47 protein-coding genes and 1 tRNA gene (1 of these 48 only partly in view) are annotated in these 50,025 nt (G+C 72.9%); 18 read left to right on the forward strand and 30 right to left on the reverse strand.

What is annotated here, in order from left to right:
• Window positions 1–2,036, forward strand: partial view of a transglycosylase domain-containing protein gene (locus ACWD4U_RS23580; protein WP_363459773.1) — the 3' portion only. The gene continues 151 nt to the left of window position 1, outside the view; only the last 2,036 of its 2,187 coding nucleotides appear in the window; its start codon lies off the left edge, out of view; its stop codon occupies window positions 2,034–2,036.
• Window positions 2,037–2,076: 40 nt separating this feature from the next.
• Window positions 2,077–3,063: an EamA family transporter gene (locus ACWD4U_RS23585; protein ID WP_363459774.1), complete on the forward strand. Its 987-nt coding sequence runs from the start codon at window positions 2,077–2,079 to the stop codon at window positions 3,061–3,063.
• A 19-nt stretch (window positions 3,064–3,082) separates the two neighbouring features.
• On the opposite strand, the gene ACWD4U_RS23590 is transcribed toward ACWD4U_RS23585, so the two are convergent.
• From ACWD4U_RS23590 to ACWD4U_RS23600, 3 genes are all read right to left on the reverse strand, one after another.
• Window positions 3,083–3,382, reverse strand: a complete 300-nt coding sequence (locus ACWD4U_RS23590; RefSeq protein WP_363459775.1) for a YciI family protein — start codon at window positions 3,380–3,382, stop codon at window positions 3,083–3,085.
• Between the two features lie 41 nt (window positions 3,383–3,423).
• Entirely contained in the window at window positions 3,424–4,101 is a 678-nt protein-coding gene (gene lepB, locus ACWD4U_RS23595) for a signal peptidase I (protein ID WP_363459776.1), read from the reverse strand.
• Window positions 4,102–4,210: 109 nt separating this feature from the next.
• On the reverse strand, window positions 4,211–4,549 hold the full coding sequence (locus tag ACWD4U_RS23600) for a chorismate mutase (protein ID WP_363459777.1): 339 nt from the start codon (window positions 4,547–4,549) through the stop codon (window positions 4,211–4,213).
• 279 nt (window positions 4,550–4,828) lie between these two features.
• Here ACWD4U_RS23600 and ACWD4U_RS23605 point away from each other — a divergent pair, with 279 nt between their 5' ends.
• The 3 genes from ACWD4U_RS23605 to ACWD4U_RS23615 all read left to right on the forward strand — a co-directional run bounded on the left by ACWD4U_RS23605 (window position 4,829) and on the right by ACWD4U_RS23615 (window position 8,421).
• Complete coding sequence (locus tag ACWD4U_RS23605; RefSeq protein WP_363459778.1) at window positions 4,829–5,254, forward strand: OsmC family protein; 426 nt, start codon at window positions 4,829–4,831, stop codon at window positions 5,252–5,254.
• A gap of 499 nt (window positions 5,255–5,753) precedes the next feature.
• Window positions 5,754–7,430, forward strand: coding sequence for a putative bifunctional diguanylate cyclase/phosphodiesterase (locus tag ACWD4U_RS23610; protein WP_449787288.1), 1,677 nt, complete (start codon window positions 5,754–5,756; stop codon window positions 7,428–7,430).
• Window positions 7,431–7,461: 31 nt separating this feature from the next.
• Window positions 7,462–8,421, forward strand: coding sequence for a phosphotransferase family protein (locus ACWD4U_RS23615; protein ID WP_363459779.1), 960 nt, complete (start codon window positions 7,462–7,464; stop codon window positions 8,419–8,421).
• A 7-nt stretch (window positions 8,422–8,428) separates the two neighbouring features.
• Here ACWD4U_RS23615 and ACWD4U_RS23620 read toward each other — a convergent pair whose 3' ends face one another.
• Window positions 8,429–9,511: an LLM class flavin-dependent oxidoreductase gene (locus ACWD4U_RS23620; RefSeq protein ID WP_363459780.1), complete on the reverse strand. Its 1,083-nt coding sequence runs from the start codon at window positions 9,509–9,511 to the stop codon at window positions 8,429–8,431.
• A gap of 439 nt (window positions 9,512–9,950) precedes the next feature.
• Between ACWD4U_RS23620 and ACWD4U_RS23625 the strand changes: the two genes are divergently transcribed.
• Together ACWD4U_RS23625 and ACWD4U_RS23630 are read left to right on the forward strand one after the other, a co-directional pair.
• Window positions 9,951–10,562 (forward strand): VTT domain-containing protein, encoded by a 612-nt coding sequence (locus ACWD4U_RS23625; protein ID WP_363459781.1) that lies wholly within the window; start codon window positions 9,951–9,953, stop codon window positions 10,560–10,562.
• Window positions 10,563–10,790: 228 nt separating this feature from the next.
• Window positions 10,791–12,044 (forward strand): polysaccharide deacetylase family protein, encoded by a 1,254-nt coding sequence (locus tag ACWD4U_RS23630; RefSeq protein WP_363459782.1) that lies wholly within the window; start codon window positions 10,791–10,793, stop codon window positions 12,042–12,044.
• A 13-nt stretch (window positions 12,045–12,057) separates the two neighbouring features.
• On the opposite strand, the gene ACWD4U_RS23635 is transcribed toward ACWD4U_RS23630, so the two are convergent.
• Genes ACWD4U_RS23635 through ACWD4U_RS23660 form a run of 6 tightly spaced genes read right to left on the reverse strand, consistent with a single transcriptional unit; the run spans window position 12,058 to window position 17,546 of the window.
• Complete coding sequence (locus ACWD4U_RS23635; protein WP_363459783.1) at window positions 12,058–12,900, reverse strand: alpha/beta fold hydrolase; 843 nt, start codon at window positions 12,898–12,900, stop codon at window positions 12,058–12,060.
• Window positions 12,897–13,970: a branched-chain amino acid ABC transporter permease gene (locus tag ACWD4U_RS23640; protein WP_363459784.1), complete on the reverse strand. Its 1,074-nt coding sequence runs from the start codon at window positions 13,968–13,970 to the stop codon at window positions 12,897–12,899. The genes ACWD4U_RS23635 and ACWD4U_RS23640 overlap by 4 nt, the downstream gene beginning before the upstream one ends.
• Window positions 13,967–14,833: a branched-chain amino acid ABC transporter permease gene (locus ACWD4U_RS23645; protein ID WP_363459785.1), complete on the reverse strand. Its 867-nt coding sequence runs from the start codon at window positions 14,831–14,833 to the stop codon at window positions 13,967–13,969. The genes ACWD4U_RS23640 and ACWD4U_RS23645 overlap by 4 nt, the downstream gene beginning before the upstream one ends.
• A complete protein-coding gene (locus tag ACWD4U_RS23650) occupies window positions 14,833–15,552 on the reverse strand; it encodes an ABC transporter ATP-binding protein (protein ID WP_363459786.1) in 720 nt (239 codons plus the stop codon). Before ACWD4U_RS23650 ends, ACWD4U_RS23645 begins: the two co-directional genes overlap by 1 nt.
• On the reverse strand, window positions 15,549–16,307 hold the full coding sequence (locus ACWD4U_RS23655) for an ABC transporter ATP-binding protein (protein WP_363459787.1): 759 nt from the start codon (window positions 16,305–16,307) through the stop codon (window positions 15,549–15,551). Before ACWD4U_RS23655 ends, ACWD4U_RS23650 begins: the two co-directional genes overlap by 4 nt.
• A gap of 6 nt (window positions 16,308–16,313) precedes the next feature.
• Window positions 16,314–17,546 (reverse strand): substrate-binding domain-containing protein, encoded by a 1,233-nt coding sequence (locus tag ACWD4U_RS23660; RefSeq protein WP_363459788.1) that lies wholly within the window; start codon window positions 17,544–17,546, stop codon window positions 16,314–16,316.
• 271 nt (window positions 17,547–17,817) lie between these two features.
• Between ACWD4U_RS23660 and ACWD4U_RS23665 the strand changes: the two genes are divergently transcribed.
• Both ACWD4U_RS23665 and ACWD4U_RS23670 read left to right on the forward strand, forming a co-directional pair.
• The gene (locus ACWD4U_RS23665) at window positions 17,818–18,585 is read left to right on the forward strand and encodes a CoA transferase subunit A (RefSeq protein ID WP_363459801.1); all 768 of its coding nucleotides are present in this window, start codon (window positions 17,818–17,820) and stop codon (window positions 18,583–18,585) included.
• Window positions 18,585–19,226 (forward strand): 3-oxoacid CoA-transferase subunit B, encoded by a 642-nt coding sequence (locus ACWD4U_RS23670; RefSeq protein ID WP_363459789.1) that lies wholly within the window; start codon window positions 18,585–18,587, stop codon window positions 19,224–19,226. Before ACWD4U_RS23665 ends, ACWD4U_RS23670 begins: the two co-directional genes overlap by 1 nt.
• A 72-nt stretch (window positions 19,227–19,298) precedes the next feature.
• On the opposite strand, the gene ACWD4U_RS23675 is transcribed toward ACWD4U_RS23670, so the two are convergent.
• Window positions 19,299–20,006 (reverse strand): uracil-DNA glycosylase, encoded by a 708-nt coding sequence (locus tag ACWD4U_RS23675; protein WP_363459790.1) that lies wholly within the window; start codon window positions 20,004–20,006, stop codon window positions 19,299–19,301.
• 82 nt (window positions 20,007–20,088) lie between these two features.
• Complete coding sequence (locus ACWD4U_RS23680; RefSeq protein ID WP_363459791.1) at window positions 20,089–21,213, reverse strand: low temperature requirement protein A; 1,125 nt, start codon at window positions 21,211–21,213, stop codon at window positions 20,089–20,091.
• Window positions 21,214–21,409: 196 nt separating this feature from the next.
• On the opposite strand from ACWD4U_RS23680, the gene ACWD4U_RS23685 reads away from it, so the two are divergent.
• A complete protein-coding gene (locus tag ACWD4U_RS23685; protein WP_363459792.1) occupies window positions 21,410–22,189 on the forward strand; it encodes an HAD-IIA family hydrolase in 780 nt (259 codons plus the stop codon).
• Window positions 22,190–22,241: 52 nt separating this feature from the next.
• Here the strand turns inward: ACWD4U_RS23685 and ACWD4U_RS23690 are convergent, their stop codons facing one another.
• The gene (locus tag ACWD4U_RS23690; protein ID WP_363459793.1) at window positions 22,242–23,195 is read right to left on the reverse strand and encodes a LysR family transcriptional regulator; all 954 of its coding nucleotides are present in this window, start codon (window positions 23,193–23,195) and stop codon (window positions 22,242–22,244) included.
• Window positions 23,196–23,376: 181 nt separating this feature from the next.
• On the opposite strand from ACWD4U_RS23690, the gene ACWD4U_RS23695 reads away from it, so the two are divergent.
• The 3 genes from ACWD4U_RS23695 (at window position 23,377) to ACWD4U_RS23705 (ending at window position 26,070) form a co-directional block, all read left to right on the forward strand.
• Window positions 23,377–23,859 (forward strand): nuclear transport factor 2 family protein, encoded by a 483-nt coding sequence (locus tag ACWD4U_RS23695; protein ID WP_363459794.1) that lies wholly within the window; start codon window positions 23,377–23,379, stop codon window positions 23,857–23,859.
• 94 nt (window positions 23,860–23,953) lie between these two features.
• Complete coding sequence (locus ACWD4U_RS23700) at window positions 23,954–24,889, forward strand: lytic polysaccharide monooxygenase auxiliary activity family 9 protein (RefSeq protein WP_363459795.1); 936 nt, start codon at window positions 23,954–23,956, stop codon at window positions 24,887–24,889.
• A gap of 110 nt (window positions 24,890–24,999) precedes the next feature.
• Window positions 25,000–26,070: a Gfo/Idh/MocA family oxidoreductase gene (locus ACWD4U_RS23705; protein WP_363459796.1), complete on the forward strand. Its 1,071-nt coding sequence runs from the start codon at window positions 25,000–25,002 to the stop codon at window positions 26,068–26,070.
• A 66-nt stretch (window positions 26,071–26,136) separates the two neighbouring features.
• Here ACWD4U_RS23705 and ACWD4U_RS23710 read toward each other — a convergent pair whose 3' ends face one another.
• The 8 genes from ACWD4U_RS23710 to ACWD4U_RS23745 all read right to left on the reverse strand — a co-directional run bounded on the left by ACWD4U_RS23710 (window position 26,137) and on the right by ACWD4U_RS23745 (window position 35,135).
• Window positions 26,137–28,890, reverse strand: coding sequence for a right-handed parallel beta-helix repeat-containing protein (locus ACWD4U_RS23710; protein ID WP_363459797.1), 2,754 nt, complete (start codon window positions 28,888–28,890; stop codon window positions 26,137–26,139).
• Window positions 28,891–28,987: 97 nt separating this feature from the next.
• Window positions 28,988–30,025, reverse strand: a complete 1,038-nt coding sequence (locus ACWD4U_RS23715) for an adenosine deaminase (protein WP_363459798.1) — start codon at window positions 30,023–30,025, stop codon at window positions 28,988–28,990.
• A gap of 76 nt (window positions 30,026–30,101) precedes the next feature.
• Window positions 30,102–31,415, reverse strand: coding sequence for a DUF445 domain-containing protein (locus ACWD4U_RS23720; protein ID WP_449787289.1), 1,314 nt, complete (start codon window positions 31,413–31,415; stop codon window positions 30,102–30,104).
• Window positions 31,416–31,524: 109 nt separating this feature from the next.
• Window positions 31,525–32,493, reverse strand: a complete 969-nt coding sequence (locus ACWD4U_RS23725; protein ID WP_449787290.1) for an ABC transporter ATP-binding protein — start codon at window positions 32,491–32,493, stop codon at window positions 31,525–31,527.
• A gap of 30 nt (window positions 32,494–32,523) precedes the next feature.
• Window positions 32,524–33,351, reverse strand: coding sequence for an ABC transporter permease (locus ACWD4U_RS23730; protein WP_363456118.1), 828 nt, complete (start codon window positions 33,349–33,351; stop codon window positions 32,524–32,526).
• On the reverse strand, window positions 33,344–34,150 hold the full coding sequence (locus tag ACWD4U_RS23735; RefSeq protein ID WP_363456120.1) for an ABC transporter permease: 807 nt from the start codon (window positions 34,148–34,150) through the stop codon (window positions 33,344–33,346). Before ACWD4U_RS23735 ends, ACWD4U_RS23730 begins: the two co-directional genes overlap by 8 nt.
• 171 nt (window positions 34,151–34,321) lie before the next feature.
• A complete protein-coding gene (locus ACWD4U_RS23740) occupies window positions 34,322–34,624 on the reverse strand; it encodes a GroES family chaperonin (protein ID WP_363456325.1) in 303 nt (100 codons plus the stop codon).
• A 175-nt stretch (window positions 34,625–34,799) separates the two neighbouring features.
• Window positions 34,800–35,135 carry a DUF3618 domain-containing protein gene (locus ACWD4U_RS23745; protein WP_449787291.1) on the reverse strand — a complete coding sequence of 112 codons (336 nt, stop codon included), beginning with the start codon at window positions 35,133–35,135 and terminating at the stop codon, window positions 34,800–34,802.
• Between the two features lie 153 nt (window positions 35,136–35,288).
• On the opposite strand from ACWD4U_RS23745, the gene bcp reads away from it, so the two are divergent.
• Window positions 35,289–35,762, forward strand: a complete 474-nt coding sequence (gene bcp, locus ACWD4U_RS23750; RefSeq protein WP_363456126.1) for a thioredoxin-dependent thiol peroxidase — start codon at window positions 35,289–35,291, stop codon at window positions 35,760–35,762.
• Window positions 35,763–35,835: 73 nt separating this feature from the next.
• On the opposite strand, the gene ACWD4U_RS23755 is transcribed toward bcp, so the two are convergent.
• Both ACWD4U_RS23755 and ACWD4U_RS23760 read right to left on the reverse strand, forming a co-directional pair.
• Window positions 35,836–38,217, reverse strand: coding sequence for a chitinase C-terminal domain-containing protein (locus tag ACWD4U_RS23755; protein WP_449787292.1), 2,382 nt, complete (start codon window positions 38,215–38,217; stop codon window positions 35,836–35,838).
• 289 nt (window positions 38,218–38,506) lie between these two features.
• Entirely contained in the window at window positions 38,507–40,852 is a 2,346-nt protein-coding gene (locus tag ACWD4U_RS23760) for a glycosyl hydrolase family 18 protein (RefSeq protein ID WP_363456129.1), read from the reverse strand.
• A gap of 215 nt (window positions 40,853–41,067) precedes the next feature.
• Between ACWD4U_RS23760 and ACWD4U_RS23765 the strand changes: the two genes are divergently transcribed.
• Window positions 41,068–41,151, forward strand: a tRNA-Leu gene (locus tag ACWD4U_RS23765).
• Between the two features lie 71 nt (window positions 41,152–41,222).
• Here the strand turns inward: ACWD4U_RS23765 and rdgB are convergent.
• The 4 genes from rdgB to ACWD4U_RS23785 all read right to left on the reverse strand — a co-directional run bounded on the left by rdgB (window position 41,223) and on the right by ACWD4U_RS23785 (window position 43,471).
• A complete protein-coding gene (rdgB, locus tag ACWD4U_RS23770) occupies window positions 41,223–41,828 on the reverse strand; it encodes an RdgB/HAM1 family non-canonical purine NTP pyrophosphatase (protein ID WP_363456131.1) in 606 nt (201 codons plus the stop codon).
• A gap of 62 nt (window positions 41,829–41,890) precedes the next feature.
• On the reverse strand, window positions 41,891–42,286 hold the full coding sequence (locus ACWD4U_RS23775) for a hypothetical protein (protein ID WP_363456134.1): 396 nt from the start codon (window positions 42,284–42,286) through the stop codon (window positions 41,891–41,893).
• 133 nt (window positions 42,287–42,419) lie between these two features.
• Window positions 42,420–43,145: a ribonuclease PH gene (gene rph, locus ACWD4U_RS23780; protein ID WP_363456137.1), complete on the reverse strand. Its 726-nt coding sequence runs from the start codon at window positions 43,143–43,145 to the stop codon at window positions 42,420–42,422.
• Between the two features lie 92 nt (window positions 43,146–43,237).
• Window positions 43,238–43,471 (reverse strand): PTS glucose/sucrose transporter subunit IIB, encoded by a 234-nt coding sequence (locus ACWD4U_RS23785; protein WP_363456140.1) that lies wholly within the window; start codon window positions 43,469–43,471, stop codon window positions 43,238–43,240.
• A 370-nt stretch (window positions 43,472–43,841) separates the two neighbouring features.
• On the opposite strand from ACWD4U_RS23785, the gene ACWD4U_RS23790 reads away from it, so the two are divergent.
• Window positions 43,842–45,134 (forward strand): PTS transporter subunit EIIC, encoded by a 1,293-nt coding sequence (locus tag ACWD4U_RS23790; protein WP_363456142.1) that lies wholly within the window; start codon window positions 43,842–43,844, stop codon window positions 45,132–45,134.
• Window positions 45,135–45,380: 246 nt separating this feature from the next.
• A complete protein-coding gene (locus tag ACWD4U_RS23795; protein WP_363456145.1) occupies window positions 45,381–46,628 on the forward strand; it encodes a PTS transporter subunit EIIC in 1,248 nt (415 codons plus the stop codon).
• A 7-nt stretch (window positions 46,629–46,635) separates the two neighbouring features.
• Here ACWD4U_RS23795 and ACWD4U_RS23800 read toward each other — a convergent pair whose 3' ends face one another.
• Entirely contained in the window at window positions 46,636–47,583 is a 948-nt protein-coding gene (locus ACWD4U_RS23800) for a helix-turn-helix transcriptional regulator (RefSeq protein WP_363456148.1), read from the reverse strand.
• 140 nt (window positions 47,584–47,723) lie between these two features.
• On the opposite strand from ACWD4U_RS23800, the gene ACWD4U_RS23805 reads away from it, so the two are divergent.
• The gene (locus ACWD4U_RS23805) at window positions 47,724–48,638 is read left to right on the forward strand and encodes a branched-chain amino acid transaminase (RefSeq protein ID WP_363456151.1); all 915 of its coding nucleotides are present in this window, start codon (window positions 47,724–47,726) and stop codon (window positions 48,636–48,638) included.
• Here ACWD4U_RS23805 and ACWD4U_RS23810 read toward each other — a convergent pair.
• On the reverse strand, window positions 48,626–49,378 hold the full coding sequence (locus ACWD4U_RS23810) for an MBL fold metallo-hydrolase (protein WP_363456153.1): 753 nt from the start codon (window positions 49,376–49,378) through the stop codon (window positions 48,626–48,628). The genes ACWD4U_RS23805 and ACWD4U_RS23810 overlap by 13 nt on opposite strands.
• A 162-nt stretch (window positions 49,379–49,540) precedes the next feature.
• Window positions 49,541–49,729 (reverse strand): MerR family transcriptional regulator, encoded by a 189-nt coding sequence (locus ACWD4U_RS23815; RefSeq protein ID WP_363456156.1) that lies wholly within the window; start codon window positions 49,727–49,729, stop codon window positions 49,541–49,543.
• Window positions 49,730–50,025 lie beyond the last annotated feature (296 nt).

Consider the following 50,025-nt stretch of genomic DNA (forward strand, 5'->3'; position numbering starts at 1 on the left):
CCGGGCAGACCAACCGGCAGAACGTCGCGCTGGACAAGGTCTCCCCCGCCGCGCAGCACGCCGCGCTGGCCGCCGAGGACCGCAACTTCTACAGCGAGGGCGCGGTCAACCTCAAGGGCATGGCCCGGGCGGCCTTCAACACCGCGTCCGGCGGTTCCACCCAGGGCGGCTCGACCATCACCCAGCAGTACGTGAAGAACGCCTACCTGAACCAGAAGCAGACCGTGAGCCGCAAGGTGAAGGAGATCTTCATCGCGATCAAGGTCGACGCCACCCAGAGCAAGGACGAGGTCCTCTCCTCCTACCTCAACACCTCGTACTACGGCCGCGGCGCGTACGGCATCCAGGCCGCCGCGCAGGCCTACTTCGGCGTCGACGCCGCCCAGCTGACGGCGGCCCAGGGCGCGTACCTGGCGACCCTGCTGAACGCGCCCAGCGCCTACGACGTCTCCTCCGCCAGCGAGGCCGGCCGGCAGAAGGCGACGGCTCGCTGGAACTACGTGCTCGACGGCATGGTGCAGCAAAAATGGCTGAGCGCCGAGGAGCGCGCCCAGACCGCCTTCCCCGAGGTGCTGGCCCCGAAGTCGGCGCCCGGGCTGTCCGGGCAGGCCGGCTACCTGGTGGCCGCCGCCAGCTCGTACCTGACCGACAACGGCATCATCAGCGAGGCGCAGCTCGCCCAGGGCGGCTACACCATCGCGCTGACCGTCGACTCCAAGCGGCAGCAGCAGCTGCAGGACGCGGTGCAGGACCAGCTGACCGCGAGCCTCAAGCCGGACAGCCGCAAGGTGGACGCCGCGGCGCAGGCCGGCGCGGTCTCGGTCGACCCGAAGACCGGTCAGGTGCTGGCGCTGTACGGCGGCGCGGACGCCACCAAGCACTGGATCGACAACGCCACCCGCACCGACTACCAGGCGGGCTCCACCTTCAAGGCGATCGCCCTGGCGGCCGCCCTGGACTCCGGGGCGCGCACCCAGTACGGCGACCGGATCAGCGCCGACACCGTCTACGACGGCACCAACCGCCGCTCGGTGCGCGGCGCCAAGGGCGTGCCGTACGCGCCGCCGAACGAGGGCGAGCGCAGTTACGGCCAGATCAGCCTGCAGGAGGCCACCGACTGGTCGGTGAACTCGGTCTTCGCGCAGCTGGCGCAGGACACCGGGCTGGAGAAGGTCCGCTCCACCGCGGTCGCGCTGGGGCTGCCCGCCGACACCCCGGGGCTGAAGGCGGTGCCGTCGATCCCGCTCGGCTCGGCCACCCCGAGCGTGCTGGAGCTGGCCGGGGTGTACGCGGCCCTGGACAACGACGGGCAGCAGATCACCCCGTGGCTGGTGAAGGGCCTGGAGCTGGGCGGCGAGCAGGTGGCGCTGCCCGGGCACAAGACCACCCAGGCGATCAGCAAGAACGCCGCCCGGTCCACCACCGCGATCCTCCAGGGCGTCATCGACGACCAGGGCGGCACCGGCTACCGGGCCGGCGCGCTGAACCGCCCGGCGGCCGGCAAGACCGGCACCACCGACGACTCCAAGTCGGTCTGGTTCGCCGGGTACACGCCCGAACTGGTCACCGTGGTCGGCCTGTTCGGGCAGGACCCGACCACCGGCAAGCAGGTCAGCCTGGACGGCGTCGGCGGGGCGGGCAGCGCGGCGGGCGGCAGGTTCCCGGCGCAGATCTGGACGGCGTACATGAAGTCCGCGCTCGCCGGGCAGCCGACCAGCGACTTCGCCGGCCCGGCCCGGGTGCCCTCGGCCGGCTCCGTCCCGTCCGCCTCCCCCAGCGGCTCGGCCTCGCCGAGCGCCGAGCCGACCGACGGCGGCAGCAGCGGCAGCGCCTCGGCCGTCCCGTCGCCGTCGGCGAGCGACCGCAGCAGTGCCACCGCCGGGCCGTCCGTCGGCGACTACGCGCAGCAGCGGCCCACGCGGTCGCCGTCGGCCCGGCCGAGCGGCGGCGGGAGCCGCACCCCGTCGCCGTCGGCCAGTGCCGGGGCGGACGCCACCGGCGGCCTGCTGGGCAATCAGGACCAATCAGCGGGTTAGCGCCTTACGGCGGAGGGGTCCGAGCTGGCACAATGCGGCGATGCACAGCAGCTCGGACCCCTCCGTCGTCTCTCCGCCGCCCGTCACCGCCCCGCTGGACGCCCCCGGCGGCGTCGCCCCGCCCGCGCGGCGGGCCGCCTCGGTCGGGCTCGGGCTGGCCCTGGTCTCGGCGTTCGCGTTCGGCGGGTCCGGCACGGCCGCCAAGCCGCTGATCGAGGCCGGGCTCTCCTCGCTGCACACGGTCTGGCTGCGGGTGGCCGGCGCGGCGCTGGTGCTGCTGCCGGTCGCCTGGAAGCACCGGCACGCGGTGCTGCGGCGTCCCGGGGTGCTGTTCGGCTTCGGGCTGCTCGCCGTCGCGGGCGTGCAGGCCTGCTACTTCGCGGCGATCTCGCGCATCCCGGTGGGCGTGGCGCTGCTGATCGAGTACCTGGGGCCGCCGCTGCTGATCGGCTACGTCCGGCTGGTGCAGCGCCGCCCGGTCTCCCGGCGGGCGATGGCCGGTGCGGGCGTCGCGGTCGCGGGCCTGGCCTGCGTGGTCGAGGTCTGGAACGGCCTCGGCTTCGACCCGCTCGGGGTGGCCTTCGCACTGGGCGCGGCCTGCTGCCAGGTGGGCTACTTCGTCCTCGCCGACGCCGGCCGGCGGGGCGAGCGCCCGGTCGACCCGCTGGCGGTCTCCGCGTTCGGCCTGCTGATCGGCGCGGTGCTGCTGACCGCCTTCGCCCGGCCGTGGGAGGCCGACTGGGGCGTGCTCGCCCGGGACGTCACGATGAACGGGCACCAACTGCCCGCGCTGGTGCCCGCGCTGTGGATGGTGCTGATCGCCACCGTGCTCGCCTACCTGACCGGCGTGGTGTCGGTGCAGTACCTGTCGCCGCCGGTGGCGGGCGTGGTCGCCAACCTGGAGGCGGTGGTGGCCACCGTGCTCGCCTGGGTCCTGCTCGGCGAGCACCTGGGCCTGCCGCAGCTGGCCGGCGGCGCGCTGGTGCTGGCGGGCGCGTTCGCCGCGCAGTCGGCGAGTCGGAAGTAGCCCGCCGCCCGACGGACCGTCAGGCCGGCAGGGTGCGGCGGTGCGCGGCGAGCTCCGGCCCGGTGGTGGTCGCGACGAACTCGGTGATCCGGTACGCGGCGGCGCCCTCCCGCGCGAACGGGTCGGTGGCGGCCACCGCCTCGATCGCGGCGCGGTCCCCTGCGGCGGCGAGGATCACGCCGCCGTCCCGCGGCACCTTGCGGCCGGAGGCCAGGAAGACGCCGTCCGCGTAGTGCCGCTCCAGCCACTCCACGTGCGCGGGCAGCAGGGCGTCGATCCGCTCCAGCGGGGCGGTGTAGGTCAGTTCGAGGATGAACACGTGATCATCGTACGTGCGGTGTCGGCCCGGCGGGGTGGAAGTCAGCGACCGGCCCAGCCGAACCAGCTGAGGTGGTTGAGCGGCCAGACGACGGCGGAGGCCGGGCCGACCAGGTTGCCGACCGGGACGGCGCCGCCGCCGGGGTCGGTGCGGTGGTAGCGGGAGTCGGCGGAGTCGCTGCGGTGGTCGCCCTCGACCCAGACGTAGCCGGCCGGGACCTTGACGGGGCCGAAGTCGAGGCCGGCGCAGGAGTCGTCGCCGGGGTGCAGGTAGGGCTCGGCCACCGCCTTGCCGTCCACGGTGAGGGTGCTGCCCTGGCAGGAGACGCTCTGGCCGCCGGTCGCGATCACCCGCTTGACCAGGTAGTTGTCGCCGGGCGGGAGCAGGCCGACCGTGCTCAGGCCCGAACGGACCGTGCGGGTCACCGGGTTGGTGTCCTTCGGCGTGGGCGGGAGCCAGCCGCCGGGGTCCTTGAACACCACGGGCTCGCCGGGCTTCGGCTTCCAGCCGGTCAGGGTGGCGAGCTTGTTCACCGCGACCCGGTCGCCGATCTGCAGGGTGTTCTCCATCGACCCGGACGGGATCGAGAACATCTGGAACAGGCAGGTCTTGATCACCACCGCGATCACCAGGCCCACCGCCACCATCACCGGCAGCTCCACGTACCACGGCCGCCGCTTGCGCAGCTGCCGCACCACCGGCGCAGTCTCCTCGACCACCCGACACCGCCCTCTTCCGGAAGGACGCCACGCTAACCCGCGCGCGGAGGACCGCGAAATCCGGGTTTTACGCCCCGCAGACAACCCCGCGTCAACGGCCCGACGAGCGTCAGGCCTCGGCGTGGGTGTCGCTGGCGATGGCCTCGTGGTGGCGGATGACCTCGGCGATGATGAAGGTGAGGAACTTCTCCGCGAAGACCGGGTCGAGGTTGGCGCTGACGGCGAGTTCGCGCAGGCGCTTGATCTGCTGGCGTTCGCGGGCCGGGTCCGCCGGGGGGAGGCGGTGGTCGGCCTTGAGGCGGCCGACGCGCTGGGTGGCCTTGAAGCGCTCGGCGAGCATGTGGACGACGGCGGCATCGATGTTGTCGATGGACTCGCGCAGGCGGGTCAGCTCGGCGCGGACGGCGTTGTCGATCTCCTCCGGGGAGGAGGTGGGCTGGTCCGTCATGGGGGATGGCTCCGGGGCTTGCGGGTGGGATCTCGGGCTCGGGCCCCGGCCAATCTAACAGGGACGACGTGGCGAACCCCCTTGTATTCGACCCGCGTTCCGGCATGTGGGACGGCGGTTGGACGCCCGGCGCGCCCGGGCCGCCCCGCCGCGGGCAGTCTCGGCGCGGCGGCCCGCCGGGCCCGCCCCGGGCCGTAGGCTGGGCGGGCCGCGACCGGAAGTCCGGCCGCGGACACAGCAGTTCGACCGGCAGTCCGCACTCACAGGAGGTACCTGATCGTGGCAACGACCCGCACCGCGCACACCGAGTGGGAGGGCAACCTGCTCGACGGCAAGGGCCTGGTGACCTTCGACTCCTCGGGCATCGGCGAGTTCCCGGTGTCCTGGCCGGCCCGGGCGGAGACCCCGAACGGCAAGACCAGCCCGGAGGAGCTGATCGCCGGCGCCCACTCGGCCTGCTTCTCGATGGCCCTCTCGCACGGCCTGGCCGGCGCCGGCACCCCGCCGGCGAAGCTGGAGACCAAGGCGGACGTCACCTTCCAGCCGGGCACCGGGATCACCGGCATCCACCTGACCGTGGTCGGCGAGGTGCCGGGCCTGGACGAGGCCGGGTTCCAGAAGGCCGCCGAGGACGCCAAGGCGAACTGCCCGGTGAGCAAGGCGCTGACCGGCACCACCATCACGATCACCGCCAGCCTGGCCTGACCCGCCGTCAGGCTCACGCACCGGCACAGCGCGTGAGTGGACGTGCGCGCCCCCGGGGTGCCCCGGATCGGTGCACTCCGGGGGCATCGCACAGAATGTAAGGGACATCCCTTCACGAACCGGGCGAATCACCCTGGCGGCGGTCGCGCACAGTTACACGGGCGGCCTATGATCGGCGGACGTGGCCCGAGGCCGCCGGACGCCGCGGTCACCGACCGCGGTCGCCGGGCGCACCCGGGCACTGCGGCCGGTCGCCGCCGTCATGGGCGCCGGCCTGATCAGTGGCAGCAGCGGACGGGAGCGTGCCGTGCCGGGCCGGAACGTGAGGGCCGACGCACACCATCGGGGTGGGCAGCCCGAGACGCCGCGCCCGGGAACCGTTTCGGAGGCCTGCGCCACCTGCGGCGCACCCCTGCACGCGGACGCCGGGCATCTCGCGGAGGCCCTGCGGGCCAGCGAGTCGCGGTTCCGGGCGGCCTTCTCGGACGCCGGTTTCGGGATGGCGCTGATCGACACCGACGACCTGGTGATCGAGGGCAACCCGGTGTTCGCCGCGATGCTCGGCCGGGAGGTCGCCGAGCTCCCCCGGATGCACATCCACGAGATCATCGACCCCGAGGACACCCCCCGCCGGCTCTACCGCGAACTGGTGCGCGGCGAGCGCGACCGGATGCGGGTGGAGAAGCGGCTCAAGCACCGCGGCGGGCGCGAGGTGTGGGGCCGGGTCACCGTCTCGCTGATCCGGGACGGCGGGGGCGCCCCGTACTACACGCTGGTGATGGTCGAGGACATCACCGAGCAGCGGCAGCTCGGCGACCGGCTGGCGTACCAGGCGCTGCACGACCCGCTGACCCGGCTGCCGAACCGGGCGCTGTTCTACGAGCGGCTGGAGGCGGCGTTCAAGCCCGCCGAGCCGGCCGGTCCGGGCCGTCCGGAGAGCGAGCGGCGGGTCGGGCTGTGCTACGTCGACCTGGACGGCTTCGCGGCGATCAACGAGACGCTCGGCCACCACGTCGGCGACCAGCTGCTGGTCGCCGTCGCGGCCCGGCTGGAGCACGGCTTCGCGGCCGGCGAGGGGCAGTTGGTGGCCCGGCTGGGCGGCGACGAGTTCGCCGTGCTGGTCGCCGAGTCGGCCGGGCACCAGCAGCTGACCCGGCTGGCGGCGGGGCTGATGGAGGAGCTGGAGCGCCCGTTCGAGGTGGCCGGGCACCGGCTGACGGTGACCGCGTCGATCGGCGTGGTGGAGCGGCCGGTGCGCGGCTCCACGCCCACCGACCTGATCCGCGACGCGGACTCCACCCTGTACTGGTCGAAGGCCGACGGCCGGGCCCGCTGGACGCTGTACGACCGCGACCGCGGCGCCGACCAGCTGACCCGCCACCTGCTGGCGACCGCGCTGCGACCGGCGGTGGAGCGCGGCGAGTTCACCGTGGAGTACCAGCCGCTGGTGGGCCTGACGGACGGCGCGGTGCGCGGCGCGGAGGCGCTGGTGCGCTGGCGGCACCCGCGCTACGGGCTGCTGTCGCCGGACCGGTTCATCCCGCTCGCCGAGGAGTCCGGCGCGATCGTGCCGCTCGGCAAGTGGGTGCTGGAGGAGTCGTGCCGTCAGGCCCGGCACTGGCTGGCCGAGTTCCCGGCCGCGGAGGCCTTCGTCAGCGTCAACCTGGCGGCCCGGCAGATCTGGGACTCCGACGTGGTCGCCGACGTCGCCGAGGTGCTGGAGCGCACCGGACTGCCGCCCCGGCTGCTCCAGTTGGAGATCACCGAGTCGGCGCTGCTCGGCCCCGGCGGGCGGCCGCTGCAGGCCCTGCAGGCGCTCGCCGACATGGGTGTGCGGATCGCCATCGACGACTTCGGCACCGGCTACTCGAACCTGGCGTACCTCTCCCGGCTGCCGGTGCACGTGCTGAAGCTGGACGGAACGTTCATCGAGGCGTTCCGGGAGGCCTCGCCCGCCGCGGACGGGCGGCGCGCCGCGGACGAGCAGATCGTCGGCGCGATGGTGCGGCTGGCGCACGCCCTGGGCCTGACCGTGACCGCCGAGGGCATCGAGAGCGCCGCCCAGGCCGAACGGCTGCGCCAGACCGGCTGCGACACCGCGCAGGGCTGGTACTTCGCCCGCCCTGGCGCGCCGGAGCTGATCGCCGCGATACTGCGCGGACAGCCGGGCGGCTAGGCGCCCCCGGCGCTCAGCGGGAGGGGCGGGCATGGAGCGGCTGGCCGGGGTGCTCGACGGTGCGGCGGTGGTGTCCCGGACGCCGCTGACCGGCGGCCTGTACAACGCCGCCCAGCTGCTCGAACTCGCCGACGGGCGGCGTCTGGTGCTCAAGTGCGCGCCGCCGCCCGGCACTCCGGGCCTCAGCCACGAGCGCGGACTGCTCGGCACCGAGCGGCTGTTCCACGCGCTGGCCGCCGACGCGGGCCTCGCGGTGCCCCGGGTGCTCCACCACGACCCGGAGGGCGACGCGGAGTGCCGGGAGTGGCTGCTGCTGGAGTACCTGGAGGGCAGCACCTGGGACAGCCTGCGCGAGCGGCTCGCCCCCGCCGACCGGGCCCCGCTGCGCCGCCGGCTCGGCGCCTGGGCGGCCCGGCTCGCCCGCGTCACCGGCCCGCGCTTCGGCTACCCGCAGCCGCAGGCCGCGCTGGCCGCCGACGGCTGGCCGGAGGCGTTCGCCGCGATGCTCGGCGCGGTCCTGGACGACGCCGCCCGCTACGGCGTGGAGCTGCCCGCCCCGGCCGGGCGGCTGCGTGCGCTGCCAGCGGAGTTCGCGGCGGAACTGGCCGAGGTGCGGCGCCCGGCGCTGGTGCACTTCGACGCCTGGGAGGGCAACCTGCTGCTGACGGAGGGTCAGGACGGCTGGGAGCTGACCGGGGTGATCGACGGCGAGCGGGCGTTCTTCGGCGATCCCCTGGCCGAGCTGGTCGGCCTGGACCCGCTCGGCACGCCCGAGGACGACCCCGACCTGCTGGCCGGCTACCGCTCGGTGGAGCCCGGGCTGCGGATCGACGCCGCCGCCCGGGCCCGGCTCGCGCTGTACCGGATCTACCTGGCGCTGATCATGCGGGTGGAGTCCACCCCGCGCGACTACACCGGCGAGTTCGCCGCCTGGGTGGACCGCTGGTCCGCCGAGCGGATCACCGAGCAGCTCGCGGCGCTCGGCCGGTGACGGACCCTCAGCCGGTCAGGCCGTACGCCTCGGCGATCAGGCGGTAGGACTCCAGCCGGTTGCGGTGGCCGTGGATGTGCGAGGTGACCATCAGCTCGTCGGCGCCGGTGCGGTGCCGCAGGGCCTCCAGACCGGCGGCGACCTCCTCGGGGGTGCCGAGCACCACGTTGGCCAGCCAGGAGTCCAGGAAGTCCTCCTCGGCGAGGGTGTACGGGTGGGCGGCGGCCTCCTCGGGGGTGGGGATCGGGCCGGGGCGGCCCTGGCGCAGCCGCAGCGTGGCGAGCCCGGCGGAGCGGGCCAGCCGGCGGGCCCGCTCGCCGTCCTCGGCGGCGACCGCGCCGACCCCGATCAGGGTGTAGGGCTTGTCCAGCACCGCGGACGGGCGGAAGCCGTCGCGGTACAGGTCGAGCGCGGCGACGGTGTTGCCGCCGCTGAAGTGGTGGGCGAAGGCGAACGGCAGGCCGAGCCGGGCGGCGAGCTGGGCGCTGAAGCCGGAGGAGCCGAGCAGCCAGGTCGGCGGTCGGCTCGCGGAGCGCGGCACGGCGGCGAGGGTCGCGTAGGGGTGGCCGTCGGGGAAGTCGCCGTCCAGGAAGTGGATCAGTTCGGCGAGCTGGCGCGGGAAGTCGCCGGGGCCCTCCGACTCGCCGCGGCGCAGCGCCCGGGCGGTGGCCTGGTCGGTGCCGGGGGCGCGGCCGAGGCCGAGGTCGATCCGGCCGGGGTGCAGGGCCTCCAGCAGGCCGAACTGCTCGGCGATGGCGAGCGGCGCGTGGTTGGGGAGCATCACGCCGCCGGAGCCGAGCCGCAGGGTGGAGGTGTGCGCGCCGAGGTGGGCGAGCAGCACCGCGGGGACGGAGCTGGCCACGCCGGGCATGCCGTGGTGCTCGGCGACCCAGAACCGGTGGTAGCCCCACTGCTCGGCGCTGCGGGCCAGCTCGGTGGTGGCGGCGAGTGCCTCGCCGGGGCTGTAGCCGGTGCCGACGGTGGCCAGGTCCAGGATGGAGAGCGGCGCGGGAGCGTTCCCGGCGGTGCGGCCGCGGATCGGGTCGGCGGCGGGCTCGGTGGGGTCGGTCGGCTCCGGTGCGATGCTCATGCGCTGCGTCCTCCTGGTGCCCCGGCCGGGTGCCTGGGCGGTCGTCGGGGGACAACCCGGCGACCGGCCGCGGTTGTTCCCGCCGAAGCGCACGGTTTCGCTGACGGTCCGACAGGAGGCCACGCTCCGTGGCGACTTCACGCCAGAGCGAGTTGTCGCCAGGTCGAACGGTCGATCCGGGGGTGGCCATGCGGCAGTCTGGTGATCAGCGGAGCACGTACCGGTTCCGCGACCAGCGACAGATCGGCGGGCTCGACCAGCGTCGTTCGATCCCCATGAGCCCCTGGAGCGGCAACCCCGCCCCAGGGGCTCTCGTGGTTCCCGGGCCCGGAGTGTGACGCGCCACACCGGGGGTGCTTCATGGCATGAAATTCTCTCGCGCTAGCGTTGGCCCCGTTGCAGCTGCCTCTCCCCCGGGCGGGCTGGAGGGAGAACCACCTTGGACGCCAACGCCGTGATCGGCCCGGCCTGGTACTGCGGCCTGGCCCTGGCCGCGGTACTCGGCGACGCCTTCCTGCCGTTCCTGCCGAGCGGCACCCTGGTGATCCTCGCGGTGCTGAAGACCTCGCAGGTGCACAACGCCCCGCTGCTGCTGGCCGCCGGGGTGGCCGCGGCCTCGTTCCTCGGCGACCTGCTGCTGCTCCACCTGGCCCGGCGCGGCGCCCCCGCGGTCAGCCGCCGGCTGGAGCGCCGGCCGAAGCTGGCCGCGAGCGTCGAGCGGGTGCAGCGCGCCTTCACGGGCCGCACCAGCCGGGCCGCCGCGGCGATCGTCATCGTGGCCCGCTTCGTCCCGGCGGGGCGCACCGTCCTGGACCTCGCGGTCGGGCACTCCCCCGGCCGCCCGTGGACCTTCCTGCGCTGGTCGGCGGTGGCCGCCGTGCTGTGGGCCGCGTACATCGTCACGCTGGGCTGGCTCAACTCGCACTGGTTCGACACCGCGTGGCTGAGCCTGGCGATCTCCTGCCTGGCCGCCACCGCCATCTCCAGCGGCATCGCGCAGCTGGTCCGGCGCCGCCGCCGGGAGCTCGCGGCGCTCGCCGGAGCCGAGTGACCTGCTCTGTCCCAGAACGGCAACAAGGCGGTGCGGCGTGCAGCCGCGACGGCCGTCCCCGGCGTGGTGTCCGACAGGTGGGGCGGCGTTGGCCGGGCCACCTGAGCCGTGCCATCCTTGGGTGGCGCTAACGTCAAATTGTCCGATTTTGCCAGCACTTGACCTCCGGGAGCCGCGGTTCGGCCCCCGGAGCTTTTCTGGCCCGGACCCACCGCGGCAGGGGAGACCATGAGCACCATCTCGCGCAGGACAGTGCTGTCCGCCACGGCGGCCACCGCGGCACTCGGGGCCGTCACCGCCTGTTCGAGCGGCGGGGGCGGTGGCACCGGGCGCCCCGGTTCCGACGCCGGCGCCTCCAACCAGCCGTCCTCCGGGACGTCCCCCGTGAAGGGCACCCCGCTCGGCGACGGCTCGAGCGCCGACACCGGCGCGCAGCCCAACCAGCCGACCCCGGAGAAGCTCAAGCCCGGTGAGGCTCCCCCGCAGTTCGTGGTCTTCTCCTGGGACGGCGCGGGCGCCACCGACGACGGCCAGTTCACCCGGTTCCTCAAGCTCGCCGAGCAGTACAAGGCGACCATGACCTTCTTCCTGTCCGGCATCTACACGCTGCCGAAGGAGAAGGCCTCGCTGTACCACCCGCCGAAGCACTCGGTCGGCGCCTCGGACATCCCGTTCCTGTCCGCCAACGCCGTCCGCAACACCATCAAGCTGATCAGCCAGGCCTGGCTGGCCGGCCACGAGATCGGCACCCACTTCAACGGGCACTTCTGCTCCACCCGTTCGGATGGCAACGGCGTCAACAAGTGGACGCCGGAGGACTGGGAGAGCGAGATCGAGCAGGCGGTCTCGTTCGTCACCCAGTGGAAGACCAACACCGGTTTCACCGACGTCGACCCGCTGCCCTTCGACTACAAGAAGGAGCTGATCGGCGGCCGCACCCCCTGCCTGGAGGGCCAGAAGGCGCTGCTGCCGACCGCGGCGAAGCTCGGCTGGAAGTACGACGCCAGCTCCCCCGGCGGCCTGCAGATCTGGCCGCAGAAGGTCCAGGACGGCAAGATCTGGGACTTCCCGCTCCAGGGCATCCCGTTCCCGGGCCACAACTTCCAGGTGCTGTCGATGGACTACAACATCCTGGCGAACCAGTCCGGCGGCTCCACCAAGGGCGACGCGTCCAAGTACCCGGCGTGGCGCGACCAGGCCCGTGACTCGTACCTGGCGGGCTTCAACCGCGCCTACACCACCAACCGCGCCCCGTTCTTCGTCGGCAACCACTTCGAGCAGTGGAACGGCGGCATCTACATGGACGCGGTCGAGGAGACCCTGAAGCAGATCGCCGGCAAGCCGGACGTCCGGCTGGTGTCCTTCCGTCAGCTCGTCGAGTGGCTGGAGGTGCAGGACCAGTCCACCATCCGCAAGCTCCGCACCCTGGGCGTGGGCCAGGCCCCGACGGGCGGCTGGCAGACCTTCCTCGGGACGGCGTAGGGCGCGCCGGCGGCTACCGCACGACCTGGGCCAGCCGGTCCGACCAGAGGATCGTGTAGTGGTTGGTGTCCGGCACCAGCTCCGTCGGGATCGCGACCTTCGCCAACCGGCCCTGGTCGTAGAGGGCCTGAGGCTCGTTCAGGAGGCCGCGCTCGGCGTACAGCAGGGTGGCGGGGACGGTGAGGCGGTGGACGGCGTCGGCGGCTTCGGGGTCCAGCAGGACCTGGGCGCCGTCGGTGCGGACCGCCTCGCCGACGCAGGAGGAGACCAGCTCGGGTTCGGCGCCGATCAGGTCGCGCTGGACGTAGGCGTCGATCTCGGGGGTCCACGCGCCGAACGCGGGGTGCGCGCGCCAGAAGTCGCGGTAGGCGTCGCGGCCGGCGAAGGTCATCGAGAGCCGGGCCAGCGCGGGGCCGAGGACGGCCGCCAGGGCGTCCTCCTCGCGGACGCCCGCGGGGAGCGGGAAGCTCACCGCGCCGTCGACCAGCACCAGGTCGGTCAGCAGCTCCGGGTGCCGGACGGCGGTGAGCGCGCCGACCCACGCGCCCATCGAGTGGCCGACCAGCCGGACGGGCGCGTCGCCGAGCCGGCGGATCAGCGCGGCGACGTCCTCGGCGTGCCGGGCCAGGCCGTAGGGGCCGGGCAGGTCCCGGCTCGCGGCCCGTCCGCGCAGGTCGGGGGCGTAGAGCGAGACCCGGCCGTCGAGCAGGCGGGCCAGCGGACCCCAGGCGAGGGCGTTGGCGGTGATGCCGTGGACGGCGACCACCACGGGGGCGTCGGGGACCGTCGCGGGCCAGTGCAGGACGGCCAGCTCGCCGTCGGCGACGGGGACGGTGAGGGACTGCGGGTGCGTCATGCGGCGCCTTCCGGGACGGCGGTGGCGGCGGGCCGGGCGGTCCGCGCGGCCCGGCCGGAACGGATCCGGGCGGGCAGGCGGGCCAGGCCGCCGGGGAGCAGGTAGACCACGGCGACGAAGAGGCTACCGAGCAGGAACAGCGGTTGGGAGAGCGGAACCCGTAGCACGGCGGGGAGTTCGGCGATCGACGCGGAGTTGGCGAGGTCGCCGAGGCGGTGCGCGGCCCAGGTGTAGAGGACGCCGCCGAGCAGCGGGCCCCAGCGGGTGCCGGAGCCGCCGAGGACGACCATCACCAGCAGCGCCAGGGTGGCGTCGGAGCTCGCGGCCTGCGGCGTGGCGCCGCCGGTGAGCAGCAGGTAGACCACGCCGCCCGCGCCGGCCAGGGCGCCCGCGACCGTGAACGCGACCAGCTTGAAGCCGTACGGGCGCAGCCCCAGCACCTCGACCCGGCGTTCGTTCTCGCGGATGCCGGCCCAGATCCGTCCGGTGGGCGAGGCGACCGTCCAGTGCACGACGGCGAGGGTGAGCACCAGGTAGGCGACGGCGATCCAGTAGAGGTTGGCGGTGTTCTGGATGCCGATCAGCGCGCCGGGGAGGCGGTCGGCGGGCGCCGAGCGGCCCTCCTCGCCGCCGGTGAGGCCGCCGGGGTTGCGCTGCACCAGGATCGCGCCGGCCTGGGCGAAGGCGAGGGTGACCATGGAGAAGCCGATGCCGGTGACCCGCAGCGAGATCGAGCCGAGCAGCAGGGCGAGCGCCACCGAGCAGGCGACGCCGAACACCGCGGCGGCCACGAACGGGAGTCGGAGCTCCAGCATGGCCAGGTCGGTGGCGTACAGGCCGGTGGCGAAGTACAGGGCGTGGCCGAAGGAGAGCAGTCCGGTGCGGCCGAGCAGCAGGTCGTAGCCGCTGGCGAGGGCGCCGTAGACCAGGCAGAGGGCCAGGAGTTGCAGGCTGCCGGGGCTGCCGAGCGGGCCGTCGAGCAGTCCTGGCAGCGGGAGCGCGCCGTAGGGCGCGATCAGCAGGACGAGCAGCAGGGCGAGCGGCCACCACCGCTTGAGCAGGGCGGTCATGCGAGTCTCCCGGTGAGTCCGCGCGGCTTGGCGAGCAGCAGCACGGCGAGCAGGACCACGACGGACAGGTCGCCGAGGCCCGCAGCTGAGTAGTAGTTGGCGAACTGCTGGACCAGGCCGACCGCGACGGAGGCCACGGCGGCCCCGGTGACCGAGCCCGTGCCGCCCATCACGACGACCACGAAGGCGAAGATCAGCAGGCTGGTGCCCTGGCCGGGGTTGACCGAGCCGAAGTAGAGGCCGGCCAGCGCCCCGCCGAGCGCGGCGGCGGCGCCGCCGATCGCGAAGACCAGCGTGAAGGCCTTGCGGACGTCGATGCCGAGCGCGGTGACCATGGCGCGGTCCTCGACGCCGGCCCGGACGATCAGCCCGTAGCGGGTGCGGGCCAGGAACAGCCGCAGCAGCAGGAGCACGACCACGGCGGCGGCGACCAGCACGAAGCGGTTGACGGGCACGGTCGCGCCGAGCAGGCGCACCGTCCCGGACAGCGCCGCGGGCTGCGGGAAGGGCCGGGCGTCGCCGCCCCAGATGCCCATCAGCAGGGCGGGCAGGGCGAGTCCGACGCCGACGGTGGCGAGGATCTGGTCGCGGGGGCGGGCGTAGAGCGGCCGGATCAGCGCGAGTTCGAGCAGCACGGCGGCGGCGGTGCCGACCACCGTGCCGAACGGGACGGCCAGCCAGAAGCCCAGGCCGCCGTCGGTGGCGGCCCACCAGGAGGCGTAGGCGCCGACGGACAGCAGCGCGCCGTGGGCGAAGTTGAGCACGTCCATCAGGCCGAAGATCAGCGACAGGCCGGAGGCGACCAGGAAGTACAGCGCGCCGAGCCCGAGTCCGGTGCAGGCGAGCAGGACGACGGTGTTCATCAGGGGGTCACCTCGGGAGCGGGACGGTGGCTGCCGACGCCGAGCAGCCGGCGGGCGGCGTCCTCGTCGGCGAGCAGGGCGCGGGCGTCGCCCTGGTGGGCGGTGCGGCCGTCGGCGAGCACGGCGCAGTGGCCGGCCACCCGGCGCACCAGCGCGAGGTTCTGCTCGACCAGCAGCACGGGGACGGTCCCGGCGACCCGGGCGAGCACGTCGGCGACCTCCGCGACGATCTTCGGGGCGAGGCCCTTGGTGGGTTCGTCGGCGATGATCAGCCGGTTGCCGTTGAGCAGGGTGCGGGCGATGGCGACCATCTGCTGCTGGCCGCCGGAGAGGGTTCCGGCGGGCTGCTTCTGACGCTGCTTCAGCTCGGGGAACAGCTCGTGCACCAGGTCGTAGGCGGGGGCGGTGTCGCGTTCGGCGAGGCGCAGGTTCTCGGCGACGGTGAGGCCGGCGAAGATCCCGCGGTCCTCGGGGGCGTAGCCGATGCCGCGGCGGACCACCTGGTGGGTGGGCAGCTTCACGGTCTCGGCGCCGTCGAAGAGCAGCGATCCGGTGCGCGGGACCAGGCCCATGACGGCCTTGACGGTGGTGGTCTTGCCCGCGCCGTTGCGGCCGAGCAGGGCGGTGACGCCGGTGGCGGCGACGTCCAGCTCCACCCCGTGCAGGATGTGCAGGCCTTCGATCACCACCCGCAGGTCACGGACCGTCAGCAGGCTCACAGCGCCTCCCCGAGGTAGGCCCCCTGGACGGTGGCGTCGGCCATCACGGCCTCGGGGGTGTCGAGTGCCAGCAGGGTGCCGTGGTGCATCACGGCGAGCCGGTCGGCGAGGCCGAGCAGCACGTCCATGTGGTGCTCGACCATCAGCACGGTGCGGCCCTGGTCCTGGTGGACCGAGCGGATCAGCTCGACCAGGGCGGGCACCTCCTCGGCGCTGACCCCGGCCATCGGCTCGTCGAGCAGGATCAGGCGGGGGCCGCCGACCAGCAGCACGGCGAGTTCGAGCTTGCGCTTGCCGCCGTGCGAGAGGGAGCCGGCGAGGTCGTCGGCGCGGGCGGCGAGTCCGGTGCGCTCCAGGGTCTCCTCGACCTGCTGCCGGTAGGCGTCGGCGCGCCGCCAGATCCGGTAGGAGGCGCGCGGTCCGGCGGCGGCCTGGGCGGCCAGCCGGACGTGCTCGGCGACGCTGAGGCCGGGCCACAGCGAGGAGGTCTGGAAGGTCCGGCCGAGGCCCCGCCGGGCCCGGGCGGGCACCGGCAGGGCGGTGATGTCCGCGCCGTCCAGGGCGAGCGAGCCGTGGGTGGCGGGGTGGATGCCGGAGATCAGGTTGAACAGGGAGGTCTTGCCCGCCCCGTTCGGGCCGATGAAGGCGACGAACTCGCCTTCCGCGACGTCGAAGCTCACGTCCTGGACGATCGGGACGCCGCGGACGGACCAGCCGAGGCCGTCCAGCCGCAGGACCGGGGCGGGGCTGCTCATGTCGGTTCAGCCCGCCATCTTGGCGACCGGCGGGGCGACCTGGTCGGCCGTCAGCTTCTTCTCCACGCTGGGCTTGGCGGCGGCGCCGGTGCCGGTCAGCTTGACCTGGAACATCGGCTGCAGCAGCGCGTGGTCCTCGGCGCGGATCGTCAGCTGCCCCTTGACCCCGTCGAAGCTCCAGCCCTCCAGGGCCTTCACCAGGGCGTCGGTGTCGGCGTCGGAGCCCTTGGCGGTCTCCAGCGCGTGCACCACCATCTGGGCGGCGGTGAAGCCGTCGGGGGTGAACAGGTCGGGCTTGGAGCCGGCCTTGGTGACGGCGTCGGTCATCGCGAGTTCGGCCTCGGTGCCGCCGGCCGCGCCCGCGAAGTAGTGGTTGAGGAAGCTGATCCGCTCGGCGGCGGGGCCGAACAGCGGGTAGGAGGCGGCCACGTCGAGGCCGGTGACCACCTTGGTGGCGGAGAAGACGTCCTGCTGGGTGAGCGAGGTCCACAGCGCGGAGGCGGTGTCGCCGGCCCAGGCGACGAACAGCAGGTCGGGCTTGGCGGCCTTGGCCTGGCTGGCGAACGGGGTCAGGTCGGTGGCGGACGGCGGGGCGAGCACCGCGTCGACGGTGGCGCCCTCGCCGCCGAGGACGTCCTTGACGGCGGCGACGTTGGCCTGGCCGAAGGCGCTGTCCTGGGCCAGCACGGTGACCTTCTTGCCCTTGGCGTCGCCGATGAAGGAGGCGGCGGCCCTGGTGTCCTGGTAGGACTGCCGGCCGGAGCGGAAGGTGTACTTGTTCAGGCCGGTGACCTTGTCGGCGGCGGCCGGGCCGCTGATGAACAGCACCTTGTTCTGCGCGGCGATCGGGCCGACCTGCAGCGCCACGCCGGAGGCGGTGGAGCCGGCCAGCACCTTGTAGCCCTTGCCGATCAGGTCCTTGGCGGCGGAGACCGCCTTGGCCGGGTCGCCCGCGTCGTCCTGCTCGGCGACCTCCACCGGGTGCCCGGCGACCGCGTTCGTGCCCTTGGTGGCGTAGGACAGGCCCGCCTTGAAGCCCTCCAGGTACTGCTTGCCGTAGGCGGCCAGCGGGCCGGTCCGGGAGTACACCAGGCCGACCTTGACCGGGGTCTTGGACCCGCCCGCGTCGGTCGAGGTGCCCGCGGTGCCGGCCTTGGCGCAGCCGGCGGCGAGCAGCACGCAGGCGGCCAGCGCGGCGAGCGTGCGGACGGGTCTGTGGGTGGCGTCCGTGACGGGCATGGTGGTCGGCTCCTGACGTGGCTGTGCTGGTGGATTGCCGGAACCGTAGGGGGGCCGCCCGGGGCGCGACATGTGACGGACGCACGCATCGGCCGTCCTGGCTGTGTGCGCCGCCGACATGTCGGGGCGTCAGCCCGGCGACGGTGTGCGGCGGGCACATGACCCGGGTGCGGCCCATGTCCGCGGCCGCCATGGAAAGCGCCGGGGCCTGCGGTGAGGGTGGTGCGGTGCCGGCGACGCCGCCGGCCCCCCACTCGATGAGGTGACCACCTTGGACAAGGTCCTGGACTCCCCCGCCCGCGCGGTGGGGGACATTCCCGACGGCGCGCTGCTCGCGGTCGGCGGCTTCGGCCTGTGCGGCATCCCGTCCACCCTGATCGGCGCGCTGGTCGCCGCGGGCACCACCGGACTGCGGGTGGTCTCCAACAACTGCGGGGTGGACGACTGGGGCTTGGGCCTGCTGCTGCGGGCCGGCCGGATCGCCCGGATGACCTCCAGCTACGTGGGCGAGAACAAGGAGTTCGCCCGCCAGTACCTGAACGGCGAGCTGGAGGTGGAGCTCACCCCGCAGGGCACCCTCGCCGAGCGGCTGCGGGCCGGCGGCGCGGGCATCCCGGCGTTCTTCACCCCGGCCGGCGCGGGCACCCAGGTCGAGGAGGGCGGCCTGCCGTGGCGGTACGCGCCCGGCGGCGGCGCGGTCGCGCTGGCCTCCCCGCCCAAGGAGGTGCGGGAGTTCGGCGGGCGCCGGTACCTGCTGGAGGAGGCGATCACCGCGGACTTCGCGCTGGTCCGCGCCGAGGTCGCCGACCGGCACGGCAACTGCGTGTTCCACGCCGCCGCCCGCAACTTCAACCCGCTGTGCGCCACCGCCGGGAAGGTCACCGTCGTCGAGGCGGACCGGATCGTCGAGCCCGGCGAGCTGCCCCCCGACGCCGTCCACCTGCCCGGCGTGTACGTGGACCGGGTGGTCGCCGCCGACCCCGCCGACCGCCGCATCGAGCGACGCACCGTCAGCCCGGCCGCCCCGAAGGAGTCCTGATGACCACCACGCTCGACCCGCGCGACGCGCTCGCCGCCCGGGCCGCCCGCGAACTGCGCGACGGCCAGTACGTCAACCTCGGCATCGGCCTGCCGACGCTGATCCCCGGCCACCTGCCGCCGGGCGTGCACGTGGTGCTGCACTCCGAGAACGGCGTCCTCGGCGTCGGCCCGTACCCGGCGGACGCCGACGTCCACCCCGACCTGATCAACGCCGGGAAGGAGACCGTCACCGTCAACCCCGGTGCGGCGTACTTCGATTCGGCGTTCTCCTTCGGCATGGTGCGCTCCGGCCGGATCGACGTCTCGGTGCTCGGCGCGATGCAGGTCTCGGCCCGCGGCGACCTGGCCAACTGGATGATCCCCGGCAGGATGGTCAAGGGCATGGGCGGCGCGATGGACCTGGTGCACGGCGCCCGCCGCCTCATCGTGGTGATGGAGCACACCGCCCGGGACGGCGCCCCCAAGATCGTGCAGGAGCTGTCCCTGCCCGCCACCGGCCGCGCCGTGGTGCACCGCATCGTCACCGACCTGGCCGTCCTGGACGTCACCCCCGAGGGCCTGCGCCTGGTCGAACTCGCCGACGGCGTCAGCCTCGACCGCCTGCGCGCCGCCACCGAACCGCCCGTCCTGACGGACTGACGGGCTCACGGGCCCGCGCGGCGGGGGTGACCCAGGGTGACCCTCACCCCCCGCCGCGCGTGGCGTCCGCCGCTACTTCAGGTTCGGGATCTGCCAGTCGATCGCCTTGCCGCCGAAGCCCTCCAGGGCCGCGTCGATCTGCGAGAACGGCTTGCTGCCGAGGAACAGCTTCGCGGACAGCGGCGAGGGGTGGGCGCCCTGGACGACCACGTGCCGGTCGGTGTCGATCAGCGGCAGCTTCTTCTTCGCGTAGCCGCCCCACAGCACGAAGACGCAGGGCTCCTCGCGGGCGCTGACCGCCTTGATCACCGCGTCGGTGAACTTCTCCCAGCCCTTGTTCTTGTGCGAGTTCGCCTCGTGCGCGCGCACCGTGAGCACCGCGTTGAGCAGCAGCACGCCCTGCTCGGCCCACGGCATCAGGTACCCGTTGTCGGGGACGGTGAGGCCGAGGTCGGTGGTCAGCTCCTTGTAGATGTTGCGCAGCGACGGCGGCGTCTTCACGCCCGGCAGCACCGAGAAGCTCATGCCGTGCGCCTGGCCGTTGTCGTGGTACGGGTCCTGACCGAGGATCAGCACCCGGACGTCCTCGTACGCGGTCGCGGCGAGCGCCGAGAACTCCTGCCCGGCGGGCGGGAACACCTCGTGCTCCGCGCGCTCGGCCGCCAGGAACTCCGTCAGCTGCGCGAAGTACGGCTTGCCGGTCTCCTCGGCGAGCACCGCCCGCCAGGACTCCGGCACCTCCAGGACGCCGCCCACGCTCGCCTCGGCCAGCTCCGTCACGTGTACCTCCCACCGGCCGCGCCGCACGGCGACCGCTCTCATCGGACTCCGGGCCCCGTCGTCCAGGCCCGCGTGGTGAACGCTACTCGCTCGCGCCGACAGCCTGCCGCGCCCGCCGGACCCGCAGCGCCTCCCAGCCGTTCAGGCCGACCAGCACCACGGCCAGCAGCACCAGCACGGCCAGCGCGGGCAGCCGGTGCAGCGGGGTGAGCAGCAGCACCGCCAGCAGCGCGGAGACCACCGCCGCGGCGGCCAGCCGGGTCGGCGAGATCATCCCGAACATCATCTTCCGGGTGTAGCTGAAGCTCAGCAGGTACAGCACACTGCCGCCATACAGCAGCCCGAGCGCGCCGTCGCCGAGCACGCCGCCGGGCCGGGCGACCGTCTCGGCGAAGCCGACCGCCACCGTGATCACCCCCGCGATCAGCGCCAGGTGGCCGTAGGAGAACACCTGGCGCATCACGTCGCGGCGGGAGACGGCGGTCTCCAGGGCGTAGCGCATGGCGTCCGCGGCATAGCCGAAGTACTGCCACCACAGGGCGCACGAGATCACGAACGCCACGGCGACGGAGGCCAGTTGGCCCGCGTGCAGCGGGGCGCCGGCCACCGGGGCGCCGATACCGACGATCGACTCGCCGAGTGCCACCAGCAGGAACAGCCCGAACCGCTCCGGCAGGTGGCCGGGGTGGTAGTCGACCCGGGCCAGGTGCCGGCGGAACGCCAGCGGCGCCGCCAGGTCGGTGGCCGCGGCGAGCGCCCACAGCGTCTCGCGCAGCGGGGAGCCGGCCAGCCCGCCGAGCAGCAGCAGCGGCCCGGTGAGGAACCCCGCCACCCCGTACGGGCCGATCCAGATCCGCCGCACCTGACGGGCCATCAGGCCGAGCAGCACCAGCCGGGCCGCCCAGTACGCGGCGCCGAACAGCACCCCGCGCGGGCCGAACGCGCCGGGCAGCGCCAGCGCCATGAACAGCCCGGCCAGGCCCACCGCGAAGATCCCGATGCGGTCGCGCGCGTTGTCCACGTCCCGGATGTTGGCCTGCACCGTGGTGCCGACCCAGCACCAGTACACCGGCACGAACGCCACCAGCGCCCGGCCCACGCCCGCCCAGTCGTGGTGGTGGTGCAGCAGCCCCGACACCTGGGTCACCGCGAACACGAACACCAGGTCGAAGTAGAGCTCCGCCCAGGTGACGCGCTTCTCCTCCACGTGAACTCCCCCCGTCCGCCGGGCGCCTCCCCGACGCCCGCCCCGTGACCGGCACAGGGTACCGGGGACGCCGCCGACCGGGCCGACTAGGCTGAGCCGCGTTGGGGCAGCCAGTGGCGCCCGACCGGCCAGCGGTGTCCGGTCGGAGCGATGCAACAGATCGTTCGACCGTCGCAAGACCGAGGAGACACCTACCGTGGCAGACCGCAAGCCCATCGAGACCTGGCTGACCGACATGGACGGAGTCCTCATCCACGAGGGCGTGCCGATCCCGGGGGCCGACGCCTTCATCAAGCGGCTGCGTGAGTCCGGAAAGCCCTTCCTGGTGCTCACCAACAACTCGATCTACACCCAGCGCGACCTGCACGCCCGGCTCTCCCGGATGGGCCTCGACGTCCCCGCCGAGCACATCTGGACCTCCGCGCTGGCCACCGCCAAGTTCCTCGCCGACCAGCGCCCGAACGGCACCGCCTACGTGATCGGCGAGGCCGGCCTGACCACCGCGCTGCACGACGTCGGCTACGTCCTCACCGACAGCGACCCGGACTTCGTGGTCCTCGGCGAGACCCGCACCTACTCCTTCGAGGCGATGACCAAGGCCGTCCGCCTGATCGACGCGGGCGCCCGCTTCATCGCCACCAACCCGGACGAGACCGGCCCGTCCGCCGAGGGCGCGCTGCCCGCCACCGGCGCGGTCGCCGCGCTGATCACCAAGGCCACCGGCGTGGAGCCGTACTTCGTCGGCAAGCCCAACCCGCTGATGATGCGGGCCGGCCTGAACGCGATCGGCGCGCACTCCGAGAACAGCGCGATGATCGGCGACCGGATGGACACCGACATCGTCTCCGGCATGGAGGCCGGCATGTCGACCTTCCTGGTCCTCACCGGCCTCACCCAGGCCGCCGACGTGGACCGCTTCCCCTACCGCCCGACCCGCGTGGTCGACTCCATCGCGGACCTGGTCGAACTGATCTGACGCCGCCTCGCACGGGTCCCCGGTCACCGGGGGCCCGTGCCGTTGCGTTTCCTCAGCCCAGTTCGCGGGCGTCGGTCTCCGGCAGCCAGTCGCGTCCGGGGCGGTACTCCAGCCAGCGACGCTCGCGCCCGCGGTCGGCGAAGGCACGCAGCAGCGCCGGGACCGCGGGGTGCGGGCGGTCGCGGTGCCAGACCAGCGACCAGGCGTACAGCGGGACCGGGTCGGCGAGCGGGCGGACCACCAGCCCGGGCGAGGCGGCGAGCGGCAGTTCGGCGGGCAGCAGGGTGCAGGCCTCCGGGGCGGCGCGGACCCGGTCCAGCAGGTGGGCCAGGCCCAGGTTGGCCTCGCCGGGCAGTACCGGCACGCCGAAGCGCTCGGCGAACCGGGCCAGGAAGTCCAGCCGGGCCGGGGCGGCGGGCAGCACCAGGCGCAGCGCGGCGAGGTCGGCGGGCCGCACCTGGGCCTGGCGGGCCAGCGGGTGCCCGGCGGGCAGCACCACGTCCACCGGCTCCAGCCGCACCAGGCGGTGCGCCAGCCGCGCGGGCGGGCCGGCCCCCTCCGCGGGCGGGTGGAAGCGCCCGAACCCGGCAGCGGCCTCACCCCGCTCCACCGCCTCGGCCACCCCCGCCAGGTCGCGTCCCGGCCCCACCTCGACCGGCAACCCGCCGTCCCCACCGAGGACTTCACGCACCGTCCGGAGCGGCTCGAACAGGTGCCCCCAGACGTCCAGCCGGGCCGGGCCCACCCCCTCCCGGGCCGCGGCCACCGCGGCCCGCCCGGCGGCCAGCGCCGCCCGCGCCGGCTCGAGGAACCGCCGCCCCGCCTCGGTGAGGCCCACCGCCGAACGCCCCCGATCGACCAGGCGGACGCCCAACTCCCGCTCCAGCGCGGCGATCCGCTTCGACACGCCCTGCTGACTGATCGCCAACTGCTCGGCGGCGCGCCGGAAGTGCAGCTGCTCCGCGACGGTGACGAAGGCGCGCAGCTGGGCGAGGTCGGGGTCCATCCCGCCATCCTCGCCGACAACCAGCGGTTGTCGTACGGCAGTTCCGGTTGTTGGACCGGCCACCGCCCGCCGCCGTCTACTGGTCGCACCGCCGACCCCCGTCACCGCCCGGCGCGAACGCCGCTCCACGGCCACGCCGTCCGCACCCTCCACCGACCCGATCCACCCCGAGGAGCACCCCATGAGCCCCGAACCGAGCACCGACCCGCGCACCGTGGTCACCGCGTACGTGGCCGCCGTCGCCCGCGGCGACCTGGCCGCGGTCCGCGCCGCCTTCACCGAGGACGCCACCTGGAGCTACCCCGGCGGCGACCTGCCCTTCAGCGGGGTCTGGCGCGGCCGAAAGGCGATCGTCGAGGACTTCCTCGGCGCGGCCGGCCCGCTGTTCGCCCCCGGCACGCCGGTGAAGGTCGCGCTGACCGGCACCCCGATCGCCGAGGGCGACCGGGTGGTCGCCGAGTGGACCTCCCGCGGCACCACCGCCCACGGACACCGCTACGACAACCGCTGCCTGGGCGTCTTCACCGTCCGCGACGGCCGGATCGCCGCCGTCCGCGAGTACACCGACACCCTGCACGCCGCGCGCACCCTCTTCGCCGAAGCAGAGGTAGAGGCCGACGCCGAAGCCGAGACCGAAGCCGGGGCCGCCTCAACGCACTCTTAAACCGTCCCTAAACAAGCCGACATCACGTCAATTCTGCCGCCCCGCAGGGCTAGCGTCCCGGACACGCCCTCCGCTCGACGCAAGGAGCCCGCCGATGGCCGCCCTCCGCCGCACCGCCGTCCTGCTGGCCGCCACCGCACTGTTCAGCGGCCTGGCCACCACCCCGGCAGCCGCGCACGGCTCGATGCAGAACCCGCTCAGCCGGGTCGAGGGCTGCTACCTGGAGGGCCCGGAGCAGCCGAGGTCGGCGGCCTGCCGGGCCGCGGTCGCGGCGGGCGGCACCCAGGGGCTGTACGACTGGATGGGCGTGCGGATCGGCGATGCGGACGGCCGGCACCGCGAGCGGATCCCGGACGGCAAGCTGTGCAGCGCCGGCGACCCCGAGTTCGCCGGGCTCGACCTGCCGCGCACCGACTGGCCCGCGACCAGCCTCCCCGCCGGCCGGCCGTTCACCTTCCGGTTCCGGGCCACCGCCCCGCACCGCGGCACCTTCCGGCTCTACCTCACCCGGCCCGGCTACGACCCGAGCCGCCCGCTGCGCTGGGCCGACCTCGCCGACACCCCGTTCCTCACCGTCACCGACCCGCAACTCGTCGACGGGCAGTACATCCTGCCGGGCACCGTCGCCGCCGGGCTGACCGGCCGTCAGCTGCTCTACGCGATCTGGCAGCGCTCGGACAGCCCCGAGGCCTTCTACTCCTGCTCCGACGTGGTCTTCGACGGCACCGGCGCCACCCCGAACACCGCGCCCGTCCCCAGCGCCCCCGCCCACACCCACGAGGCCGCGACCACGTCCGCGCCCGCCACCCCCGAACCGACCACCCCCGCGCCCGCCACCACCACCGCGCCCGCCACCGCGATCAGCACCACCGCGGCCGCCGCTCCCGCCGCCGCACAGCTCGCCCGGACCGGCGGCTCGGCCGGCACCACCGGCGTGCTGATCTCGCTCGGCTCGGTGCTGCTGCTCTCCGGCGCGGCGCTCGGCGTCCTGCACCGCCGGCGCCCACGGCACGCCCGCCGCGCCCGCTGACCCGCCCGCCGACCCGACGAAGCCGCCCCGCGCGGGCCGCCCCCAACAGCGGCCCGGACCATGCGGGTGGCTCCGCCGCTCCGGGGGAGCGGGATGGTTCAGTTAGGGGCATGAGCAGCACGCCCCACGCCCCGTTCCGCGTCGGACTGATCGGCTACGGCCTGGCCGGCTCCGCCTTCCACGCCCCGCTGATCGCCACCACTCCCGGACTGCAGCTGGACGCGGTGGTCACCGCCAACCCCGACCGCCGCGCCCAGCTGCACCGCGACCACCCGGGCGCCCGCGCCCTGGACACGCCCGAGCAGCTGTTCGAGGACGCCGACCGTTTCGACCTGGTGGTGATCGCCTCCCCGAACCGCACCCACGTCCCGCTCACCCGGACCTCGCTGCTGGCCGGCCTGTCCACCGTGGTCGACAAGCCGCTCGCCGCGACCAGCGCCGAGGCGCGCGACCTGTGCGAGTTCGCCGAGAAGTCCGGCCTGCTGCTGTCGGTCTTCCAGAACCGGCGCTGGGACGGCGACTTCCTGACCGCCCGCCGGCTGATCGAGGAGGGCCGGCTGGGCCGGGTGCACCGCTTCGAGTCCCGCTTCGAGCGGTTCCGCCCCAAGCCCAAGCCCGGCTGGCGCGAACTCGCCGATCCCGCCGAGGTCGGCGGCACCCTGTACGACCTCGGCAGCCACCTGGTCGACCAGGCGCTCGCGCTGTTCGGACCGGTGGAGACGGTGTACGCCGAGATCGACGTCCGCCGGGACGGCGCGGTGGTCGACGACGACGCCTTCCTCGCCCTCACCCACGCGGGCGGCGTCCGCTCGCAGCTGTGGACCAGCGCCCTCGCCCCGCTGGCCGGCCCCCGGCTGCGGGTGCTCGGCGACAGCGCAGGCTACGTCAAGTTCGGCATGGACCCGCAGGAGGCCGCGCTGCGCGCCGGCCGCCGCCCCGCCGCCGACGGCGCGTGGGGCGCCGACGACCCCGCCGCGTACGGGCTGCTCGGCACCGACGGCGACGCCGAACCGCTGGCCACCGACCCCGGCGACTACCCCGCCTACTACGCCGCCATCGCCCGCTCCCTCACCGACCGCACCCCGCCCCCGGTCGACCCCCGCGACGCCGTCGCCACCCTCACCGTCCTGGAGGCCGCCCGCGCCTCCGCCGCCACCGCCACCGTGGTCCGGCTGCCCTGACGACGCGAAGGGCCCCCGGAGCGGCGAACCGCCCCGGGGGCCCCGGCACTGCGCACTGACGGGGCGTCAGCCGTTCTGGTAGTAACCGAACATGTCGACGATCAGGTCGATGTCTCCGTCGCTCTCGTTGAAGAAGTCGACGATGCCGTTGCCCGGCGTGGCCTGCACCAGGTTCGGGACGGTGTCGCCGACCCGCCAGTTGAGCGTGGAGACGTTCGGCGGGGACGGCGGCGTCGCGTAGTGGCCCTTGTACGCGTCCAGGCTGTTCGGGTCCGGCGCGACGGTGAGGTGCCCGGAGTCACGGGTGTTGGTGACGGTGGTGTTGAAGACGAACGCCGGGATGTCGCCGCGCGTCGTCATCGGCGCGTAGATGTAGTAGCGGCCCTTCAGCGGCCCGCCCTTCCAGGTCGCCGGGTCGCGAGTGTCGAACAGCCGCTCCGGGTCGACCGGCAGGAACGCGGCGTGGGCGCCGGCGCCGTAGTAGCCGACCACGTCGACGATCACGTCGGCCCCGGCCCAGGCACCGTTGTACACCTTGATGTGGCCGTCGGGGCCGACCGGGACGATGACCGCGTTGGCCACGGTCTGCCCGGCGGTGAAGTTGACGTTCGAGGCGGTGGGCAGCTGCTGTCCGCTCGGATACACCGTCAGGTGGCCGTCGCTGTTCGGGTTGGTGACGGTGACGTTCAGTGCGACCGCGGTGATCCCGCCGTTCGGCAGGCCCGGGGCGGCGCCCGCGACGTTCACCCAGAGCGACCCGTACGCAGCGAGCTGGCCGCGCGCGGCACCGAGCCCGGAGCGGGTGTCGACCAGCCGGGTCGGCCCGACCGGGCTGTAGCCCGCGGCGTCGCTCTCGGTGAAGTAGCCGGTGACGTCGGCGATCAGGTCGGCCTTGCCCCACCCGCCGTTGAACAGGTCGACGTAGCCGTTCGCCCCGATCGGCACGATCACCAGGTTCGGCACGGTCTGCCCGGCCCGGTAGTTGACGTTCGAGGTGGTCGGCTGCTGGCCGCCGTCCGGGTAGGCGGTGACGTGGCCGTCCGCCGCCGGGTTGGTGACCGTCAGGTTGAGGACCGCGGCGGTCGCGTTCGCCGGGATGGTGCCGGTGCCGCCGACCTTGAGCTTGACCGTCCCGTACGGAGCGACCTGTCCCTTGGGCGCACCGGTGCCGTCACGGGTGTCGAGCAGCCGCTGCGGGCCGTACGCGGTGAACAGCGAGCCGAGCGTGGAGACCTTCACCGTGTTGGCGATGGTGTTCCCGACCTTGTCGTAGTCGGTCACGGTGATGGTGTAGTCGCCGAGCTTGTCGTAGATATGGGCCGGCGTCGCCTTCACCGGCTGGTTCCCGTAGAAGCTGAGATTGTCGGCCTTGCCATCGCCCCACTGGATCCAGATCTCCTGGGCCACGGGCTGAGTGGTCACGTCCACGGTCAGCGAGACGCCGTACGCGCTGGTGTTCTTCGCGGTCAGCGCCATCGCGAAGCCGGGGTTGTTGCTCTGGAACCTCACCGCGCCCCGGTCGGCCATCGGGCCGTGGCCGAAGTAGTCGGTGGCCAGCGCACCGGGCGCGGACTGGTTGGCGGTGCCGATCGCGGCGGCGCCGGTCTGCAAGGCGTAGCCGACGTCCCCGTCCCAGCCGCTGTTGACCGCCTGCGGGGCGACCGTCTCGACGGTGTCGTGAGCGCCCTGGGCCTGCGCGGCCCGGAAGGCGGCGACGGTCGGGTACGCGGTGCCGGCCCAGCGGTAGGGCCCGGCACCCGAGGCGTCCGCGGAGTAGAAGTCGTTGTAGTCGGTGGTGGTCGCCGAGGCGGACTCTGCGGAGACCGTCACGGTGCCCTGGCCCGAGTCGCAGGCCGCCACGCCGGCCGACTCGTTCAGCAGGTTGTTCTGGATGGACACGGCCGTCGAGGCGCCGTCCACGGCGATCCCCGCAAGGCACCCGCGCTGGACGGTGTTGCCGGTGATGGTCAGGCCCTGCACCCCGGTGGCGGCGATGCCAGCGGTCTGCTCGTAGCCCGAGTTGTTCCGGGCCGTGCTGAAGCCGGCGACCAGGTTGCCGGCCAGGGTCACGTCCTTCGCCCCGGCGGCCACGGAGATCGCCGCGTTACCGGCGAGCGGGTAGGAGATCGAGGTGTACGTCCTGGTCACGGCGACCGAACTGGACGCGCCGTCGATGGTCAGGGCGTTGGCACCGGACCCGTAGAGATGGGTGGAATCAACGGTGATCCGGCTGGAGCCCTGGACCACCAGGGCCGGAGCGTTGCCACCCATGAGCATCAGGCCACGGACCGTCACGTCGCTGACCCCGTCCAGGGTCAGGACCGGCTTACCCGCTGCCGCGTTGTACGACATCATCCGCGGGCGGTTGGTGCCTGCGGTGATGGTCAGGCCGGAGGTGTGGACGACCACCGCCTCCATGTCGTCCGGCGGGGTCGCCCCCTCGTCCTTCCCGTCGACCTGGATCGTGTCACCGGAGACGGCCGCGTCCACGCCACGCTGCACGGTGCAGAACGGCGCCGCCTGGGTGCCGGTCCCGGTGTCCGTGGTGCAGCCGTAGTGGGTGAGGACGTAGATCGTCCGGCCGGAGGACGGCACCGCGGCGGGCCGGGCCGCGACGGCCTGGCCCTGCACGCGGTAGGAGTTGCTCGCGGGGCTGGTGAAGGTCTTGGCGCCGGGCAGCTCCCACCCGTCCTGGGCGGGAGCCTGCGCGGCGTTGGGTACGGCGTTCGGAGCCGGGTCGGCGGCGTACGCCTGGCCCGGCAGAAAGGCGAAGCCGGCGGCGAGAGCCGCGGCGGTCGCAACGAGACGGCGGTGGAGCACCGACCCCCCAGGTCTTGAAGTCTGAAAATCGCCTTGATGGCGGCGTCAGACTACAAGAACCCGTACGAGCCCCAACAACCGGTTTCCGTCCTGGGGTTCAGCCCTGCCAGGCGGCCAGGTGGGCATCGATCTCGGCGGTCAGCCGACGCTTTCCGGACACGTCCAGGAAGGACGACTCGACGGCGTTGCGGGCCAGCGCGGCGACGCCCGCCGCGTCCAGGCCGAGCAGCTTCGCGGCGACCGCGTACTCGGTGTTCAGGTCGGTGCCGAACATCGGCGGGTCGTCGCTGTTGACGGTGACGACCAGTCCGGCGTCGACCATCTGACGGATCGGGTGCTCCTCGATCCGCTCGACCACCCGGGTGGCCAGGTTGGAGGTCGGGCAGACCTCCAACGGGATGCGGTGCTCGCCGAGGTAGTCGACCAGCGCCGGGTCCTTGACCGACTGGGTGCCGTGGCCGATCCGCTCCGCGCCGAGCACCCGGATCGCGTCCCACACCGTCTCCGGGCCGGTGGACTCGCCGGCGTGCGGCACGCTGTGCAGGCCGGCCGCCCGGGCCCGGTCGAAGTACGGCTTGAACTGCGGGCGCGGCACGCCGATCTCGGGGCCGCCGAGGCCGAACGAGACCAGGCCCTCCGGCGCCAGGTCGAGGGCGAGGCGGGCGGTCTCCTCCGCGGACGCCAGCCCGGCCTCGCCGGGGATGTCGAAGCACCAGCGCAGCACCACGCCGAAGTCCTTCTCGGCGGAGCGCCGGGCGTCCTCGATCGCCTCCATGAAGGCGACGTCCGGGATGCCGCGGCTGACCGAGGAGTACGGGGTGACGGTCAGTTCGGCGTAGCGGATGTTCTGCCGGGCCATGTCCTCGGCGACGCCGTAGGTCAGCGTCCGGACGTCCTCGGCGTCGCGGATCAGGTCCACCACGCTCAGGTAGACCTCGATGAAGTGCGCGAAGTCGGTGAAGGTGAAGTACTCCGCGAGCGCCTGCGGGTCCACCGGGACCTTGCTGCGCCCCTCGTGGCGGGCGGCGAGCTCCGCCACCACGCGCGGCGAGGCCGAGCCGACGTGGTGCACGTGCAGCTCCGCCTTCGGCATTCCCGCGATGAACGCCTCGATCCCCTGGACACCCTCGGCCACGGTGACGGCTCCCGTTCTTCTCACCCAGATCCGGACAGACCTCGCATGCTAACCCGCGGCGCGGACCGACTCCGCGTCACCCGCCCAGCGCCACGGCCACGGTGTGGATGACCAGCCCGGCGAGCGCGCCGACCACGGTGCCGTTGATCCGGATGAACTGGAGGTCGCGGCCGACGTTGGCCTCGATCTTGCGGGAGGCGTCGTCGGCGTCCCAGCCGGCCACGGTGTCGGAGATCAGCGAGGTGATCTCCTCCCGGTAGGTGGAGACCACGTACTCGGCGGCGTCCTGCAGCCAGCCGTCGGTCTTCGCCTGCAGTTTCGGGTCGGTGGCCAGCCGGCGGCCGAACGAGCGCAGGCCCTCGGTGATCCGCCGGCGCAGCTCGCTGTCCTCGTCCTCGGCGGCGTTCAGCACCAGGGTGCGCACGGCGGCCCAGGACGAGGCGATCAGCTCCTGCACCTCGGGGCGGGCCAGCAGGTCGGCCTTGGCGTGCTCGACCCGGGCGATGGTCTCGGGGTCGTGCTGGAGCTCCTCGGCGAAGTCGGCGAGGAAGTTGTCGATGGCGCCGCGGGCGGGGTGCACGGGGTCGTCGCGGACGTCGGTGACGAAGCGCAGCAGCTCCTTGTAGACCCGTTCGCCGACCTGCTGGTCGATGAACCTCGGCGTCCAGCCGGGGGTCTTGGCGGTGACCCGGGCGACCACCTCGGCGTGGTGCTCGACCAGCCAGTCGTGGGCCCGCACCGCGACCAGGTCCACCACGCCCTTGTGGCCGCCGTCGGCGACGATCCGGCCGAGCAGCCGGCCGGCCGGTTCGGCGACCGAGGTGGCGGCGGCCCGCCGGGTGATCGCCTCGGCGACCACCGCCTGCACGTCCTCGTCGCGCAGCACCGCGAGCAGGCCGCGCAGCGCGGCCGCCGCCTCGTGGGTGACCCGCTCGGCGCTGCCGGGGGTGGCCAGCCACTCGCCGAGCCGCCGGGCGATGCCGATCGCCCCGAGCCGGGTCCGCACCACGGGCGCGGACAGGAAGTTGTCGCCGACGAAGTCGCCGAGCGAGCGCCCGAAGGCGTCCTTCTTGGTCGGGATGATCGCGGTGTGCGGGATCGGCAGCCCGAACGGCCGGCGGAACAGCGCGGTGACGGCGAACCAGTCCGCCAGCGCGCCGACCATGCCCGCCTCGGCCGCCGCCGCCACGTACCCCGCCCAGGACCCGGCCCCCGCCGCGTCGGCCCAGGTGGCCAGCCCGAACACCACGGTGGCCAGCCCGAGCAGCCCCGTGGCGATGGTCTTCATCCGCCGCACCCCGCGCCGCTTCACCTCGTCCGCAGCGGTGAACCGGACCCCTGAACCCGTCTCCTGCACGCTCACCCCGCCAGCCTGGCACACGCCCCCCACCCCCGGCCCGCACCCCGGCGAATCACTCCCGCCCGAGGACCCGTCGGACGCGGCGCCCGGCCGGCGCCCACAGGTCCCGGGGTGCGGTCGGGCGGCCCGGGCGGGTGGCTCAGCCGGTGCGGGTGGTCTCGGCGCCGGCGTAGATGCGGGCGATGACGTCCTCGATCGCGGGTTCGCGCACCGACAGGTCGACCAGCGGGTACCGTTCGGCGACCGCGGCGACGATCGGTGCGGCGCTCTGCCGGGCCGGGAAGGCCAGCCACTGGCGCGGGCCCTCGACCCGGTCGACCCGGACGCCCGGCAGGTCGATCGGCGGGCGGGCCTCCGCGAGGTCGACCACCAGGGTGCGCTCGCTCTCCCCCGTGGCGTGCAGCAGCTCCAGCGGGCCGTCGAGCACCAGCCGCCCGTGGTCGATCACCATCACCCGGCCGCACAACTGCTCGATGTCGGTGAGGTCGTGGGTGGTGAGCAGCACCGTGGTGCGCTGCTCGCGGTTGACCTGGCGCAGGAACTCCCGGACCTTGGCCTTGCTGACCACGTCGAGCCCGATGGTCGGCTCGTCGAGGTAGAGCACGTTCGGGTCGTGCAGCAGCGCCGCGGCCAGGTCGCCGCGCATCCGCTGGCCGAGCGAGAGCTGCCGCACCGGGGTGTCCAACAGGTGCCCCAGGTCGAGCAGTTCGACGCACCGGTCGAGGTTGGCCCGGTACCGGGCGTCCGGCACCCGGTAGATCCGCCTGGCCAGTTCGTAGCTGTCGCGCAGTGGCAGGTCCCACCACAGGGTGGTGCGCTGCCCGAAGACCACGCCGATCCGCCGGGCCAGCGCGGCCCGCTTCGCCGCCGGGTCGACCCCGGCGACCCGCAGCCGACCGCCGCTGGGCACCAGGATGCCGGTGAGCATCTTCACCGTGGTGGACTTGCCCGCGCCGTTGGGCCCGATGTAGCCGACGCACTCGCCTTCCTCGACCCGGAAGCTGAGCCCGTCGACGGCCCGCACCTCGCGCTTCTCCCGCCGCCAGCGCCCGGCCCTGGCCCGCACCGTGAAGGTGCGCCGGACGTCCTCGACCTCGATCACCGCCATGGCAGTTCCCTTCTGACGATCCGTCACTTCTCAGCTTCCGGTGGAGCGGTAGGCGCGCAGCCCGGTCCGCCAGGCCAGGCCGGCGGCGAGCACGCAGACCAGCGCGGCCAGCGGCGAGGCGTACTGGAACGCCGCGGGCAGGCCGAGCGGGTCGGGGCGGCCCAGCACGTGCAGCGCGGGCAGCCAGTTGACGAAGGCCAACGGGATGCCGAACACGGTGCCGGCCACCAGTTCGCGGGTGAACACGGTCGGCGGGTACTGCAGCATCGTCGCCCCGCCGTAGGTGACGGAGTTCTGCAGTTCAGCGGCGTCGCCCCACCAGAACTGCACGGTGGAGCAGCCGACGATCACCGCCGAGAGGATCACCGAGCCGCACAGCAGCATCGCCGGCACCATCAGCACCCGGTCCCAGGTCCACCGGACGTCCAGCGCGGCGAGCGACCAGCCGAGTACCGCGAGGGCCTGCACCAGTCGGCCGATCCGGCGCAACGAGAAGCGCTCGGCCGCGAGTTGGGCCAGCGCGGGGGCGGGCCGGATCAGCACCGTGTCCAGCATCCCGGTGCGCACCCGCTCGCCGAGCGCACCGACCGAGCCGACCACGGTGTTGGCCACCCCGAGCGCGGTGCACGAGGTGCCGTACAGGAAGGCGGTCTCCGGCAGGCTCCAGCCCGCGAGTTGGCGGGTCTGGTGGAACATCAGCAGCAGGACGGCGAAGTCCAGGAAGGTGATCAGCGCGTTGGCCGCCAGCGTCAGCGCGAACGAGGTCCGGTAGGCGAGCGCGGCGCGGGCCCACATCGCGGCGATCAGCCACCACGAGCGGACCGCCCAACCGGCGCGCCCGGCGAAGGAGTCAGCCACCCTGCACCACCACCCGGCGCACCGCCAGCGCCTGTACCGCCCGTCCGAGCGCCAGCAGCGCGACCGCCCAGGCCAGTTGGAACCCGTACAGGCCGAGCAGGGCGACCCCCGTACGCCGCTCCTGCAGCACGTCGGCAGGCAGCTGCACCAGCGCGGCGAACGGCAGTACCCGCGCCAACTCGCCCAGCAGGCCGGGGAAGAGCGCGAGCGGCAGCAGCGTGCCGGAGAAGAACATCGCCGCCACCATCATCGCCGCCCGCACCCCCTCGGCGTCGTGCAGCCAGAAGCCGGTCAGCGACACCAGGAACCGCAGCCCGAAACTCACCACCACCGCCAGCAGCACCGACAGCAGGAACTCCGCCCACACCAGCGGCCGCTGCGGCAGCCGCAGGTCGAACAGCGCCGTCCCGGCGAGCAGCGGCACCGCCCCGCGGGTCACCAGTTGGAACCCGGCCCGCCCCAGGTCCGAGGCCAGCCACCAGCCCTGGAAGTCCACCGGCCGGTACAGGTCGATCGCGATGTCCCCGCTGCGGAACCGCGCCTGCACGTCGTCCTGGAACCCGCCGCCCCACACCGCCACCGTCACCAGCAGCCCCTGGCTGATCCAGATGTACGTCACCGCCTGCCCCGCGTCGTACCCGCCCAGGCCCGGTCTGGCCTGCCACAACGCGAGGAACGTGAACGTCAGGATCACCCCGAACACCGAGTTGGTGACCACCCCCGCCACCGTCGCCGCCCGATACGTCGAATACCGCCGAAACGCCCCCCGGGCCACCGCCCCGTACACCCCGCCGCCCATGCATTGTCTCCTTGTCGACAATCCTCAGGGCACACGCCGACAGCCCCGACCCCCAGCACCCCGGGGGGTACCGGGCCGAGGCCCTCGATCCGCATGCAGTTGTCCCCCCAAGGTATTCCCGCGCCCCGGGGCCCCGCACCCCCTTTTGCCGCGGACCCCGGACCGGTCCCGCTACAGGTACAGCCCGGTCGACCCCTCCAGGTCGCCGAACCGGCCCGCCGCCACCGCGTGCAGGTCGCGTTCGCGCAGCAGCACGTACGTCGCCCCGCGCACCTCGACCTCCAGCTTGTCCTCCGGGTCGTAGAGCACCCGGTCGCCGGGCTCCACGGAGCGGACGCTCTGCCCGACGGCGACCGCCTCCGCCCAGGTGCAGCGGCGGGAGAGTTCGGCGGTGGCGGGGATCAGGATGCCGCCGGTGGAGCGGCGCTCGCCCTCACCCGCCTCGGTCTTCACCAGGACCCGGTCGTGCAGCATCCGAATCGGAAGCTTCTCCCCGAGCCGGTCGTGCCGCCGCGCGCCCTCGTCGTTGGCGTCTGCCGTGCCCTGCTTCTCGTTCTCACTCACTCCTCGACCGTACCGGGCGCAGCCCCGTACACGACGAACGGGGCCCTGGGCGACACACCCGGACCCCGTGGCCGTCGCGCACGCCTCAGCGCCGGCGCCGCCGCGCGGAGGCGACCAGCAGCACCACGCCGACCCCGACCAGCGCGACCGGCACGATCCGCTCGGGCCGCGGCCGCCCCTTCTCGTCGACGAACCGCGACTTCACCTGCTCGACGGCCCCGCTCGCGGCGACGTACGCCTGCCCGGCCTTCTGCTCGACCGAGGCGAGCAGCCTGGCCTTGGTCTGGGCGGCGACGGTCGCCGGGTGGACGCGCATGGCGAGCTCGTCGAGGGTGCCCGCGAGCCGCTCCCTGGTGCCGGCGATGTCCGCCTCGATCTGGGCCGCCGTCCGCGCCGACGTGTCCCTGCTGCTCGCTGCCACTTGAGGCCACCCCATCTCTGTTACCGCCAGGTACTTCTTCTTCGACCGACAGTCTGTCAGCTCGGCGCCGAGCGCGCGCAGTACCACCCACCAACGGAGGTAGGTTGGCAGGGAGCACGACCACCCGCACCGGCCACGAGGAGAAGCACCACCGTGAGCGACCGCCTGCAGGCGGGCGACACCGCCCCCGCCTTCACCCTGCCCGACGCCGACGGCAACGAGGTGTCGCTCGCCGACCACCTCGGCCGCAAGGTGATCGTCTACTTCTACCCGGCGGCGCTGACCCCGGGCTGCACCAAGCAGGCCTGCGACTTCACCGACAACCTGGAGGTGTTCGCGGGCGCCGGCTACGACGTGATCGGCATCTCGCCGGACAAGCCGGAGAAGCTGGGCAAGTTCCGCGAGACCGAGCACCTGAAGGTGACGCTGCTCTCCGACCCGGACCACAAGGCGCTGGAGGCGTACGGCGCGTTCGGCGAGAAGACCAACTACGGCCGCACCTACCAGGGCGTGATCCGCTCCACGGTGATCGTGGACGAGCAGGGCAAGGTCGAGCGGGCGCTGTACAACGTCCGCGCCACCGGCCACGTCGCGAAGCTGCTGAAGGACCTGAAGGTCGGTCAGTAGTACGGGCGCGACGCAGCGGTGGCGGCCGACCCCCCGACCGGGTCGACCGCCACCGCCGTCTATGGCCTCAGGGTCAGCAGGCCCCGAGGTCGGACCACACGCCCCACGCGCCGCTCAGCGACGGGTCCTCGTTGGTGGTCCACCACTTGTTCTGCCAGTAGTGGCCCTTCCAGGACACCTTGGTGGTGGTGGCGTACACCGCGGAGGCGCTCCAGCTCGGCGCACCCGAGCAGCTGCCGGTCGAGGCCGACGCGGACGGCGAGGCCGACTGCGAGACCGAGCCCGACGGCGACGCGGACTGCGAGGGCGAGGCGGAGGTGGACGCCGACGCGGACGGCGAGGCCGACTGCGACGGGGACGCGGAGGTGGACGCGGACACCGACGCGGACGGCGAGGCGGTGCCCGCGGTGGTGCCGCGGGTGAAGTCGCCGGTGATGCCGTACAGCGTGCCGCCGACGTTCACGGTCCAGTTGGACGGGGTCGACACCGGCAGGTAGTAGACGAAGTCGACGTCCACCGCGGCGCCCGGCGCCAGCGACTGCCAGGACGGCAGCTTCAGCGAGACGCGGTTGTAGGTGCCCTTCAGGCCGCCGACGTTCGAACCGGTGTTGTCCGAGCGGACGATGGAGGAGTTGAAGCCCGACTGGTCGTGCGCGTTGTTGGGCGCGGAGACCGAGTAGTCGAACTGGAACTCGCTGCCGCCCGGCAGGGTCACCGTCGAGTTGTTGACGATGTGGATCTTCGGGTTGATCGGGTAGTTGTTGTCGCCCAGCTGGAAGTTGGTGAACGACACGTCGATCGGCAGGGTCTGGGCCGGCAGCGCGATGGTGGAGCGGGTCGCACCGTAGGCCGAGGCCGACTTGAACTTGTCGTACAGCAGCGAGGTCATGGTGTTGCCCGGGACGTACTCGCCCTTGCCGCCGTTGGCGGTGGCGTCCCACTTGTAGTCGCCGGCCAGCTCCCAGATCATCGCGCCGCCGACGCCCTGGTTGACCAGGTAGTCCGCCTTGGCCGCGATGGACTGGTCGTCCTCGGTGGAGAGGAAGACCTTCTTGTTCGCGTTCCACAGCCACGACGCGACCAGCGAGGAGCTGTAGTTGTGGCTGTAGCTGCCGTTCAGCGCGGTGTCGGTGACGCCGTACTTGCCCAGGTAGTCCGGCAGGACGCCGGCCTCCAGGTTCTTGGCGTGCCACATCGGGTTGGAGCCGGCGGGCGACTCCTTGCCGTTGGTGTCCAGGTCGTGCCACAGGTTGTCGATGCCGACGGCGCCGTCACCGCAGGTGGTGAGGCCGGAGCCGGCCGGGCAGCTGGTCGTGGAGGCGGTGCCCCACAGGCCGTTGGTGCCGCCGGTGACGTTCTTGAAGCCGCGGGAGTAGTACGGCACGCCGAGGTTGATCCGGCCGGCCGGCATCGCGCCGCGGAAGTAGTGGTACGCCCAGTCGCCGTTCAGGTAGCCGATCCCGCCGTACTGCGAGGTGCCGTACACGTTGGCGGCCTTGAGCTCGGCGTCGTTGCCGTCGTCGAACAGCGAGGCGTTCGGGCCGACGTACTGGTTCCACGCGCCGTGCAGGTCGTACGACATGATGTTGACGTAGTCCAGGTACTGGGTGACCTGGAAGGTCTCCATGCCGCGCAGCAGGTAGCCCGAGGACGGGGCGGCGACCGACAGCAGGTAGTACTTGCCGTCGGCGGCGGAGGCCCGGTCGAGCTTCTCGCGCATGGTCTTCATCAGCGCCGCGTAGCCCTTCATCAGCGAGCCGCGCTTGGCGTTGCTGATGGAGTAGTCGAGCGGGTTGCCCGCGTCCTTCATCGAGGTCGGGTACTCGTAGTCGAGGTCGACGCCGTTGAAGCCGTACTTCTTGATGAAGGTGACGGCCGAGTCCGCGAAGGTGTTGATGCCGGCCTGGTTGACCGAGCCGTCCGCGTTCACGGTCATCGAGTAGAAGCCGCCCGAGCCGACCCGGCTGCCCGAGTCGTCGAAGTAGCCGCCGGTCTCGGCCCAACCGCCCACAGAGACCATGGTCTTGACGTTCGGGTACTGCTTCTTGAACTTGCTCAGCAGGTTGAAGTGGCCCTTGTAGGAGAACGAGGGGTCCATCTCCGCGCCGGCCACGCCGGGGAAGGTCATCCCGGTGGCGGCGTTGTCCGCGCTGTCGGTGCCCACCGAGATGGTGTTGTCACCGGCGACGTGCGCGAACGCGTAGTTGAGGTGGGTGACCTTGTCCCAGGGGATGTTGTTCACCAGGTAGGCGGGCGTGCCGTCCTTGCCGGTGCGCCAGCCGGTGAAGTAGCCGATGACGCGCCGCTGGTGGTCGGCGCCCATCTGCTCGCGGCCCGCGGCGTCGTAGACGTTGCAGTACGGCACGTCGACGCCGGGCGTGGTGTACATCCCGTCGGGGCGACAGGCCTGGTTGTCGACGGCGGCGGCGGACGGCGCGACACCCAGGGTGCCCATCAGCAGGCCCGCCAGGCCCGCCGCGGCCGTCACCGCGAACGCCGCCTTGCGGGCGGTCCTCGGACGGCGCGCAGCGGTGGGACGCTGCTCCGTCGTGGTTCGGATCAACACTCGGTCCTCCGGGAGAGAGTGTCGTGCGCATGCCTGTGGGGGGCTCACGCATGTGGGGGAAGTTGCGCCGAACTTAGAAGGTCTGGACCATTGCCGTCAACAGGTCTGTACCAACTGAATGGCGAAGGCCGAGCCGTCCGCACTCGGACGACCCGGCCTTCCCTAGCGGAATCTGACGCTACTTCATGCTTGCGGTCATCGCGTTGACCAGCGTGCCGGACGGGTCGTCGGCCTCCAGCGAGTAGGCGAAGATGCCGCCGAGGCCCTTGCCGGTGGCGTAGGAGCCGCGGGCCGCGATCGCCTGCGGGGTGTCACCGGTCCACAGGGTGGTGCCGTCGTAGATCCACGAGCTCTGCGTGGTGGCGTCCCAGTGCACCGAGGCGCCGCTGGTCTTGCCGGCCGCCGCCAGCTCCTTCCAGAACGCCACGCCGGCGGTCTGGCTGGTGCCCTGCGCGGCGGAGGGGCCGGTCGCGCTCTGGTACAGGCCGTTGGTCGATCCGGCCGGCACCCCGGTCCAGCCGCGCAGGTAGAACGGCACGCCCACGACCAGCTTGGACGCCGGGAAGCCGCCCTTGATGCCGTACGCCGCCGCGCCGTTGAGGTAGGCGTTCACCGCGTTGTCGACCGTGTACTTCTGGGTGCCGGGGGCGACGACCTTGCTCGGGTCGTTCGGGCTGTCGTACAGCGGGTCCTGCAGGTTCGTCGGACCGGTGGCGTCCCACGCGCCGTGCATGTCGTAGGACATCACGTTGCCGTAGTCCAGGTACTTGCCGATCTGGTCGGTCTGCAGCAGCGCGATCTTGTCCTGGCCGCTCGGCAGCGCCGAGGTGAGCAGGTACTTCTTGCCCAGGGTGGCGCCGTAGGCGTCCAGCTGGTTGCGGAACTCGGCCAGCAGCGCGGTGTAGTTGGCGGTGTCGGCGGCCGAGGTGTGGTTGCCGGTGTGCCCGCCGGCCGAGGCCGGGTACTCCCAGTCGATGTCGATGCCGTCGAAGATGCCCGCGGCCGAGCCGACCCCGCCGGCCGCGTCGCCCTGGACGCTGGGCAGGTTGCCCTTGATGAACATGTCCAGGCAGGAGGAGACCAGCTTCTTGCGCGAGGCGTCGGTGGCCGCCGCGTCGGAGAAGTACTTGGAGTAGGTCCAGCCGCCCAGCGACATGGTGATCTTCAGGTTCGGGTACTTCGCCTTCAGCTCGCGGAGCTGGTTGAAGTTGCCCTTCAGCGGCTGGGTCCAGGCGTCGGTGGTGCCGTCCACCGCGATGTCGGCGGTGTAGCCCTTCTGGTAGTCCGCGAAGGCGTCGCCCGCGCCGTCGCCGGCGTTCGGGTTGTTGTCGTTGGTGTCCGCGGCCTTGATGGTCTCGAAGCAGGTCAGGTTGGCCGGGTCGATGTTGGCGAAGGCGTAGGTCATGGTGTTCAGCCCGGCCGCCGCGCCGGAGGCCGCCATGCTGGACGGGTAGTACTTGTTCCCGTAGATGCCCCACTGCGAGAAGTACGCCGACTTCAGCGCCCCGGTGCGGGCCGCCCCGGTGGTCACCGTGACCGGCGCGGACAGCCCGCTGCTGTGCCCGTCCTTGTCGTAGCCCTGCACCGCGAAGGTGTACGCGGTGTTCGGCAGCAGCGAGGAGACGGTCACCGAGGTGCCCATCGAGGTCGCGGTCTGGTTGGCGCCCGAGAAGATCCGGTAGACCGCGCTGTTGCCGTTCTGCGCGTTGTCGGCGGAGGCGTTCCACTTCAGCGTGACCGCGGTGCCCGAGACGGTCGCGGTCAGCCCCGTCGGGGTGGTCACCACGCCGTCCCCGCCCGGGGTCGGCGAACCGCTGGCGCTGGCCGTCGGCGAGGCGCTGGTGCTCGGGCTCGCGGAGGCGGACGTCGAGGGCGAGGCGGAGGCGGACGGCGAGGCGGAGGCGGTGGCCGAGGCCGAGGGGCTCGCGGAGGTCGAACTCGCGCTCGCGGACGGGCTGCTGGAAGTCGCGCCGCCGGGCCCGGTGAGCGTGAGGTCGTCCGCGTAGTAGGTGCCCTGCCCGTACCAGCCGTGGGTGTAGACGGTCACCGAGGTGGTCGAGGCGCCGGTGGTGAAGGTGGTGCCGAGGCTCGCCCAGTTGGCGTTGGAGCCCCAGGTCGAGGTGTCGGTGGTCCCGGTGCCGGTGACGCCCAGGTAGGTGTAGTTGCCCTTCAGCCAACCGCTCAGGCTGTACGTGGTGTTGGGGCTGACCGCGACGGTCTGCGAGCACTGCGCGGTGTCGGACGCCGAGGCCGCCGCCTGCAGCGCCTTGCTGCCGCCGTGCGGGGCGGTGGCGGTGATCGAGCCGAGGCCGCCGGAGCAGTTCCAGCCGGCCAGCGTGCCGGTCTCGAAGTCGCCGTTGCCCAGCAGGTTGACGGTGGCGGCGGAGGAGGCGCCGCCGATCACGGTGACCAGTCCGGCGGCGCCCGCCACCAGGGCGGTCGCGGTGGCCAGCGCGGTGCCGGCCCGCAGCGGTCGGCGGCCGGATCGGGCGACGGGGTGCGCGGCTGTGGCGCGTTCGGGCATGGGTCGCTCCAGGGTGCTCCGCGCCCGGCAGGGGGACCGGGCGACGTGGGGGAACGCGGATCGGCGCGAAGTTATGTGGTCTGAACCACATGCGTCAATAGGTCTGTACCAATCCTTGACCAAGCCCCGGTGCACCCCGCCGGCCGCCCGACGCCGCCCGAAAGAGTGGTGCAACGGCGCACGGGGGCCAAGTAGCATGACGGGAGTCGGTGCCGGCGGTCTTGGCGGAATTGGCAGACGCCCGGGTTTTAGGTGCCCGTGAGAGAAATCTCGTGAGGGTTCGAGTCCCTCAGGCCGCACCTGGTACGAACGCCGCAGGGCCCGCCCGGGAGTCATCCCGGGCGGGCCCTGCGGCGTTCCTGACGGCGGCTCAGCCGAGCAGCTCGGCCACCACCGGGGCGAGCGCCCGGAACGCCTGGCCGCGGTGGCTGATCGCGTTCTTCTCGGCGGCGGTCAACTCGGCGCAGGTCCGGCTCTCGCCGAGCGGCTGCAGGATCGGGTCGTAGCCGAAGCCGCCGTCCCCGGCGGGCGCGGTGCGCAGCGTTCCGGGCAGCCGGCCCTCCACCACCCGCTCGGTGCCGTCCGGCAGCGCGAGCGCCGCGGCGCAGGCGAAGGAGGCGGCGCGGTGCTCGGGGGCGATGTCGCCGAGCTGGGCGAGCAGCAGCTCCAGGTTGGCCCGGTCGTCGCCGTGCTTGCCGGCCCAGCGCGCGGAGAAGATGCCCGGCGCCCCGCCGAGCACGTCCACGCACAGCCCGGAGTCGTCGGCGACGGCGGGCAGTCCGGTGGCGCGGGCCAGCGCGTGCGCCTTGAGCAGCGCGTTCTCGGCGAAGGTCACCCCGGTCTCGGGCACGTCCGGCACCTCGGGAAAGGCGTCCGCCCCGACCAGCTCGACCTCCAGTCCGGCCGCGCCGAGGATGTCGCGCAGCTCGGCGACCTTGTGCTGGTTGCGGGTGGCGAGAACGAGTCGCTTGGTCATGGCCCCAGCCTAGTGACCCGCCGGCCCGCCGACCGACCTGCCGGGACCGGCGACCCGTCAGGTCAGCCGGTGCACAGCTTGCTCAGCCGCCCGGCGGCGCTGCCCAGCGGTCCGAGGTCGGGCACCTGGTTGTTGTCGATGGCGGTCTGCACCTTGGCGACCTGGCTCTGCATGTCGCCGACCGCCTTGGTCAGGTCGGCGTCCGAGGAGTTGCGCCCGAGCTGGTCCAGGTCGGTCTTCAGCTGCTGCAGCGCCCGCCCGGCCGCGGCCGGGTCCTGCTGGGCGTTGTTGTAGGCCGACCCGACCTGGGTGATGTCCGAGGAGATCCGCACCGCCGTGTTGGCGCAGTCCACCGCCTTCTGCGCGGCGGAGCAGCTGACCGCACTCAGTGGCAGGACCAGCACCAGCGCCGCGGCGGCGAGCGCGGTGGAGCGGTGGATGCTGAGCGCCTGGTGCATCGGCGAATCCTCCGGGAGGGGGTGCGGGTTCTCAGCGAACGTTAAGGTCTGCCCGTACGCCCTGTACAGCACGTACGGGCATCCCTTTGGACAACTGACGGCCGTTCAGCCCATCCCGGTTCCCGCCCTGGCGTTACGCCTCCAGCGCCTTGCGCTGGATCTCGTCGAGCTCGGCGCAGCCCAGGGTGCCGAGGTCGAGCAGCTGGTTGAGCAGGTCGCGGTCGAAGGGGGCGCCCTCGGCGGTGCCCTGGACCTCGACGAAGCGCCCGTCGGAGGTGCAGACGATGTTCATGTCGGTCTCGGCGCGGACGTCCTCCTCGTACTGGAGGTCGAGCATCGGCACGCCGCCGATGATGCCCACGCTGACCGCGCTGACGCCGCCGGTGATCGGCTGGCCCTTGGCCCGCAGCAGCTTCTTCTCGCGCGCCCAGGAGACCGCGTCGACCAGCGCCACGTAGGCGCCGGTGATCGCCGCGGTGCGGGTGCCGCCGTCGGCCTGCAGCACGTCGCAGTCGAGCACGATGGTGTTCTCGGCGAGCGCCCGGTGGTCGACCACGGCGCGCAGCGAACGGCCGATCAGCCGGCTGATCTCGTGGGTGCGGCCGCCGATCTTGCCGCGCACCGACTCGCGGTCGCCGCGGGTGTTGGTGGAACGCGGGAGCATGGCGTACTCGGCGGTCACCCAGCCCTCGCCGCTGCCCTTGCGCCAGCGCGGGACGCCCTCGGTGACGCTCGCGGTGCAGAGCACCTTGGTGTCGCCGTAGGAGACCAGGACGGAGCCTTCGGCGTGCTTGCTCCACCCGCGTTCGATGGTGACGGGGCGGAGCTGGTCGGGGGTGCGGCCGTCGATGCGTGACATGCGACCGAGCGTATCGGGTCCCCGACGTGCCGCGGCCCGCCTCCCGCGGGTGCGGGGGCGGGCCGGGCGGTACGGCGAGCCGGCGACTCAGCTCACATCATGTCCTCGATCTCGGCGGCGATCGGGTCGGCGTCGGTGCCGATGACGACCTGGATCGCCGTGCCCATCTTCACCACACCGTGGGCACCCGCCGCCTTCAGAGCGGCCTCGTCCACCTTGCTGGCGTCATGGACCTCGGTGCGCAGCCGGGTGATGCAGCCCTCCACCTCGTCGATGTTCTCGATTCCGCCGAGACCGGCGACGATCTTCTCTGCCTTGGTGGCCATGGTGTTTCTCCCTCTGTCTCGGCGCTTCGGCGGTCGGTCGCCTGGTGCCGTACTGCGGTGTGCGGTGGTACCGGCCGGAGGTGACACGGCATCAGTCTGCCGCGCCGTCCGACGGCGCGACCAGCATCACCCGTTTCCGACCGATATGCCACGTTAGTCCACTTTCGGACCAGCTCCGCGCGCGGCCGCCGTCCCGCCACCCGGAGGATGACGATCATCGGGATCTCGAACCGGCGGCTCCGCATTCGCCCGGAAGTGGTCTACACCAATTCTAGGTGTACCCGCACAACGCGGCGCGGTCCGCCGTTGTTCCTGGCCGACGCACGGACGAACCCCTAAGACCGACGGGCACGGCAGCGGAGGGCCGACGATGAGTTCACCAGGCGCCACGGCGCATCAGTCCACGTGGTGGCACACCTTCTACGGCGGCCTGCAGAAGATGGGCCGCAGCCTCCAGCTGCCGGTCGCCGTCCTGCCCGCCGCCGGCCTCCTGACCCGCTTCGGCCAGGACGACATCTTCGGCAAGGACGGCCTCGGCTGGAACAAGGTCGCCGCAGCGATCGCCGCCGCCGGCGGCGCGCTGCTCAACCCGGCGCTCGGCCTGCCGCTGCTGTTCTGCATCGGCGTGGCGATCGGCATGGCCAAGAAGGCCGACGGCTCCACCGCGCTCGCCGCGGTGGCCGGCTTCCTGGTCTACTACGGCGTCCTGCACGCCTTCCCGAAGGCCTGCCCGCCCCCCTCGGTCCTCGAGGGCACGGCCTGCGTCGACTTCACCGCCAAGACGGTGGAGTCGGCCGCCTTCCAGAATCCCGGCGTACTCGGCGGCATCTCGATGGGCCTCTTCTCGGCCTGGCTGTGGGTGCGCTACCACCGGGTCAAGCTGGTCGACTGGCTGGGCTTCTTCAACGGCCGCCGCCTGGTCCCGATGATCACCGCACTGGTCGGCCTGCTGTTCGGCTCGCTGATGGTGTGGATCTGGCAGCCCATCGGCGACGGGCTGGAGCACTTCTCCAAGTCGCTCTCCGACCTGGGCTCCCTCGGCTCCGGCATCTTCGGCGTCGCCAACCGTGCCCTGCTGCTGATCGGCATGCACCAGCTGCTGAACACCTTCGTCTGGTTCCAGTTCGGCACCTACACCAACGCCGCCACCGGCAAGACCGCCACCGGCGACATCGGCCGCTTCCTGGCCGGCGACCCGACGGCCGGCCAGTTCCTCTCCGGCTTCTTCCCGATCATGATGTTCGCGCTCCCCGCCGCCGCCATGGCCATCGCGGCCTGCGCCAAGCCGCACCGGCGCAAGGAGATCTACGGCCTGATGACCTCGGTCGCCCTGACCTCCTTCGTCACCGGCGTCACCGAACCCGTCGAGTACTCCTTCGCCTACGTGGCCCCCCTGCTGTACGGGATCCACGCCCTGCTCACCGGCGCCTCGATGGCGATCACCTGGGGGCTCGGCGTCCACGACGGCTTCAGTTTCTCGGCCGGTCTGATCGACTACGTCATCAACTGGAACCTGGCCACGAAACCCTGGCTGATCATCCCGATCGGCCTGTGTTTCGCGGTGGTCTACTACGTGCTCTTCCGCTTCGTCATCGTCAAATTCGACCTGAAGACACCGGGTCGCGAGGACGACGACGAGGTCGAGGACGTCACCAAGGCCTGAGCCCGCAGCTCAGCGGTGCCGCACCCCCCGCGCCGGGGGGTGCGGCATTTGTTGCTCCGGATGGCGAAAGGCGGGTCCACGGCGTTAATTGAGGGATCGTCAACCGGGCCAAGGTTTCGATTCCGTAGCGCTTGTCCCCGGCGAACCTTAAGAGGGTTCCGGTGGCTGTTCGACGCGTGCTAGAAAAACTCACGAGGCCATCAGTGGTCTAGACCAGGATCGCGCTGCCGTGAGGACCCACCCCGAATGAGTACGACTGCGCAGGCACCCGTCGCGGCACCGGGCGGACGGGAGTGGCGCTCCCGGGTCTTCCAGCCACTGCAGAAGGTCGGGCGCAGCCTGCAGCTCCCGATCGCCGTGCTGCCCGCGGCCGGCATCCTGCTGCGGCTCGGCCAGGACGACGTCTTCGGCTCCGAGGGCCTGGGCTGGACCAAGGTCGCCGAGGTGTTCGCCGCCTCCGGGCACGCGGTCTTCGACTGGATGCCGCTGCTGTTCTGCGTCGGCATCGCGATCGGCTTCGCGAAGAAGGCCGACGGCTCCACCGCGCTGGCCGCGCTGGTCGGCTTCCTGACGTACCACCAGGTGCTCACCGCCTTCCCCAAGACGCCCTACCAGGTGCTGCCCGGCCACGACGTGGAGGCCACCTACCAGGACCCGGGCGTGCTCGGCGGGCTGGTGGTCGGGCTGCTGGCCGCCGTGCTGTGGCAGCGCCTGCACCGCACCCGGCTGGTGGACTGGCTGGGCTTCTTCAACGGGCGGCGGCTGGTGCCGATCGTCATGGCCTTCGTCGGCACCGGGCTGGGCATCTTCTTCGGGCTGTGCTGGGGTCCGATCGGCTCGGCCGTGGACGGCTTCAGCAACTGGGTGATCGGGCTCGGCGCGCTCGGCTCCGGGATCTTCGGGCTGGCCAACCGGGCCCTGCTGCCGTTCGGCATGCACCAGTTCGTCAACACCTTCTTCTGGCAGCAGGCCGGCAGCTTCACCGACTCGGCCGGCAAGCTGGTCCACGGCGACCAGAACCGCTTCTTCCAACTCGACCCCAGCGCGGGCCAGTTCATGTCCGGCTTCTTCCCGGTCATGATGTTCGGCCTGCCCGCCGCGGCCCTCGCCATCGCCCACTGCGCCCGCCCGGAACGGCGCCGCGCCGTGCTCGGCATGATGTTCTCCCTCGCCCTCACCTCCTTCGCCACCGGCATCACCGAACCGATCGAGTTCGCCTTCCTCTTCATCGCCCCGGTCCTGTACGGCATCCACGCCCTGCTGACCGCCGCCTCCATGGTGGTCACCTGGGCGCTCGGCGTGCACCACGGCTTCACCTTCTCCGCCGGCGTGATCGACTACGTCCTCAACTGGCGCTACGCGACGCACCCCTGGCTGATCATCCCGATCGGCCTGGTGTTCGCGGCGGTCTACTACACGGTGTTCAGATTCGTGATCATCCGCTTCGACCTGAAGACACCGGGCCGCGAGGAGGACGGGTTCGAGGACGGCTGAGCGCTCCTCAGATCCAGCCCAGCCTGGTGGCGTGGACGCCCGCCTGGAAGCGGGACTGGGCGCCGAGGGCGGTGGTGAGGTCGGCGACCAGGCGGCGGACGGTGCGGTCGGAGATCTCGAGCTTGCGGCCGATGGCCTGGTCGGTGAGGCCGGCGGCGAGCAGGCGGAGCACCTCGCGGTGGCGGTCGTCGGGGGTGGTGCGGCCGAGCAGCTCCGGGGGGACCCAGGACGCGGCCCAGAAGTGCTCGAAGAGCTCGCGGACTACGCTCACCACGGCGCGGTCGCGGACCACCACCGCCGCTGTGCCCAGCGGCTCGCCGGGCGCGGGCAGCACCGCGAGGCCGGCGTCGACCACGATCAGCCACAGCGGCAGCGTGTGCGCGACCCGGATGCTGGCGCCGGCCGCGGTGAGCTGCTGGACGTGGGCGAGTACCGCGGCCTGGTGCAGCGCGGCGGCCGGGTAGATGGTGCGCAGCGCGACCCGGTGGGCCAGGGCGATCCGCTCGCGGGCGAGCTTCTCGGCCAGGCCGCTCTCGGACTGGTCCTGGCCGGGCCGCAGCGAGAGCGCCTCGCTGCGGGCGGCGCGGGCGGCGTCCTCCAGCAGTGCGGCGATCCGGTCGGCGCCGCGGACCAGCTCGTGGGCGGTGCCGGTGTGCAGCGGCAGGTAGCGGGTGTGCAGCCGCTCGATCCGGTCGCGGGTGCTGCGGGCCTCGCCGAGCAGCGTGTCGATGCGGTGGTCGGAGTCGGCGAGCAGGTGGCGGACGGCGGTGTCGACCGAGACGGGCGCCACGCCGCTCGCGGTGCGGGTGGTCTGCTGGAGCAGTCCGAGGGTCCGCAGCTCGCCCAGCGCTTCGGTGAACTCCCGCTCTCCGCAGCCGAGTTCCTCACGCAGGGAGTCCAGCGCGCGGCCGGGATCGGCGAGCAGGCGGGCATACAGGGCGGTGCTGGTCTCCACGGCGGCGACCCTATGCCCGCGCCCGGGGGTCGGACGGCGGTTTCCAGCATCCGAGACGGGTGCTCCGGTGGCGGCCATGGCCTGATCCGGCGCCGCCGGGGCCCTTCGCCGGGCGGACCCGGCTGCGCAGGATGGGCGGCATGGCGATTCCCGAGGCTTCCGTGATCTGGTTCGACGGCGCGCTGGTGCCCTGGCACGAGGCGCGCGTCCACGTGCTCACCCATGGACTGCACTACGGCACCGGGGTGTTGGAAGGCACCCGGGTGTTCGAGACCGCCGACGGGCCGGCGGTGTTCCGACTCGCGGAGCACATGCTCCGGATGGCCCGCAGCGCCCGCATGCTGCGCATCGAACTGCCGTACTCCGTCGATGAGTTGTGCGCGGCGACGGTGGCACTGGTGCGGGCCAACGGCCACCGGGCGTGCTACCTGCGGCACCTGGCGTTCCTGGGCTACGGGTCGATGGGGCTGGACATGCGCCACTCCCCCACCAGCGTGGCCATCACCTCCTGGGAGTGGCCGGACTACCTGGGCGGGCGCGGGCTGCGACTGATGACCAGCAGTTGGCGGCGCAACGACCCCAACTCGGTCCCCCCGGCGGCGAAGGGCACCGGCCCGTACCTCAACTCGGCGCTGGCCCGGCGGGAGGCCACCGACGCGGGCTACGACGAGGCGCTGCTGCTGGCCACCGACGGCTCGGTCAGCGAGTGCAGCTCGGAGAACGTCTTCGCGGTGCGCGACGGCGTGCTGCGCACGCCCCCGGCGAGCGCGGGCGCGCTGGAGGGGATCACCCAGTCCACGGTGCTGACGCTGGCCCGGGACCTGGGCGTGGAGGTGCGGGTGGAGAGCCTGCTGCGCTCGGACCTGTACGCGGCGGACGAGGTGTTCATCTCCGGCACGGCCGCCGGGGTGGTCCCGGTCGCCTCCCTGGACGACCGTGAACTACCGTCGGCGGAGGGCGAGTTGACCAGGAAGCTGGCGGAGGCGTACCGGGCCGCGGTGAGCGGGGAGGACGTGCGGTACCGGCACTGGCTGACGCCGGTTCACAGCTCGTAGACGGCTCCGGCGACCGCCAGGTCCACCGGTCCGGGGAACGCCTCGGCGGCGTCCTCGCGGTTGCGCTGCCGGTCGGTCCACGGCGGGATGTGGGTGAGCACCAGGTGCTTGGCCCCGGCCGCGGCGGCGTGCTCGCCGGCCTGCCGGCCGTTGAGGTGGATCGAGTCGAAGCTCTCCTTGCCCTCGGTGTAAGCCGCCTCGCAGAGGAACAGGTCGGTGCCGCGGGCGAGTTCGACCAGGTCCGGGCAGATCCCGGTGTCCCCGGAGTAGACCAGGCTGCGGCCGCCGTGCTCGATCCGGAAGCCGTACGCCTCGCAGTCCAGGTGGTTGACCCGGACGGCGGTGACGGTCAGCGGGCCGAGTTTCAGGCGGGCGCCGTCGGCGAGGTCGCGGAAGTCGAAGACCTCGGTCATCCCGGGTTCCGCGGGCATGTCGTAGGCGCGGGCGAGGCGCTCGGCGGTGCCGGTCGGGCCGTACACCGGCACCGGATCGGGGCAGCCCTCGACCCGGTAGTTGCGGGCCACCCAGTAGGCGCACAGGTCGATGCAGTGGTCCGCGTGCAGGTGGCTGAGCAGGACCGCGTCCACGTCGTACAGCCCGGTGTACTTCTGCAGCGCGCCGAGCGCGCCGTTGCCGAGGTCGACCACCAGGCGGTAGCCGTCCGCCTCCACCAGATAGCTGGAGCAGGGGGAGTCCACGGACGGGAAGCTCCCCGAGCACCCCACCACGGTCAGTTTCATGCCGAGCCCTTCCCGCCCCGTCGGGCCATCGTCCGCGGCCGTCCGCGCCGCCGGCGGGGCGGAGCGGGGTCTTTGACTGTCGAGGGTAAGGGCCGGGCGGCACTTTGCCCCCTCTCCCGTGCCGGGCTGTGGGCGGAATCACCAGGACGGGGCGGGCCCCCGTCAGCGGCGGCCGGGGCGGCCGCGGGCCCACTCCCGGATGGTGTCGGCGTACCAGCGCGGGTGCCCGGCGGAGTCCACCCGGTCCGGTTCGGGCAGCAGTCCGTGCCGCTTGTAGTTGCGGACGGTCTCGGCCTGCACGTTGATGTGCCGGGCGATCTCGACGTACGACCAGAGCTCTCGGCCGGGCATGCGCCCACCTCCGGGATGACGGCGAACCAGTGGAGCGCTGCCAGCCTCGCCCGGCCGCCCGCGGCGGTCGGCACCCGACCGGGGTCGGTGGCCGATCGGTGACGAAGCGGTCACCGGGAACGGACAAAGACCGGAGTGTCACACCGGGCCGATGATCCGACCATCATGGCGCTGAGCTGCCGAAACGACGGCGGGGGGGGGGGGGGGGGGGGGGGGGGGGGGGGCGCCGGGGCCCCCCCCCCCACCCACCCGAACGGCGGGGGGCGGGGCGGCCGCCCCCGCCGCGGGGGGCCGGG

The organism is Kitasatospora sp. NPDC002522, from assembly GCF_053595195.1.

What these genes read in the sequence shown, in the direction of transcription:
- ACWD4U_RS23610 (WP_449787288.1), top strand. Translation starts at nt 5,754, where the DNA reads ATGGCGCTGATCGACACCGACGACCTGGTGATCGAGGGCAACCCGGTG.
- ACWD4U_RS23645 (WP_363459785.1), bottom strand. Translation starts at nt 14,833, where the DNA reads ATGAACACCGTCGTCCTGCTCGCCTGCACCGGACTCGGGCTCGGCGCG.
- ACWD4U_RS23705 (WP_363459796.1), top strand. Translation starts at nt 25,000, where the DNA reads ATGAGCAGCACGCCCCACGCCCCGTTCCGCGTCGGACTGATCGGCTAC.
- ACWD4U_RS23785 (WP_363456140.1), bottom strand. Translation starts at nt 43,471, where the DNA reads ATGGCCACCAAGGCAGAGAAGATCGTCGCCGGTCTCGGCGGAATCGAG.
- ACWD4U_RS23775 (WP_363456134.1), bottom strand. Translation starts at nt 42,286, where the DNA reads ATGCACCAGGCGCTCAGCATCCACCGCTCCACCGCGCTCGCCGCCGCG.
- ACWD4U_RS23660 (WP_363459788.1), bottom strand. Translation starts at nt 17,546, where the DNA reads ATGCCCGTCACGGACGCCACCCACAGACCCGTCCGCACGCTCGCCGCG.
- ACWD4U_RS23755 (WP_449787292.1), bottom strand. Translation starts at nt 38,217, where the DNA reads ATGGGCACCCTGGGTGTCGCGCCGTCCGCCGCCGCCGTCGACAACCAG.
- ACWD4U_RS23810 (WP_363456153.1), bottom strand. Translation starts at nt 49,378, where the DNA reads ATGAAACTGACCGTGGTGGGGTGCTCGGGGAGCTTCCCGTCCGTGGAC.
- ACWD4U_RS23790 (WP_363456142.1), top strand. Translation starts at nt 43,842, where the DNA reads ATGAGTTCACCAGGCGCCACGGCGCATCAGTCCACGTGGTGGCACACC.
- ACWD4U_RS23620 (WP_363459780.1), bottom strand. Translation starts at nt 9,511, where the DNA reads ATGAGCATCGCACCGGAGCCGACCGACCCCACCGAGCCCGCCGCCGAC.
- ACWD4U_RS23600 (WP_363459777.1), bottom strand. Translation starts at nt 4,549, where the DNA reads ATGACGGACCAGCCCACCTCCTCCCCGGAGGAGATCGACAACGCCGTC.
- ACWD4U_RS23795 (WP_363456145.1), top strand. Translation starts at nt 45,381, where the DNA reads ATGAGTACGACTGCGCAGGCACCCGTCGCGGCACCGGGCGGACGGGAG.
- ACWD4U_RS23615 (WP_363459779.1), top strand. Translation starts at nt 7,462, where the DNA reads ATGGAGCGGCTGGCCGGGGTGCTCGACGGTGCGGCGGTGGTGTCCCGG.
- ACWD4U_RS23695 (WP_363459794.1), top strand. Translation starts at nt 23,377, where the DNA reads ATGAGCCCCGAACCGAGCACCGACCCGCGCACCGTGGTCACCGCGTAC.
- ACWD4U_RS23630 (WP_363459782.1), top strand. Translation starts at nt 10,791, where the DNA reads ATGAGCACCATCTCGCGCAGGACAGTGCTGTCCGCCACGGCGGCCACC.
- ACWD4U_RS23635 (WP_363459783.1), bottom strand. Translation starts at nt 12,900, where the DNA reads ATGACGCACCCGCAGTCCCTCACCGTCCCCGTCGCCGACGGCGAGCTG.
- rph (WP_363456137.1), bottom strand. Translation starts at nt 43,145, where the DNA reads ATGTCACGCATCGACGGCCGCACCCCCGACCAGCTCCGCCCCGTCACC.
- ACWD4U_RS23670 (WP_363459789.1), top strand. Translation starts at nt 18,585, where the DNA reads ATGACCACCACGCTCGACCCGCGCGACGCGCTCGCCGCCCGGGCCGCC.
- rdgB (WP_363456131.1), bottom strand. Translation starts at nt 41,828, where the DNA reads ATGACCAAGCGACTCGTTCTCGCCACCCGCAACCAGCACAAGGTCGCC.
- ACWD4U_RS23640 (WP_363459784.1), bottom strand. Translation starts at nt 13,970, where the DNA reads ATGACCGCCCTGCTCAAGCGGTGGTGGCCGCTCGCCCTGCTGCTCGTC.
- ACWD4U_RS23815 (WP_363456156.1), bottom strand. Translation starts at nt 49,729, where the DNA reads ATGCCCGGCCGAGAGCTCTGGTCGTACGTCGAGATCGCCCGGCACATC.
- ACWD4U_RS23725 (WP_449787290.1), bottom strand. Translation starts at nt 32,493, where the DNA reads ATGGCGGTGATCGAGGTCGAGGACGTCCGGCGCACCTTCACGGTGCGG.
- ACWD4U_RS23690 (WP_363459793.1), bottom strand. Translation starts at nt 23,195, where the DNA reads ATGGACCCCGACCTCGCCCAGCTGCGCGCCTTCGTCACCGTCGCGGAG.
- ACWD4U_RS23805 (WP_363456151.1), top strand. Translation starts at nt 47,724, where the DNA reads ATGGCGATTCCCGAGGCTTCCGTGATCTGGTTCGACGGCGCGCTGGTG.
- ACWD4U_RS23735 (WP_363456120.1), bottom strand. Translation starts at nt 34,150, where the DNA reads ATGGGCGGCGGGGTGTACGGGGCGGTGGCCCGGGGGGCGTTTCGGCGG.
- ACWD4U_RS23700 (WP_363459795.1), top strand. Translation starts at nt 23,954, where the DNA reads ATGGCCGCCCTCCGCCGCACCGCCGTCCTGCTGGCCGCCACCGCACTG.
- ACWD4U_RS23585 (WP_363459774.1), top strand. Translation starts at nt 2,077, where the DNA reads ATGCACAGCAGCTCGGACCCCTCCGTCGTCTCTCCGCCGCCCGTCACC.
- ACWD4U_RS23655 (WP_363459787.1), bottom strand. Translation starts at nt 16,307, where the DNA reads ATGAGCAGCCCCGCCCCGGTCCTGCGGCTGGACGGCCTCGGCTGGTCC.
- ACWD4U_RS23740 (WP_363456325.1), bottom strand. Translation starts at nt 34,624, where the DNA reads ATGCTGCACGACCGGGTCCTGGTGAAGACCGAGGCGGGTGAGGGCGAG.
- ACWD4U_RS23760 (WP_363456129.1), bottom strand. Translation starts at nt 40,852, where the DNA reads ATGCCCGAACGCGCCACAGCCGCGCACCCCGTCGCCCGATCCGGCCGC.